The organism is Paenibacillus stellifer, assembly GCF_000758685.1.
In the GTDB taxonomy this organism is placed as follows: Bacteria; Bacillota; Bacilli; order Paenibacillales; family Paenibacillaceae; genus Paenibacillus_AQ; species Paenibacillus_AQ stellifer.
In genome coordinates this window covers 4,995,001-5,050,381 of record NZ_CP009286.1, presented here as the reverse complement: position 1 = coordinate 5,050,381, position 55,381 = coordinate 4,995,001, and the positions used below count along the sequence as shown (strand labels likewise).

At 51.9% G+C, this 55,381-nt stretch carries 69 protein-coding genes, 1 rRNA gene and 1 other annotated feature (2 of these 71 running past the window's edge); of the genes, 68 read left to right on the top strand and 2 right to left on the bottom strand.

Features of this window, described 5'->3' with window-relative positions; all coding sequences use genetic code 11:
• The 64 genes from PSTEL_RS23335 to PSTEL_RS23030 all read left to right on the top strand — a co-directional run.
• A protein-coding gene (locus tag PSTEL_RS23335) for a PIN/TRAM domain-containing protein (RefSeq protein ID WP_038699061.1) crosses the window boundary here: on the top strand, positions 1-853 show its 3' portion. Its footprint begins 236 nt before the window's first position; the window shows 853 of its 1,089 coding nt (coding positions 237-1,089); its start codon lies off the left edge, out of view; its stop codon occupies positions 851-853.
• A 256-nt stretch (positions 854-1,109) separates the two neighbouring features.
• A complete protein-coding gene (gene ispD, locus PSTEL_RS23330; RefSeq protein WP_038699059.1) occupies positions 1,110-1,808 on the top strand; it encodes a 2-C-methyl-D-erythritol 4-phosphate cytidylyltransferase in 699 nt (232 codons plus the stop codon).
• Entirely contained in the window at positions 1,805-2,293 is a 489-nt protein-coding gene (ispF, locus tag PSTEL_RS23325) for a 2-C-methyl-D-erythritol 2,4-cyclodiphosphate synthase (RefSeq protein ID WP_038699057.1), read from the top strand. The genes ispD and ispF overlap by 4 nt, the downstream gene beginning before the upstream one ends.
• Before the next feature lie 50 nt (positions 2,294-2,343).
• Positions 2,344-3,807 (top strand): glutamate--tRNA ligase, encoded by a 1,464-nt coding sequence (gltX, locus tag PSTEL_RS23320; protein WP_038699055.1) that lies wholly within the window; start codon positions 2,344-2,346, stop codon positions 3,805-3,807.
• 482 nt (positions 3,808-4,289) lie between these two features.
• Positions 4,290-4,979: a serine O-acetyltransferase gene (gene cysE, locus PSTEL_RS23315; RefSeq protein ID WP_038699053.1), complete on the top strand. Its 690-nt coding sequence runs from the start codon at positions 4,290-4,292 to the stop codon at positions 4,977-4,979.
• 50 nt (positions 4,980-5,029) lie between these two features.
• Complete coding sequence (cysS, locus tag PSTEL_RS23310; RefSeq protein WP_038699051.1) at positions 5,030-6,436, top strand: cysteine--tRNA ligase; 1,407 nt, start codon at positions 5,030-5,032, stop codon at positions 6,434-6,436.
• Positions 6,433-6,843 carry a Mini-ribonuclease 3 gene (locus tag PSTEL_RS23305; RefSeq protein WP_038699049.1) on the top strand — a complete coding sequence of 137 codons (411 nt, stop codon included), beginning with the start codon at positions 6,433-6,435 and terminating at the stop codon, positions 6,841-6,843. The genes cysS and PSTEL_RS23305 overlap by 4 nt, the downstream gene beginning before the upstream one ends.
• A 17-nt stretch (positions 6,844-6,860) precedes the next feature.
• A complete protein-coding gene (gene rlmB / locus PSTEL_RS23300; protein ID WP_038699047.1) occupies positions 6,861-7,625 on the top strand; it encodes a 23S rRNA (guanosine(2251)-2'-O)-methyltransferase RlmB in 765 nt (254 codons plus the stop codon).
• Positions 7,626-7,627: 2 nt separating this feature from the next.
• Positions 7,628-8,155, top strand: coding sequence for an NYN domain-containing protein (locus PSTEL_RS23295; protein ID WP_038699045.1), 528 nt, complete (start codon positions 7,628-7,630; stop codon positions 8,153-8,155).
• Between the two features lie 163 nt (positions 8,156-8,318).
• Positions 8,319-8,966, top strand: a complete 648-nt coding sequence (gene sigH / locus PSTEL_RS23290; protein WP_038699043.1) for an RNA polymerase sporulation sigma factor SigH — start codon at positions 8,319-8,321, stop codon at positions 8,964-8,966.
• 452 nt (positions 8,967-9,418) lie between these two features.
• Entirely contained in the window at positions 9,419-9,568 is a 150-nt protein-coding gene (rpmG, locus tag PSTEL_RS27270; protein ID WP_084065281.1) for a 50S ribosomal protein L33, read from the top strand.
• 21 nt (positions 9,569-9,589) lie between these two features.
• A complete protein-coding gene (gene secE, locus PSTEL_RS23285) occupies positions 9,590-9,781 on the top strand; it encodes a preprotein translocase subunit SecE (RefSeq protein WP_038699041.1) in 192 nt (63 codons plus the stop codon).
• 21 nt (positions 9,782-9,802) lie between these two features.
• A complete protein-coding gene (nusG, locus tag PSTEL_RS23280) occupies positions 9,803-10,336 on the top strand; it encodes a transcription termination/antitermination protein NusG (protein WP_038699039.1) in 534 nt (177 codons plus the stop codon).
• A gap of 69 nt (positions 10,337-10,405) precedes the next feature.
• Positions 10,406-10,831 (top strand): 50S ribosomal protein L11, encoded by a 426-nt coding sequence (gene rplK, locus PSTEL_RS23275; protein ID WP_025691673.1) that lies wholly within the window; start codon positions 10,406-10,408, stop codon positions 10,829-10,831.
• 83 nt (positions 10,832-10,914) lie between these two features.
• A complete protein-coding gene (gene rplA / locus PSTEL_RS23270; protein ID WP_038699036.1) occupies positions 10,915-11,607 on the top strand; it encodes a 50S ribosomal protein L1 in 693 nt (230 codons plus the stop codon).
• Between the two features lie 69 nt (positions 11,608-11,676).
• Positions 11,677-11,827: a sequence feature (ribosomal protein L10 leader region), on the top strand.
• Between the two features lie 119 nt (positions 11,828-11,946).
• Entirely contained in the window at positions 11,947-12,450 is a 504-nt protein-coding gene (rplJ, locus tag PSTEL_RS23265) for a 50S ribosomal protein L10 (RefSeq protein WP_038699034.1), read from the top strand.
• A gap of 69 nt (positions 12,451-12,519) precedes the next feature.
• On the top strand, positions 12,520-12,882 hold the full coding sequence (gene rplL / locus PSTEL_RS23260) for a 50S ribosomal protein L7/L12 (RefSeq protein WP_038699032.1): 363 nt from the start codon (positions 12,520-12,522) through the stop codon (positions 12,880-12,882).
• Between the two features lie 130 nt (positions 12,883-13,012).
• Entirely contained in the window at positions 13,013-13,615 is a 603-nt protein-coding gene (locus PSTEL_RS23255) for a class I SAM-dependent methyltransferase (RefSeq protein WP_038701553.1), read from the top strand.
• 426 nt (positions 13,616-14,041) lie between these two features.
• On the top strand, positions 14,042-17,587 hold the full coding sequence (rpoB, locus tag PSTEL_RS23250; protein WP_038699030.1) for a DNA-directed RNA polymerase subunit beta: 3,546 nt from the start codon (positions 14,042-14,044) through the stop codon (positions 17,585-17,587).
• 206 nt (positions 17,588-17,793) lie between these two features.
• Complete coding sequence (rpoC, locus tag PSTEL_RS23245) at positions 17,794-21,408, top strand: DNA-directed RNA polymerase subunit beta' (RefSeq protein ID WP_038699028.1); 3,615 nt, start codon at positions 17,794-17,796, stop codon at positions 21,406-21,408.
• Between the two features lie 165 nt (positions 21,409-21,573).
• A complete protein-coding gene (locus PSTEL_RS23240) occupies positions 21,574-21,822 on the top strand; it encodes a ribosomal L7Ae/L30e/S12e/Gadd45 family protein (protein ID WP_038699026.1) in 249 nt (82 codons plus the stop codon).
• 144 nt (positions 21,823-21,966) lie between these two features.
• Positions 21,967-22,386, top strand: a complete 420-nt coding sequence (gene rpsL, locus PSTEL_RS23235; protein WP_038699024.1) for a 30S ribosomal protein S12 — start codon at positions 21,967-21,969, stop codon at positions 22,384-22,386.
• Between the two features lie 40 nt (positions 22,387-22,426).
• Positions 22,427-22,897, top strand: a complete 471-nt coding sequence (rpsG, locus tag PSTEL_RS23230; RefSeq protein ID WP_025336679.1) for a 30S ribosomal protein S7 — start codon at positions 22,427-22,429, stop codon at positions 22,895-22,897.
• A 47-nt stretch (positions 22,898-22,944) separates the two neighbouring features.
• Positions 22,945-25,023: an elongation factor G gene (gene fusA, locus PSTEL_RS23225; RefSeq protein WP_038699022.1), complete on the top strand. Its 2,079-nt coding sequence runs from the start codon at positions 22,945-22,947 to the stop codon at positions 25,021-25,023.
• Positions 25,024-25,128: 105 nt separating this feature from the next.
• A complete protein-coding gene (tuf, locus tag PSTEL_RS23220) occupies positions 25,129-26,319 on the top strand; it encodes an elongation factor Tu (RefSeq protein ID WP_038699020.1) in 1,191 nt (396 codons plus the stop codon).
• Between the two features lie 291 nt (positions 26,320-26,610).
• Positions 26,611-27,960: a globin-coupled sensor protein gene (locus PSTEL_RS23215; protein ID WP_038699018.1), complete on the top strand. Its 1,350-nt coding sequence runs from the start codon at positions 26,611-26,613 to the stop codon at positions 27,958-27,960.
• 226 nt (positions 27,961-28,186) lie between these two features.
• Positions 28,187-28,495 (top strand): 30S ribosomal protein S10, encoded by a 309-nt coding sequence (rpsJ, locus tag PSTEL_RS23210; RefSeq protein WP_006676490.1) that lies wholly within the window; start codon positions 28,187-28,189, stop codon positions 28,493-28,495.
• Between the two features lie 39 nt (positions 28,496-28,534).
• Positions 28,535-29,152, top strand: a complete 618-nt coding sequence (rplC, locus tag PSTEL_RS23205; protein ID WP_038699014.1) for a 50S ribosomal protein L3 — start codon at positions 28,535-28,537, stop codon at positions 29,150-29,152.
• Between the two features lie 26 nt (positions 29,153-29,178).
• Positions 29,179-29,802: a 50S ribosomal protein L4 gene (rplD, locus tag PSTEL_RS23200; RefSeq protein ID WP_038699012.1), complete on the top strand. Its 624-nt coding sequence runs from the start codon at positions 29,179-29,181 to the stop codon at positions 29,800-29,802.
• Positions 29,802-30,095 carry a 50S ribosomal protein L23 gene (gene rplW / locus PSTEL_RS23195; protein WP_038699010.1) on the top strand — a complete coding sequence of 98 codons (294 nt, stop codon included), beginning with the start codon at positions 29,802-29,804 and terminating at the stop codon, positions 30,093-30,095. Before rplD ends, rplW begins: the two co-directional genes overlap by 1 nt.
• A gap of 28 nt (positions 30,096-30,123) precedes the next feature.
• Entirely contained in the window at positions 30,124-30,954 is an 831-nt protein-coding gene (gene rplB / locus PSTEL_RS23190) for a 50S ribosomal protein L2 (protein ID WP_038699008.1), read from the top strand.
• A 75-nt stretch (positions 30,955-31,029) separates the two neighbouring features.
• Positions 31,030-31,308: a 30S ribosomal protein S19 gene (gene rpsS / locus PSTEL_RS23185; RefSeq protein ID WP_038699006.1), complete on the top strand. Its 279-nt coding sequence runs from the start codon at positions 31,030-31,032 to the stop codon at positions 31,306-31,308.
• Between the two features lie 31 nt (positions 31,309-31,339).
• Positions 31,340-31,672 (top strand): 50S ribosomal protein L22, encoded by a 333-nt coding sequence (rplV, locus tag PSTEL_RS23180; RefSeq protein ID WP_038699004.1) that lies wholly within the window; start codon positions 31,340-31,342, stop codon positions 31,670-31,672.
• A 13-nt stretch (positions 31,673-31,685) separates the two neighbouring features.
• A complete protein-coding gene (rpsC, locus tag PSTEL_RS23175) occupies positions 31,686-32,351 on the top strand; it encodes a 30S ribosomal protein S3 (protein WP_038699000.1) in 666 nt (221 codons plus the stop codon).
• Between the two features lie 2 nt (positions 32,352-32,353).
• Positions 32,354-32,788 (top strand): 50S ribosomal protein L16, encoded by a 435-nt coding sequence (rplP, locus tag PSTEL_RS23170; protein ID WP_038698998.1) that lies wholly within the window; start codon positions 32,354-32,356, stop codon positions 32,786-32,788.
• Positions 32,778-32,975, top strand: a complete 198-nt coding sequence (gene rpmC / locus PSTEL_RS23165) for a 50S ribosomal protein L29 (protein WP_025693031.1) — start codon at positions 32,778-32,780, stop codon at positions 32,973-32,975. The genes rplP and rpmC overlap by 11 nt, the downstream gene beginning before the upstream one ends.
• Before the next feature lie 43 nt (positions 32,976-33,018).
• Complete coding sequence (gene rpsQ, locus PSTEL_RS23160) at positions 33,019-33,285, top strand: 30S ribosomal protein S17 (protein WP_025336666.1); 267 nt, start codon at positions 33,019-33,021, stop codon at positions 33,283-33,285.
• A 41-nt stretch (positions 33,286-33,326) separates the two neighbouring features.
• Complete coding sequence (rplN, locus tag PSTEL_RS23155) at positions 33,327-33,695, top strand: 50S ribosomal protein L14 (protein ID WP_038698997.1); 369 nt, start codon at positions 33,327-33,329, stop codon at positions 33,693-33,695.
• 116 nt (positions 33,696-33,811) lie between these two features.
• Positions 33,812-34,165, top strand: coding sequence for a 50S ribosomal protein L24 (gene rplX, locus PSTEL_RS23150; RefSeq protein WP_084065279.1), 354 nt, complete (start codon positions 33,812-33,814; stop codon positions 34,163-34,165).
• Positions 34,166-34,197: 32 nt separating this feature from the next.
• Positions 34,198-34,740 (top strand): 50S ribosomal protein L5, encoded by a 543-nt coding sequence (rplE, locus tag PSTEL_RS23145; protein ID WP_038698996.1) that lies wholly within the window; start codon positions 34,198-34,200, stop codon positions 34,738-34,740.
• A 48-nt stretch (positions 34,741-34,788) separates the two neighbouring features.
• Entirely contained in the window at positions 34,789-34,974 is a 186-nt protein-coding gene (locus PSTEL_RS27265) for a type Z 30S ribosomal protein S14 (protein WP_010348808.1), read from the top strand.
• A gap of 33 nt (positions 34,975-35,007) precedes the next feature.
• Positions 35,008-35,406 carry a 30S ribosomal protein S8 gene (gene rpsH / locus PSTEL_RS23140; protein ID WP_038698995.1) on the top strand — a complete coding sequence of 133 codons (399 nt, stop codon included), beginning with the start codon at positions 35,008-35,010 and terminating at the stop codon, positions 35,404-35,406.
• Positions 35,407-35,437: 31 nt separating this feature from the next.
• Entirely contained in the window at positions 35,438-35,980 is a 543-nt protein-coding gene (gene rplF, locus PSTEL_RS23135) for a 50S ribosomal protein L6 (RefSeq protein ID WP_038698994.1), read from the top strand.
• Positions 35,981-36,063: 83 nt separating this feature from the next.
• Positions 36,064-36,432, top strand: a complete 369-nt coding sequence (rplR, locus tag PSTEL_RS23130) for a 50S ribosomal protein L18 (protein ID WP_038698993.1) — start codon at positions 36,064-36,066, stop codon at positions 36,430-36,432.
• 27 nt (positions 36,433-36,459) lie between these two features.
• Complete coding sequence (gene rpsE, locus PSTEL_RS23125) at positions 36,460-36,957, top strand: 30S ribosomal protein S5 (RefSeq protein ID WP_038698987.1); 498 nt, start codon at positions 36,460-36,462, stop codon at positions 36,955-36,957.
• Between the two features lie 14 nt (positions 36,958-36,971).
• Entirely contained in the window at positions 36,972-37,157 is a 186-nt protein-coding gene (gene rpmD / locus PSTEL_RS23120; protein ID WP_025697563.1) for a 50S ribosomal protein L30, read from the top strand.
• Between the two features lie 41 nt (positions 37,158-37,198).
• Positions 37,199-37,639 (top strand): 50S ribosomal protein L15, encoded by a 441-nt coding sequence (rplO, locus tag PSTEL_RS23115; protein ID WP_038698983.1) that lies wholly within the window; start codon positions 37,199-37,201, stop codon positions 37,637-37,639.
• Positions 37,639-38,940 carry a preprotein translocase subunit SecY gene (gene secY, locus PSTEL_RS23110; protein WP_038698981.1) on the top strand — a complete coding sequence of 434 codons (1,302 nt, stop codon included), beginning with the start codon at positions 37,639-37,641 and terminating at the stop codon, positions 38,938-38,940. The genes rplO and secY overlap by 1 nt, the downstream gene beginning before the upstream one ends.
• Before the next feature lie 101 nt (positions 38,941-39,041).
• The gene (locus PSTEL_RS23105) at positions 39,042-39,686 is read left to right on the top strand and encodes an adenylate kinase (protein WP_038698980.1); all 645 of its coding nucleotides are present in this window, start codon (positions 39,042-39,044) and stop codon (positions 39,684-39,686) included.
• Between the two features lie 4 nt (positions 39,687-39,690).
• Positions 39,691-40,443 (top strand): type I methionyl aminopeptidase, encoded by a 753-nt coding sequence (gene map, locus PSTEL_RS23100; protein ID WP_038698978.1) that lies wholly within the window; start codon positions 39,691-39,693, stop codon positions 40,441-40,443.
• 9 nt (positions 40,444-40,452) lie between these two features.
• Positions 40,453-40,761: a KOW domain-containing RNA-binding protein gene (locus PSTEL_RS23095; protein ID WP_038701549.1), complete on the top strand. Its 309-nt coding sequence runs from the start codon at positions 40,453-40,455 to the stop codon at positions 40,759-40,761.
• 2 nt (positions 40,762-40,763) lie between these two features.
• Positions 40,764-40,979 (top strand): translation initiation factor IF-1, encoded by a 216-nt coding sequence (infA, locus tag PSTEL_RS23090; protein WP_038698976.1) that lies wholly within the window; start codon positions 40,764-40,766, stop codon positions 40,977-40,979.
• A 167-nt stretch (positions 40,980-41,146) separates the two neighbouring features.
• A complete protein-coding gene (gene rpmJ / locus PSTEL_RS27260) occupies positions 41,147-41,260 on the top strand; it encodes a 50S ribosomal protein L36 (RefSeq protein ID WP_003322638.1) in 114 nt (37 codons plus the stop codon).
• A 20-nt stretch (positions 41,261-41,280) separates the two neighbouring features.
• Positions 41,281-41,649 carry a 30S ribosomal protein S13 gene (gene rpsM, locus PSTEL_RS23085; protein ID WP_025693041.1) on the top strand — a complete coding sequence of 123 codons (369 nt, stop codon included), beginning with the start codon at positions 41,281-41,283 and terminating at the stop codon, positions 41,647-41,649.
• 19 nt (positions 41,650-41,668) lie between these two features.
• Entirely contained in the window at positions 41,669-42,064 is a 396-nt protein-coding gene (rpsK, locus tag PSTEL_RS23080; protein ID WP_025693042.1) for a 30S ribosomal protein S11, read from the top strand.
• A gap of 129 nt (positions 42,065-42,193) precedes the next feature.
• On the top strand, positions 42,194-43,138 hold the full coding sequence (locus PSTEL_RS23075) for a DNA-directed RNA polymerase subunit alpha (RefSeq protein WP_025693043.1): 945 nt from the start codon (positions 42,194-42,196) through the stop codon (positions 43,136-43,138).
• A 34-nt stretch (positions 43,139-43,172) separates the two neighbouring features.
• The gene (rplQ, locus tag PSTEL_RS23070; protein WP_038698974.1) at positions 43,173-43,538 is read left to right on the top strand and encodes a 50S ribosomal protein L17; all 366 of its coding nucleotides are present in this window, start codon (positions 43,173-43,175) and stop codon (positions 43,536-43,538) included.
• Positions 43,539-43,980: 442 nt separating this feature from the next.
• The gene (gene truA / locus PSTEL_RS23060) at positions 43,981-44,790 is read left to right on the top strand and encodes a tRNA pseudouridine(38-40) synthase TruA (protein ID WP_038698972.1); all 810 of its coding nucleotides are present in this window, start codon (positions 43,981-43,983) and stop codon (positions 44,788-44,790) included.
• 187 nt (positions 44,791-44,977) lie between these two features.
• A complete protein-coding gene (gene rplM / locus PSTEL_RS23055; protein ID WP_038698971.1) occupies positions 44,978-45,415 on the top strand; it encodes a 50S ribosomal protein L13 in 438 nt (145 codons plus the stop codon).
• An 18-nt stretch (positions 45,416-45,433) separates the two neighbouring features.
• The gene (gene rpsI / locus PSTEL_RS23050; protein ID WP_038698970.1) at positions 45,434-45,826 is read left to right on the top strand and encodes a 30S ribosomal protein S9; all 393 of its coding nucleotides are present in this window, start codon (positions 45,434-45,436) and stop codon (positions 45,824-45,826) included.
• A gap of 219 nt (positions 45,827-46,045) precedes the next feature.
• The gene (locus PSTEL_RS23045; protein WP_038698969.1) at positions 46,046-46,738 is read left to right on the top strand and encodes a phosphoadenylyl-sulfate reductase; all 693 of its coding nucleotides are present in this window, start codon (positions 46,046-46,048) and stop codon (positions 46,736-46,738) included.
• Positions 46,739-46,793: 55 nt separating this feature from the next.
• Complete coding sequence (gene sat / locus PSTEL_RS23040; protein WP_038698967.1) at positions 46,794-47,963, top strand: sulfate adenylyltransferase; 1,170 nt, start codon at positions 46,794-46,796, stop codon at positions 47,961-47,963.
• Positions 47,964-48,044: 81 nt separating this feature from the next.
• Positions 48,045-48,815, top strand: coding sequence for an N-acetylmuramoyl-L-alanine amidase CwlD (gene cwlD / locus PSTEL_RS23035; protein WP_038698962.1), 771 nt, complete (start codon positions 48,045-48,047; stop codon positions 48,813-48,815).
• Positions 48,816-48,876: 61 nt separating this feature from the next.
• Positions 48,877-49,962, top strand: a complete 1,086-nt coding sequence (locus tag PSTEL_RS23030) for an Mrp/NBP35 family ATP-binding protein (protein ID WP_038698961.1) — start codon at positions 48,877-48,879, stop codon at positions 49,960-49,962.
• A gap of 76 nt (positions 49,963-50,038) precedes the next feature.
• Here the strand turns inward: PSTEL_RS23030 and gerD are convergent, their stop codons facing one another.
• On the bottom strand, positions 50,039-50,725 hold the full coding sequence (gene gerD / locus PSTEL_RS23025; RefSeq protein WP_038698959.1) for a spore germination lipoprotein GerD: 687 nt from the start codon (positions 50,723-50,725) through the stop codon (positions 50,039-50,041).
• A 281-nt stretch (positions 50,726-51,006) separates the two neighbouring features.
• Here gerD and PSTEL_RS23020 point away from each other — a divergent pair, with 281 nt between their 5' ends.
• Complete coding sequence (locus PSTEL_RS23020) at positions 51,007-51,828, top strand: PPK2 family polyphosphate kinase (RefSeq protein WP_038698957.1); 822 nt, start codon at positions 51,007-51,009, stop codon at positions 51,826-51,828.
• Between the two features lie 34 nt (positions 51,829-51,862).
• Here PSTEL_RS23020 and pdaB read toward each other — a convergent pair whose 3' ends face one another.
• Positions 51,863-52,666, bottom strand: a complete 804-nt coding sequence (pdaB, locus tag PSTEL_RS23015; RefSeq protein WP_038698955.1) for a polysaccharide deacetylase family sporulation protein PdaB — start codon at positions 52,664-52,666, stop codon at positions 51,863-51,865.
• 73 nt (positions 52,667-52,739) lie between these two features.
• On the opposite strand from pdaB, the gene PSTEL_RS23010 reads away from it, so the two are divergent.
• From PSTEL_RS23010 to PSTEL_RS23000, 3 genes are all read left to right on the top strand, one after another.
• On the top strand, positions 52,740-53,360 hold the full coding sequence (locus PSTEL_RS23010; RefSeq protein WP_425415248.1) for a stage II sporulation protein M: 621 nt from the start codon (positions 52,740-52,742) through the stop codon (positions 53,358-53,360).
• A 131-nt stretch (positions 53,361-53,491) separates the two neighbouring features.
• Complete coding sequence (locus PSTEL_RS23005; protein ID WP_038698953.1) at positions 53,492-53,722, top strand: hypothetical protein; 231 nt, start codon at positions 53,492-53,494, stop codon at positions 53,720-53,722.
• 296 nt (positions 53,723-54,018) lie between these two features.
• Positions 54,019-55,381, top strand: a 16S ribosomal RNA gene (locus tag PSTEL_RS23000) (it continues 192 nt past the right edge of the window).

Sequence of the window (55,381 nt, the reverse complement as noted above, 5' to 3'; positions counted from 1 at the left end):
CGGAATGCCGATGGGAGAGCTGGCGGCCGCGGCGGCCGGACTGCTGGGCGGACTGCTGCTGTCACTGCTGATCTACCCCAGCATGGCCTGGCTCGGCAAGGCGGGCCAACTGCTGCAGGTGCCGCTGACGGCGGGTCTCGGGTATCTTGGCCTTAGAATCGGCCTGGAGAAGAGAGCAGAGCTCGGCGCGTTATGGGCAACCGGACGTTTTGGAGGGACGGCGGAGCCTGAGGGACCGGTGCCTGAAGAGCACAAAATCCTCGACACCAGCGTCATTATTGACGGAAGGATCGCGGATATTTGCAAGACCGGCTTCATCGAGGGAACGATCGTCATTCCCGAATTCGTTCTGGAGGAACTGCAGCATATTGCCGATTCATCCGATCTGCTGAAACGCAACAGAGGCCGGCGTGGGCTGGATATTCTCAATAAAATCCAAAAAGAGCTGGATGTCAAAGTGCTGATCTACGAAGGGGATTTCGAGGAGATTTCCGAGGTGGACAGCAAGCTGGTCAAGCTGGCGAAGGTGCTGCACGGCAAGGTGGTCACGAACGATTTCAACCTGAATAAGGTATGCGAGCTTCAGGGCGTATCGGTACTGAACATCAACGATTTGGCCAATGCGGTAAAGCCGGTGGTGCTTCCGGGCGAGGAGATTATCGTCCAGGTCATCAAGGACGGCAAGGAACATGGACAAGGCGTCGCTTACCTGGATGACGGCACGATGATCGTCGTGGAAGGCGGACGCGAGTTCATCGGCAGCACAATGGAAGTTCTCGTAACAAGCGTACTTCAGACATCCGCGGGCCGGATGATATTCGCCAAGCCGAAGCTTCTGGAGAAGGCGCAGTAACCTTCAGGGCGTTCGAACGGAAGAGCCGTTCGGCGCCCTTTTTTCTTATAATATCTGAAAGTATTAACCTCAAAGCCTCGGCTTCCTGATATTGCAAGACAAACGGCCGCTAGAGAGGGATTCGGCAGCTTCTTCGATCAGATCGTCAGCGGCTGCCAACCGCCTTTTCGGGACTTCGAATTGAGCCGCCACCTTGGAAATGACGAATAAACGCGATATGATGGGGATATACGTCAAAGGACAGGAGCAGTTGAAGATGGCGGAAAGTGTCGGCGTCGTCATTGTGGCGGCAGGCAGAGGAACGCGGATGGGGACTGAGGAGAGCAAGCAGTATTTGCTGCTTCGGGGCAGGCCGATCATCGTGCATACGCTGGAGATCTTCCAGCAGCATCCCTTAATTTCGGAGATCGTGCTCGTAACCGGGGCCGAGGATGTGGAACGCTGCCGTAAATGGGCGGAGGAGTACGGAATCACGAAGCTGAAGGCTGTAGTTACCGGCGGTGCGGAGCGTCAGCATTCGGTCTACAAGGGACTGGGGCGGCTGGACTCGGAGTGGGTAATGGTTCATGACGGAGTCCGTCCATTCGTCAGGTCCCGCGATATCGAGGCTTGTTATGAAGAAGCGAAGCGGACGGGGGCTTCGGTGCTGGCCGTTCCGGTGAAGGATACGATCAAGCAGGTGAGCGGAGAAGGACTGGTAACCGCCACGCCGGACCGGCGCACGCTGTGGGCGATTCAGACACCGCAGACCTTCCGGTTGTCCCGGTTGAAGCAAGCCTATGAAGCGGCGGAGCGGGACGGGTTCCTGGGAACCGACGATTCCAGTCTGGCCGAACGGGCTGGCATGCCGGTTGCGGTGGTGGAAGGCAGCTATACCAACATCAAGATCACGACGCCGGACGACCTGGCCTATGCAGAATTCATTGAAACATTCGGGAGAGAGGGACAACTATGATCGCAGTAGGACAAGGGTTTGATGTACATCAGCTGGTGGAAGGCCGGCCGTGCATTATTGGAGGAGTAACGATTCCTTATGAAAAAGGGCTGCTGGGCCACTCGGATGCGGACGTGCTGCTGCACGCGATCAGCGACGCCATTCTCGGCGCGCTGGGTCTAGGGGATATCGGCCGGCATTTTCCGGACACGGACCCGGCCTTCAAGGATGCCGACAGTCTGAAGCTGCTTGAGCATGTGTGGGGACTGGCCAAAGAGCGCGGTTATCGTCTGGGCAATATCGATTCGACAATCATCGCCCAGAAGCCGAAGATGGCTCCTTATATTCCGGAAATGACCGAAATTATCGCCCGCGCACTGGAAGCCGAGCCTTCCCTGGTGAACGTCAAGGCGACAACGACAGAGCAGCTTGGATTTACCGGACGTGGTGAAGGCATCGCAGCGCAATCTATTGTCTGCCTGCTTCGGGATATGGTATCATCATGAGATGGCTAGAAATCAGCCGAACTAGCAAATGAAAGAGCGGAGGTAACGAAATGGGAGATCAAGTCCGTGTGCGCTATGCGCCAAGCCCTACAGGACATTTACATATCGGGAATGCGAGAACGGCATTGTTTAACTATTTGTTCGCCCGCAGCCGGGGCGGAGAGTTCGTTATCCGGATCGAGGATACGGACGTGAAGCGCAACATTGCCGGCGGTGAAGAAAGTCAGCTGAAGTATTTGAAATGGCTGGGTATGGATTGGGACGAAAGCATTGATATCGGTGGCGAATACGGCCCTTACAGACAGACGGAGCGTCTGGACCTGTATAAAATCTACTGGCAGGATCTGCTCGACCGCGGTCTTGCCTACCGCTGTTACTGCACCGAAGAGGAGCTGGAAGCCGAACGCGAAGAGCAGTTGGCCCGCGGAGAAACGCCGCGTTATTCCGGCAAGCACCGCAATCTGACCGAAGAGCAGCGCGCTGCCTATGAGCAGGAAGGGCGAGTCGCCAGCATCCGTTTCCGGGTCCCGGATGACAAGACGTACACGTTCGACGATATGGTCAAAGGCCAGATTTCGTTCCAGACGACGGAAATGGGCGATTTTGTCATCGTGAAGAAAGACGGTATTCCGACCTACAACTTCGCCGTTGTTGTCGACGACTACCTGATGAAGATTTCCCATGTGCTCCGGGGCGAGGATCATATCTCCAATACGCCGCGCCAGCTCATGATCTATGAAGCTTTGGGCTGGGAGCCGCCGGTCTTCGGGCATATGACCCTGATCGTTGGCGAAGACCACAAGAAGCTCAGCAAGCGCAACGAGTCCATCATCCAGTTCATTGAGCAGTATGATGATCTGGGCTATCTGCCGGAAGCGCTGTTCAACTATATCGCCCTGCTCGGCTGGTCGCCGGAAGGGGAGGACGAAATCTTCAGCAAGGATGATCTGATCTCCATCTTCAACCCTGACCGGCTCTCGAAGAGCCCGGCGGTGTTCGATACGAACAAGCTGGCGCATCTGAATAATCATTACATCAAGAATACCGATCCGGTGCGGATTGCGAACCTGGCGATTCCTCATCTGCAGAAGGCGGGCAGACTTCCTGCCGAGCTGAGTGCAGAGCAGCGTGATTGGGCGCAGAGCCTGGTGGCTCTGTACCAGGAACAAATGGTAGCCGCTTCGGATATTGTGAATCTGTCGGAGATTTTCTTCCGCACTCATCTGGAGCTGGACACGGAGGCGGCGGCCATCCTGGCGGAAAGCCAGGTGCCGGAAGTGCTCGCTGCATTTCTTGCCAAGCTGGAGTCGAGCGCCGAGTTTACACCGGCTGTTATTGGGGCATTAATTAAGGAAGTGCAGAAGGAGACGGGACATAAGGGCAAGGCGCTCTTCATGCCGATTCGTGTCGCCGTTACGGGACAGATGCACGGCCGCGACCTCAACGCGACCATTTTCCTGCTTGGCAAGGACCGCGTTCTGGACCGGCTGAAGTCCCAAATCAAAGGGGCCTAAAACGGGATGGTCAAATCCCCTTGTCAGTCCCCATGCTTTTCGCTAAGATAGAAGAATATTGTAAAAGCTGCGATCAGGAGAAGTACGCGCGTCATATGCCATCTGCAGAGAGAATAACCGCGAACGGAAGCGTCAGTTCAGGCTGGGAGTTATTCATGGCATGTCCGAGGAAATGCACCTGTGAGCTGTAAGGCTGAGCGAACCGCTGTCGAATGCGGTCGTTAGGCCAAACCGGTGCATCGCCGTTAGAGATGTCAAAGGGGGACGATGATTCTGCCGCTTCAACCGGCAGGGGACAAGCATTGTCCAAGCAGAGTGGAACCGCGTGAAGACGTCTCTGCAGCTTCGGCTGCAGGGACGTTTTTTGTCGAAAGCCGAGGAAAGGATCAAAGCCGCATAAAGAGAGAAAATGCGTAATGCGGAGGAACTTCTTCGTTCGGCCGGATGTACCGGAGGCGGAGAAGCATTGAGGGGGAGCCGCGATGTGGAAGCATATTAGTTCGGATATCCAGGCGGTGCTGGATAATGACCCGGCCGCACGCAGCCGGTTTGAGGTGCTCTTCACCTATGCCGGGCTGCATGCCATCTGGGCGCACCGGATTGCGCACGGGTTGTACCGGAGAGGCTGGTATACAACAGCGAGAATCATCTCGCAGTTCAGCCGGTTCATGACGGGTATAGAAATCCATCCCGGCGCCCGTATCGGCAAGAGACTGTTCATTGATCACGGCATGGGCGTGGTTATTGGAGAGACCTGCGAGATTGGAGACGATGTCGTCATCTATCAGGGCGTCACACTCGGAGGAACCGGCAAGGAGAAAGGGAAACGCCACCCGACCGTCGGCAACAATGTCGTTATCGGCTCGGGAGCCAAGGTACTAGGCTCCTTCCGGATTGGCGACAACTGTAATGTAGGGTCGAATGCGGTCGTGCTCCGGGAAGTTCCCGATAACAGCACGGTGGTCGGCAATCCCGGACGTATCGTGAAGCGGAACGGGGAACGGGTGAAGGACCGGCTGGATCATACCAAGCTGCCTGACCCGGTTATCGACTCGCTGCGGTTTCTGCAGAAGGAGATCGAGGAGCTGCGCGAGCAGCTGGGCGGCGACGAGCAGAAGGCGGAGCAGCGCCGGCTGGAAAGCAAGCAGTATTTCGGCGATTATGAAATCTAACCAGACCTCTGGCAACGGCCGGACACGGCCGAGAAGAAAGGATGGAGCAAATGGCGCTCTATATTTACAACACCATGTCCCGCAGCAAGGAGGAATTCGTGCCTCTTGAACCGGGTAAGGTAAAGATGTACGTATGCGGTCCCACGGTGTACGGATATATTCACATTGGCAATGCAAGACCGGTTATCGTATTCGACATCGTTCAAGGCTATTTGGAGCAGCTCGGCTATGATGTCGAATATGTGGTCAACTTCACGGATGTTGACGACAAGCTGATCCGCAAAGCCGATGAAATGGGTCTGACGGTGCCCGAAGTGGCAGAGACCTTCATCAATGCTTTTCTGGAGGATACTAAAGGACTTAATGTCAGACCGGCATCGCGGCATCCGCGGGTTACCCAGAGCATGGATCTGATCATCAGCTTCATCAAGGAACTGGTGGATAAAGACTACGCCTATGAAAGCGGCGGCGACGTCTTCTACCGCACGGCCAAATTCGCAGAGTACGGCAAGCTGTCCCGCCAGAATCTGGATGAGCTGCAGTTCGGCATCCGCATTGAGGTTGATTCCCGCAAGGAGAACCCCGAGGATTTCGTCCTTTGGAAAGCGGCGAAGCCGGGCGAGATTTCCTGGCACAGCCCATGGGGCGACGGACGTCCGGGCTGGCATATCGAGTGCTCGGCGATGGCGCGGGAATTCCTCGGCGACACGATCGACATTCACGGAGGCGGCCAGGACCTGACCTTCCCGCATCATGAATGCGAGTGCGCGCAGAGCGAGGCGCTGACCGGCAAGCCGCTGTCGAATTATTGGATGCATAACGGCTTCCTGAACATCGGGGACGAGAAAATGTCGAAGTCGCTCGGCAACGGTCTTCTCGTCAGAGATTTCCTCAGCCGCTTCAAGGGCGGGGCCATCCGCTATTTCATGCTCTCGACGCATTACCGCAACCCGCTGAATTTCGGTGAGGAAGCCTTGATATCCGCTGAAAAAAGCGTGGACCGCATCGCCAGCGCGGCCGGCAATGTGAAGCACCGCTTGAGCCTCGCGCCGGATACTGCCGGTGGCCAGGTCAGTCCGGAGCTTGCAGCCAAGCTGGACGCCATTGTGAAGCAATACCATGAGAAGATGCAGGACGACTTCAATACGCCTGATGCGATTACCGCCGTATTCGAATGGGTGAATGCAGCCAATCTGGCGCTGTCGGACAACAGCCTTTCGCATGCGGATCTTGCTGCGCTGCAAAGCGCATTCGAGGAATTAAACAGCGTCCTCAGACTTGTGCCGGAAGCCCAGGAGGAGGACGCCGACGATGAGGTCGAGCGTCTGATCGAAGAGCGCACCGAAGCGCGCAAGGCCAAGAACTGGAGCCGGTCCGATGAGATCCGCGACATTCTGAGTGCGATGGGCATCATTCTGGAGGATACGCCGCAGGGAATACGGTGGAGACGAAAATGACCGAAGGCTGGTTTCCCTATGAGCCGTCGAAGCCGGTCAAGCTGATTCCGCCCATCGTGCTGGCTTATATTGGGGACGCCATCTACGAGGTGGCGGTCCGTCAATATTTGATCTCGCTTCCGAACCTGAAGCCGAACCATCTGCACAAGGCGGCGACGGGGCTGGTATCGGCGAAGGCACAGAGCCGGATTCTCGGGCTGCTGGACTCGGAACTGACTGACGACGAGAAAAATATCGTGCGGCAGGGGCGCAACGCCAAATCGGGAAGCGTGCCGAAAAATGCCGACGTGCTGGAATACCGGCATGCCACCGCATTTGAATGCCTGGTCGGGTATTTGTATTATACAGACCAGCACGACAGATTGAGAGAACTGATCCACATCGGCATCAGGCAAATGCAAAGATAATACCGGGAGGGACCATCATGGCCCAAGAGCATGACACTAACGAAGAAATATTGGCCGGCAAGCATTCGGTGCTTGAGGCGCTGCGCGCAGGCCGGACTCTTAATAAAATATGGATCGCGGAAAATGCCCAAAAGGCGCTGACCGCTCCGATCATTGCGGAAGCCCGGCAGGCCGGCATCATTGTTCAGCATGTCGACAAGCGCAAGCTGGATCAGCTTGCTCCCGGCGTGCAGCATCAGGGCGTTGTCGCTCAGGCGGCTCCTTACGCTTACGCGGAAGTCGAAGATTTGCTGGCCGCCGCCGAAGCCAAAGGCGAACCGCCGTTTCTGCTGCTGCTGGATGAAATCGAAGATCCGCATAACCTGGGTTCCATTCTGCGTACAGCTGACTGCACGGGCGTTCACGGCGTGATCGTGCCGAAGCGGCGTTCGGCCCAGATTACGGCTACCGTCTCCAAAACGTCAGCCGGTGCGGTCGAATACGTGCCGGTAGCCCGCGTCACCAATCTGGGCCAGACGATCGACCGTCTGAAGGAGCTCGGAATCTGGGTTGTGGGCACGGATGTGGACACCGATCAGGATCTGTTCGGCTCCGACATTTTCTCCGGTCCGGTTGCAGTGGTTATCGGCAACGAGAACAAGGGGATGGGCCGGCTGATCCGCGAGAAATGCGATCTCCTGCTCAAGCTTCCGATGCTTGGCCGGATCAACTCACTCAACGCTTCCGTTGCCGCAGGCGTTATTATGTACGAGGTGCTGCGGCGCCGTCGTACGGCGGAATAGCGATGAAGGACTGGCGCGATGTACTGCTGGTGGACGGGTACAACATGATCGGCGGCTGGCCGGAACTTGCCGAGCTGTCCCGCTCCGGCATGCAGGAAGCGCGCGACCGGCTCCTCGATCTGCTGGCTGACTATCAGGCGTACTCAGGGCGCCGCGTCATCGCCGTCTTCGATGCTTACCGGGTTCCGGGGCTCGGCCGATCTTTTGTCCAGGGCAAAGTCCAGGTGTATTTCACGAAGGAGAAGGAGACGGCCGACGAGTGCATCGAGCGTCTTGTGGGGGAATACAGCCACCGCCGCCGCCAGATTTATGTGGCGACCAGCGACTCTACCGAGCAGCATGTTATTTTCGCCCAGGGAGCGCTTCGCCTCTCGGCCAGGGAGCTGCGGCTTGAGGTAGAGGAAATGCAGCGTGAGGTCAAGAAGACGATCAGGCCGCCAGCGCCGGGTGCCGGGTCTTCGCGCCATAGTCTTGAAGAGAAGCTACCTCCTGATGTCCGCAGGCGACTCGAGAACTGGCGTAGGCAGTAATGTCTGGTCTGTGTAAGAAAAGTTTTAGTGAATTGTAATTTTATTCAAGTGATGATTGGAATTGGTCAAACCGCTGTTGACGGTGTAAGGTTATGTCATTTATACTGTTCGTATATTTCACGAAGTAACGATGTGTCCTGCGTTGCAGCCGGGGGGATTCTTGGTGAGTGTCGACCTCAAGGAATTAATGCTGTCCGAGTATGATTTCATAAGCGATGAAGAAATCGTCGAAGCTTTTCGGAGCGGCGACGGTGGCGCGTTGGAGCATTTGATTAACAAATACCGTAACTTTGTCAGAGCCAAGGCGCGCTCTTATTTCTTGATCGGTGCCGACCGCGAAGATATCGTGCAGGAAGGCATGATTGGCCTTTATAAGGCAATTCGAGATTTCAAAGGCGATAAGCTCTCGTCGTTCAAGGCATTTGCCGAACTGTGCATTACACGCCAGATTATTACGGCGATCAAGACGGCTACCCGCCAGAAGCATATTCCGCTTAATTCTTATGTTTCCCTGGACAAGCCCATTTATGACGAGGATTCCGACCGTACGCTGATGGATGTGATCTGCGGATCGCAGGTGCTGGATCCCGAAGAGCTTATAATTAACCAGGAAGAATTTATCGGTCTGGAAGATAAGATGACCGAGATTCTCAGCGACCTGGAGCGCAAGGTTCTGATGTTGTATCTGGACGGACGCTCCTATCAGGAAATCGCCGAGGACCTGCATCGGCATGTGAAGTCGATCGATAATGCCCTGCAGCGCGTGAAACGCAAGCTTGAAAGATATCTGGAAGTTCGCGACAACTCATGATATAATGACAGAAGAGAAGACTCGGTTGCGAGTCTTTTTTATTTGTGCGAGTTTGCGGAATGCGGTTTTGCTTCATAATGGATAGTAGACTGGCTCACAATTAAGGCAAACACAAAGACAAACGGCGATCACCGAGAAGTCCGGGAGTAACTCGGGAATTTTTATTGACATTGAGTTTGACAGATGCTAAAGTGTTTTAGGTAGGCCCAAATTCGCGGCTTTTTTTGAATTTGAGCAAAGCGACGGTTTTTAAACTGAATCTTTGCGATATTCTTAAAAAGAGATTTTCTTGAAATATAAGCATGCATTTCCAGTCTCCGGACTTGTTATGGGTCTTATATTTCTCGTTAAACGCTAGGTGTCCGCTGGATACGTTATAGCGTTAACTCTTGGGATCAATTTTGCGTCTTTCGGTTTTGCGAATCGGAAGAACGTTTCGGGAGGTGCACAGCATGCGGGTAATTATTACTTTGGCTTGTACAAGCTGCAAGCAGAGAAACTACGCGACGACCAAGAACAAGCGTAATCATCCCGACCGCATGGAGTTGAAGAAGTTTTGCAAGTATTGCAACGCGCAAACTCCTCATCGTGAAACCAGATAGTTTGTTGGAGGTGTAGTCGGCGTGAAACGCAGTTTTAAGTCTTTGTTTTCCTTTTTCTCTGAGAGCTGGACTGAACTTAAAAAGGTTCGATGGCCCAATCGTAAAGAACTGACCAACTATAGCTTAATCGTACTTGGTACTATTGTAGTTGTCGCACTTTATTTCTGGGTTCTGGACATCGGTATTTCCGCTGTGATCGAAGCGATTATTTAGAGAGGTCCCAGGTGGCTTGATATGGAAAAAAGATGGTATGTCGTTCATACCTACTCTGGGTATGAGAACAAGGTCAAAGCCAATTTGGAAAAGCGCGTAGAGTCCATGGGCATGGAAGACAAAATATTCCGCGTTCTTGTTCCGATGGAAGAAGAAGTGGTGAACAAAGACGGCAAGAAAAAGGCTGTCATGCGTAAAGTTTACCCCGGCTATGTTTTGGTCGAAATGATCCAGACGGATGATTCCTGGTATGTTGTTCGCAACACGCCGGGCGTTACCGGATTCGTAGGTTCGACGGGCTCGGGTTCCAAACCGACTCCTTTGCTTCCGGAAGAAGTAGATCAAATTCTGAAGCATATGGGTATGGTGGAACCGAAACCGAAGATCGATTTCGAAATCAAGGAATCGGTACGCATCATGGTTGGTCCTTTTGCGAATTTTGTGGGCTCCGTGGAAGAGATTTTGGCTGACAAGAGCAAGATCAAGGTTCACGTCAACATGTTTGGAAGAGAAACCCCGCTGGAGTTGGATTTCACTCAAGTGGAGAAAATATAACACAAGGGTTTCTTGTGATTGGACGGCTTGCCGTCTTCATCCCGTACTAGCGTCAAGGAGGTGTCACACATGGCTAAAAAAGTTATTAAAATGGTGAAACTGCAGATTCCTGCAGGGAAAGCGAACCCTGCGCCACCGGTTGGTCCGGCGCTTGGTCAAGCAGGTGTCAACATCATGGCATTCTGTAAGGAATTCAACGCGCGTACCGCCGATCAAGCCGGCCTGATTATTCCGGTTGAAATCACGGTATTCGAAGACCGTTCCTTCACTTTCATCACTAAAACTCCTCCGGCTGCCGTTCTGCTCCGCATCGCTGCGAAGGTAGAAAAGGGCTCCGGCGAACCGAACAAGAAGAAGGTTGCGAAGCTGAACCGCGCTGCAGTGCGTGAAATCGCCGAGCAAAAAATGCCTGACCTTAACGCTGCTTCCGTAGAAGCTGCAATGCGTATGGTTGAAGGTACTGCCCGCAGCATGGGCATCACGATCGAAGACTAATTTTTAGACTTCGTCAACCGGTCCGAAGCGGACCGTAATATGTGGGAGGATATTCCGCTAGCACCACAAAGGAGGAACATTTCATGGCTAAACATGGTAAGAAATACCTGGAAGCTGCCAAGCTGATCAACAGCGAAGCAACTTACGAGCCTTCAGAAGCTGTTGAGCTTGTGAAGAAGGCGTCCACTGCCAAATTCGACGAAACCGTTGAAGCGGCTGTGCGTCTGGGCGTTGACCCTCGTAAACAAGATCAAGCCGTTCGCGGCGTTGTTGTCCTGCCTCATGGCACAGGCAAAACCCAGCGCGTGCTTGTATTTGCAAAAGGCGATAAAGCGAAAGAAGCGGAAGCGGCCGGTGCCGATTATGTTGGCGATCAGGACATGATCAACAAGATCCAACAGGGCTGGTTCGAATTCGATGTCTGCGTAGCTACGCCTGACATGATGAGTGAAGTCGGTAAACTGGGCCGTCTGCTCGGTGGTAAAGGCCTTATGCCTAACCCTAAAGCAGGCACAGTTACATTCGACGTTACCAAGGCTGTTCAAGAAATCAAAGCCGGTAAGATCGAATACCGTCTCGACAAAGCAGGTCAAATTCACGCGCCGATCGGCAAAGTGTCCTTTGACGCTGCTCAACTGAACGACAACCTGAAAGCCCTCATCGACGCTCTGAACCGTGCGAAGCCGGCTGCTGCCAAGGGTGTATACCTGAAAGGCATCTCCATCTCTTCGACTATGGGACCAAGCGCTCGTGTGAGCACAGCTGTTTACCGTTAATAGGGTATTGACTCCAGGGTCTATCTCTGTTATTCTATAACAGTTGTGAACACTTGAAGGTTCTCGACCTAACATCGAATATGCTTACCGTAGACAGTAGGTGCCGAAAGGCTTAATTTCCTACCGAGGTGTTCTGATAGAAACATAAGGAACGGTTATGCCGTCAGCCTATCGTTTTATCAAGCCTTCGCAAATCTGCGGAGGCTTTTCTATTGCGCGTAACGCAAGAAACCTCGGAGATCCTGCACAAGGATCGGGAGAACGCTTCAAAGGCGTCTCTTCCCTTGGCAGGGATCTCATGCCTGCGTAGGAATAATCAATAATCAGGAGGTGTAATCATTGGCAAACGCTAAAGTACTTGAATCTAAACAGGAAGCGGTAAACGTCATTACTGGCAAACTGCAAAACAGCGTATCGACTGTTGTTGCGGACTACCGTGGATTGAACGTTGCCCAGGTAACCGAACTGCGCAAGCAGCTTCGTGAAGCCGGAGTTGAATTCCAAGTTCTGAAGAACTCGCTGCTTCGCCGCGCTACTGCAGCGGCTGAGCTGACTGAGCTGGATGAAGTTCTCTCCGGACCGACAGCCGTAGCATTCAGTGAGAATGATGCTGTGGCAGCGGCCAAAATTTTGAATGACTTTGCCAAGAAGAACGATGCTCTGAAACTGAAGGGCGGCGTTGTAGAAGGTAAAGTCGTGGACGAGGCCCAGATCAAAGCGCTGGCCGAGCTTCCTTCCCGCGAAGGTCTGCTGTCCATGCTGCTTAGCGTTCTTCAAGCGCCTATGCGCAACTTCGCTCTGGCTGTCAAAGCCGTTGCGGAGAAGGAAGAACAAAGCGCGTAATCGGACTTGCTTAAGGCAGTATCAATCTGGATTTGAAATTAAAATACCAATATAAATGGAGGTTTAATCATGAGCAAGGAAACAATCTTGGAAGAAATCAAGGGCATGAGCGTCCTGGAACTGAACGAACTGGTTAAAGCAATCGAAGAAGAATTTGGCGTAACTGCAGCAGCTCCAGTAGCTGTAGGCGGCGGCGCAGCAGCAGCTGTTGTTGAAGAACAAACCGAATTCGACGTTATCCTGACTAACGCCGGCGCTTCCAAGATCAACGTAATCAAGGTTGTTCGCGAAATCACTGGTCTGGGTCTGAAAGAAGCTAAGGACCTGGTAGACAACGCTCCGAAGCCGATCAAGGAAAAAGTAAGCAAGGAAGATGCAGACGCTACGAAAGCGAAGCTGGAAGAAGCCGGCGCCGCTGTAGAAGTGAAGTAATCCAGCTTTATCTTTTTCGGAAGAACCTGTTTCTTCCTATTATGCAGCCCCTTGAACTTGTTCAAGGGGTTTGCTGTATGCAGAAGGAGACTACAGAATGGCCAAAGAACCGGGAAAGGGAGACAAAGGCTTGTCTCAGCATTATTACTCGCAGCAGCCGGAAGCCAAGCATGACAGACGGACACTTCGTGCCGTTCTCCGGGGAAAGACCTTTCAGTTTACGAGCGATGCAGGCGTATTCTCTAAAGGGGATGTGGATTACGGCAGCCGGGCGCTGATCGAAGCTATGGAGATTCCGGATGGTTCAGCGGTGCTGGATGTAGGCTGCGGTTACGGGCCGATCGGCCTGACAGCAGCATATCTCGCTCCAAATGCCAAAGTCACGATGCTGGACATTAACGGCCGGGCCGTGGAACTGGCACGCGAGAATGCGAAGGCGAACGGAATCGCCAATGTGGAGATTGTCGAAAGTGATCTGTTGGCCGCTGTAGCCGGGAAGAACTTTGACGTTATTCTCACGAATCCGCCGATCCGGGCAGGCAAAGCGGTGGTTCACCAGATTTTTGAAGAGGCCTATGAGCATTTGAACGAGAATGGAGCTCTATGGGTTGTCATTCAGAAGAAGCAGGGTGCGCCTTCGGCGGCAGCCAAGCTGGAGACTTTGTTCGGGGAAGTCGAGGAATTAGGTAAGGACAAAGGGTACCGGATTCTGAGAGCCATAAAGCATAATTAAATAACGCGACACTATTGACATGGGCAGTTGGTAGTGTTATTATTATAAAATGTCAGTATTAAGATAGGCTCCCTGTCTTTAGTTTGCTGAAGTGTCAAACGTCATATTGTCAACGGCAGGCGCATGCCGGATGGCAAGCAGTCGCGAAACCGTCTTGAACAGCCATGGTCCTTTATGAAGGTGAGGTGATTCGGTCGGAGACGCATAAGAGCACGTTTGCTGACGTATAATATGTACGTTTTGGGCAAATCTACTGAATATGGAGGTCTACCGTCCATGAAGAAATGCGCTCTTTTTTCGAAAGATTTCGATAAGGGCTTTTCTTTATTTGAGGGGTGAATCCCGTAGTCTTTGGTTCCATTATACGGTTCCAAACAGGGGTTCGCAATCAATTTTTAAGTAAGTAGACATGAGGGGTGAGTAAAGTTGGCAGGACATCTTGTTCAGTATGGTCGACGCACTCGGCGAAGCTATGCGAGAATTAACGAGGTACTCGAGGTCCCGAACCTGATTGAGATCCAACAAAAATCATACGATTGGTTTTTGGAGGAAGGATTGCGTGAAATGTTTCAGGACATCTCGCCGATCCAGGATTTCACGGGCAATCTGGTGCTGGAGTTCATTGACTACAGCTTAGGCGAACCGAAATATACGGTGGACGATGCCAAAGAACGCGACGTTACGTATGCGGCGCCGCTTCGGGTTAAAGTTCGTCTCATTAACAAGGAAACCGGCGAGGTCAAGGAACAGGAAGTGTTCATGGGGGATTTCCCGCTGATGACGGAGACCGGTACGTTTATCATTAACGGTGCGGAACGGGTAATTGTCAGCCAGTTGGTTCGCTCTCCAAGCGTCTACTTTAGCACTAAAGTGGATAAGAACGGTAAGAAAACCTACACGGCCACAGTAATCCCTAACCGCGGCGCATGGCTGGAATTGGAGACCGATGCGAAGGACATCATGTATGTCCGTATCGACCGTACCCGCAAAATTCCGGTTACCGTGCTGCTTCGCGCTCTTGGTTTCGGCACGGATGCCGAAATTCTGGATCTGCTTGGCAATGATGAATATATCCGCAATACCCTGGATAAAGACAACACCGACTCGACGGAAAAGGCGCTTATCGAGATTTACGAACGTCTCCGCCCGGGCGAGCCGCCGACACTCGACAACGCGAAGAGCTTGCTGGTAGCACGTTTCTTCGACCCCAAGCGTTATGATCTGGCGAATGTGGGTCGCTATAAGATTAACAAGAAGCTGCACATCAAGAATCGCCTGTTCAACCAGCGTCTGGCTCAGCCGCTCGTAGACGAGTCGACCGGTGAAATTCTGGCCGAAACCGGCCAGATGGTAGACCGCCGTCTCCTTGACGAGCTGATCCCGTACTTCGAGAAGAGCATGGCAGCCAAGACCTACCGCGTAAGCGGCGGTGTTCTGGATAACGAAGACATTCCGCTGCAAATGGTTGAAGTCTTCTCGCCAATCGAAGAAGGCCGTGTCGTCAAGCTGATTGCGAACGGCAATATCGACAAATCGGTCAAGCATATTACCCAGGCTGATATTATTTCCTCGATCAGCTACTTTATCAACTTGCTTCACGGCATCGGCAACACTGACGATATCGACCATCTGGGCAACCGTCGTCTGCGTTCGGTGGGCGAACTGCTCCAGAACCAGTTCCGTATCGGTCTGTCCCGTATGGAGCGCGTTGTCCGTGAAAGAATGTCGATTCAGGATGCCAATGCCATTACGCCGCAGGCCCTGATCAACATTCGTCCGGTCATTGCGTCGATCAAGGAGTTCTTCGGATCTTCCCAGCTGTCCCAGTTCATGGACCAGACGAACCCGCTGGCCGAGCTTACACATAAGCGCCGTCTCTCCGCGCTGGGTCCAGGCGGTCTGACGCGCGAACGCGCGGGCTTTGAAGTTCGAGACGTCCATCACAGTCACTATGGCCGGATGTGTCCAATTGAAACGCCTGAAGGTCCGAACATCGGTCTTATCAACTCCCTGTCGACATTTGCCCGCATCAACGAATACGGCTTTATCGAAGCACCGTACCGTTGGGTGGATCCGAAGACCGGTAAGGTTACGGAACAGATCGATTATCTGACGGCCGATGAAGAAGATAATTATGTTGTCGCCCAGGCGAACGCTGAGCTGACGGAGGAAGGCTCGTTTAAGGACGAAATGGTTATCGTCCGTTACAACAAGCTCTCCGACAATATCACGACGATGCCGAGCAGTCGGGTAGACTACATGGACGTATCGCCTAAGCAGGTTGTATCCGTCGCGACGGCGCTCATTCCGTTCCTTGAGAACGATGACTCCAACCGCGCGCTGATGGGTTCCAATATGCAGCGTCAGGCAGTTCCACTGCTCATCCCGAAAGCCCCTCTGGTCGGTACGGGAATGGAGCACAAGTCGGCCAAGGATTCGGGCGTATGTATTGTATCCAAGTACGACGGGATTATCGAACGCTCGTCGGCCAACGAGATTTGGCTGCGCCGCGTCGAAACCGTCGACGGCAAAGAAGTTAAAGGCGACATTGTTAAATATAAATTACACAAATTTATGCGTTCGAACCAAGGGACCTGCATTAACCAGCGTCCACTGGCCAAACGGGGCGACATCGTCAAGAAGGGCGACATCCTGGCGGACGGTCCTTCGACCGAAATGGGTGAATTGGCACTGGGGCGCAACGTAGTCGTTGCCTTCATGACCTGGGAAGGCTACAACTACGAGGATGCGATCCTGCTGAGCGAGAAGCTTGTGAAAGAGGATGTATACACTTCGATTCACATCGAGGAGTACGAATCCGAAGCGCGCGATACGAAACTCGGACCGGAAGAAATTACACGCGACATTCCGAACGTGGGCGAAGAAGCGCTCCGCAACCTGGATGAGCGCGGTATTATCCGGATCGGCGCCGAAATCAGCGCTGGAGACATCCTGGTCGGCAAGGTTACGCCGAAGGGTGTAACGGAGCTGACGGCTGAAGAACGCCTGCTGCACGCCATCTTCGGCGAGAAGGCCCGCGAAGTCCGCGACACCTCGCTGCGCGTGCCACACGGCAGTGACGGTATCATCGTTGACGTTAAAGTGTTCACGCGGGAGAACGGCGACGAGCTGCCTCCAGGCGTTAACCAACTCGTCCGCGTCTACATCGCCCAGAAGCGCAAAATCTCCGAAGGCGACAAGATGGCTGGACGTCATGGTAACAAGGGTGTCGTAGCACGTATCCTGCCGGAAGAAGATATGCCGTTCCTGCCGGACGGTACGCCTGTACAGGTTGTACTGAATCCGCTGGGCGTACCTTCGCGTATGAACATCGGACAGGTGCTTGAGGTTCACCTCGGCTTCGCGGCCATGCGCCTGGGCATTCACGTGGCAACGCCGGTATTCGACGGAGCACGCGAGAATGACGTATTCGACACGATGGAAGAAGCCGGCATGCAGCGCAACGGCAAGACCATCCTGTATGACGGACGCACGGGCGAGCGCTTCGAGCGCGAAGTTACCGTCGGCGTCATGCACATGATCAAGCTGGCGCACATGGTTGACGATAAAATCCATGCCCGTTCCACAGGGCCATACTCGCTCGTTACGCAGCAGCCACTCGGCGGTAAAGCCCAGTTCGGCGGCCAGCGCTTCGGGGAAATGGAAGTATGGGCGCTTGAAGCTTACGGCGCCGCTTATACCCTGCAGGAGATTCTGACAGTCAAATCCGACGACGTGGTCGGCCGTGTGAAGACCTACGAATCGATCGTTAAGGGCGAGAACGTGCCGGAACCGGGCGTTCCGGAATCCTTCAAGGTATTGATCAAGGAGCTTCAATCCCTCGGCATGGACGTTAAGATTCTGAGCGGAGACGAGCAGGAGATCGAGATGAAGGAACTGGACGATGAGGATGAGACTACAAGCGACAAGCTGAGCCTCAATCTGGAAGGTGCGGAAGTCGGAGTGGAATAATGAGGCATTCCACCCGTTCCACAAGGCTGGTTCAGGCGGCTTCGGTCGCTTGACCAGCCTTCGGAACGGTCGGGATGACAAAAAGCGGCGGCGCCATCCTCTTAGGGGATGGCCTTCCGTTCTATGAACCGCAGCTGCCTCCCGCCGCAAGGAGCGGGAGGAGAACGGCGGCACCAAATCAGGATCAGGTTAAGGAGGGTTGCTCCTTGTTGGACGTTAACAATTTTGAATTTATGAAGATCGGTCTCGCTTCCCCGGAGAAGATCCGTTCTTGGTCCCGCGGAGAGGTTAAGAAGCCGGAAACCATTAACTATCGGACACTGAAGCCGGAGAAGGAAGGTCTGTTCTGTGAACGGATCTTCGGGCCTCAGAAGGACTGGGAGTGCCATTGCGGCAAGTACAAGCGCGTTCGCTATAAAGGCGTTGTCTGCGACCGTTGCGGCGTTGAAGTAACCCGCGCCAAGGTTCGCCGCGAGCGCATGGGACATATCGAACTGGCTGCTCCGGTTTCTCATATCTGGTATTTCAAAGGCATTCCGAGCCGCATGGGTCTTGCTCTTGACATGTCTCCAAGATCGCTGGAAGAGATTATCTACTTCGCTTCCTATGTTGTAACTGATCCAGGAGATACGCCTCTGGAGAAGAAGCAGCTGCTGTCCGAGAAGGAATACCGCAGCTACCGCGAGAAATACGGCTATGGCTTCCAAGCGAGCATGGGCGCAGAAGCGGTCAAGAAGCTGCTTCAGGATCTCGACGTCGAAAAAGAGCTTGAATTCCTGAAAGAAGAGCTGCGCACTGCACAGGGCCAGCGCCGCAACCGTGCGATCAAGCGTCTTGAGGTTATCGAGGCGTTCCGCAACTCCGGCAACAAGCCGGATTGGATGATCATGGACGTACTGCCGGTTATACCGCCGGAACTTCGTCCAATGGTACAGCTGGACGGCGGACGTTTTGCGACATCCGACCTGAACGACCTGTATCGCCGCGTAATCAACCGCAATAACCGTCTGAAGAGACTGCTTGATCTCGGAGCTCCGGATATTATCGTTCAGAACGAGAAGCGTATGCTTCAAGAAGCAGTCGACGCTCTAATCGACAACGGCCGTCGCGGCCGTCCGGTAACGGGCCCAGGCAACCGTCCGCTGAAATCGCTCAGCCATATGCTGAAAGGTAAGCAAGGACGTTTCCGTCAGAACCTGCTCGGTAAACGCGTCGACTATTCCGGCCGTTCCGTTATCGTCGTAGGTCCTTACCTGAAGATGTACCAATGCGGTCTGCCGAAGAAAATGGCGCTCGAGCTGTTCAAGCCGTTCGTCATGAAAGAACTCGTGAACAAGGGCCTTGCCCATAACATTAAGAGTGCGAAGCGCAAAGTGGAACGCGTAAGTCCGGAAGTCTGGGATGTTCTTGAAGAAGTCATCAAGGAGCATCCGGTTCTTCTGAACCGTGCCCCCACGCTTCACCGTCTCGGTATCCAGGCATTTGAACCGATTCTGGTGGAAGGCCACGCCATCCGTCTTCACCCGCTCGTATGTACGGCTTACAACGCCGACTTTGACGGTGACCAGATGGCCGTGCACGTACCGCTGTCCGCTGAAGCGCAGGCAGAAGCCCGCATCCTGATGCTGGCCTCCGGCAACATACTGAACCCGAAAGACGGCAAGCCTGTCGTAACTCCTTCCCAGGATATGGTCCTCGGTTCTTTCTACCTGACCATGGACAACAAGGAAGAAAAGGGTAGCTACATGATTCTGCGCACCGTGAACGAAGCGGTCTCCGCTTACCAACGTGGTACGGCAGGTCTGCATGCGCGTGTTGCTATTCCGGTTAAGGCTCTGGGCAAAACCTCCTTCACTGAGAAACAGCAGAATGCCATGCTGATCACGACGGTCGGCAAGATTATCTTCAACGAAATTTTCCCGGAAAGCTTCCCGTACATCAACGAAGCAACCCGCGACAATCTGTTGCAGGGCACCCCGGAGAAATATTTCATCTACGAAAAAGGCGCCGACATTCGCGCCCGTATCGAAGAAGTAGCGATTGCCGCCGCAGTCGGCAAGGAATATCTGGGCTCCATCATCGCCCGCTGCTTCGAGATTTACCATACGACGGAAACCTCCGTCATTCTGGACAAAATCAAGCAGCTCGGGTTCACGTACTCGACCCGTGCCGGCGTAACGATCGCCGTGTCCGACGTCGTTGTGCCTGATGAGAAGAAGGATATTCTGCGCGAATCCGAGGAGAAGGTCGATGTCGTTGCCAAGCAATACCGCCGCGGCCTTATTACCAACGAAGAACGCTACGACCGCGTAATCGAGATCTGGTCCAAGACGAAGGATGATCTGACGAACGTCCTCATGAAGTCCATGGACCGCTTCAACTCCATCATGCTCATGGTTGATTCCAAGGCGCGTGGTAACAAATCGCAGATCACCCAGCTGGGCGGCATGCGCGGCCTGATGGCTACGCCGTCGGGACGCATTTTCGAACTGCCGATCAAGGCGAACTTCCGCGAAGGCCTTACCGTCTTGGAGTACTTTATCTCCACTCACGGCGCGCGGAAAGGTCTGGCCGATACGGCGCTTCGTACCGCTGACTCGGGTTACCTGACACGCCGTCTCGTCGATGTGGCGCAGGACGTTATCGTCCGCGAAGAAGATTGCGGTACGGACAAAGGCTTCACCGTCAGCCGTATTCAGGATGGCAAGGAAGTTATCGAGGATCTGTATGACCGTATCGAAGGCCGTTACTGCTTCGAGACCGTCCGCCATCCGGAGACCGGAGCCATCATCGTTCGCCGCAACGATCTGATCGATTCCGACAAAGCGGAAGAAATCGTCAATGCCGGCGTAACGAAGCTGCAGATCCGCTCCGTGCTGAGCTGCCGCGCCCGTCACGGCGTCTGCAAGAAGTGCTACGGCCGCAACCTGGCTACTGGCAAGCATGTTGAAATCGGAGAAGCAGTCGGCATTATCGCCGCTCAATCCATCGGTGAACCGGGAACCCAGCTCACCATGCGTACGTTCCATACAGGGGGCGTTGCGGGTGATGACATTACCCAGGGTCTTCCGCGTATTCAGGAGCTCTTCGAAGCACGTAACCCGAAAGGCCAGGCGACCATCACTGAAATCGACGGTGTCGTCAAGGAAATCCGGGAAGCCAAGGACCGCCGTGAAATCGAAGTCCAAGGCGAAGCGGAATCGAAAGTTTACTCCATCACTTACGGCTCGCGTCTGCGCGTAAGCGAAGGCGACGAAGTGGAGGCCGGCGACGAACTGACCGACGGTTCCATTGACCCGAAAGAAATGCTGCGCATCAAGGGTATCCGCGGCGTGCAGAACTATATCCTTCAGGAAGTTCAGCGTGTATACCGGAACCAGGGCGTAGAAATCAACGACAAGCACGTTGAAGTTATGATCCGGCAGATGCTGCGCAAGATCCGGATTATCGACGCAGGGGACACGAACCTGCTTCCGGGCGCCTTTGCCGACATCCATGAATATGAAACGGCGAACAAGGAAGCGATCCTGTCCGGCAAAGAGCCGGCAGTCGCCAAGCCTGTTCTCCTCGGTATCACGAAGGCATCTCTGGAGACTGATTCGTTCCTCTCCGCGGCTTCCTTCCAGGAGACGACACGCGTCCTGACCGACGCTGCTATCAAGGGCAAGGTCGACCAGTTGCTCGGTCTCAAGGAGAACGTCATTATCGGTAAGCTGATTCCTGCCGGTACAGGCATGAACCGCTACCGCAATGTGAAGCTGATCAATCCGGAAGAAGAGCAAAGCGAGCTTGAAGCGCTGGAGACTGTTCCAGCTGAATAAACAAGCCTAATCCTGCCGGATTCCCGTTCCCGCCGGTTCTCTCGGGTGGAGCGGGATCCGGTGGGGATTTTTTTGATGAGGTTCTTGACATCCGGGTTCGCCAATGCTAATATAGCAAAGGTGCGTGAGTATCCTTGTTATCTTTGTTCATTGGAGGTTGCTTGAATGACTGATGATAGAGGACTACGAGACGCTCAGATCAAGATCGGCACCAAGCAGACCGTTAAGGCGGTCGAGCTGGGCCAGGCTGCAGAAGTCTATGTGGCTGAAGACGGTGATCCCAGGCTTACTTCCCGAATCGTAAGTCTTTGCAAGAAACACGGCGTCAAGTTGACTTATGTCGATACGATGCAACATTTGGGCAAGGCGTGCGGAATCGAAGTAGGCGCTGCCATGGCAGCCGTCTTAAAATGATAGCGTAAGGAACTGTTTTTGTGCCGGGGCACAGCTTCGGTAGCAAAAACTTTTCATTTGTTCTTTTATGAACCGCCTGGGTCTGTGGACTTAAAAAGCGAAGTTTATAAGGGATCATTATTTGAGGAAGGGGGTGGCAAGACAATGCCAACTATTAATCAATTGGTTCGTAAAGGCCGTCAAGCCAAGATCGAGAAATCGAAATCGCCAGCACTGCAAAAAGGATTCAATGCCCTGAAGCGTGAGGCTACAGATTTGAGCGCTCCGCAAAAACGCGGCGTGTGCACTCGTGTAGGCACCATGACTCCTAAGAAACCGAACTCCGCACTTCGTAAATATGCCCGTGTTCGTCTGACGAACCGCGTAGAGGTGACGGCTTACATTCCGGGTATCGGACACAACCTGCAGGAGCACAGCGTGGTGCTGATCCGCGGAGGTCGTGTTAAGGACCTTCCAGGTGTTCGTTACCACATCGTTCGCGGCGCGCTGGATACAGCTGGCGTGAACAACCGTATGCAGGCTCGTTCCAAGTACGGCGCGAAACGTCCTAAAGCCAAGAAGTAAGATTTGAATCATAATAATATCTAATGAAAGGGGGATATCCATGCCACGCAAAGGTCCAGTTTCCAAGAGAGACGTGCTGCCGGATCCGGTGTATAACAGCAAGCTGGTTACCCGTTTGATCAACCGTGTAATGCTGGATGGTAAAAGAGGTGTCGCTCAAAGCATTCTGTACAACGCGTTCAAGCTTATTGAAGAACGTACGGGCAAAGACCCTATGGAAGTATTTGAAGCGGCCATCAAGAACATCATGCCGGTTCTGGAAGTTAAGGCTCGCCGTGTAGGCGGTGCTAACTACCAGGTGCCGATCGAAGTTAAGCCGGAAAGACGTACATCCCTGGGATTACGTTGGCTCGTGAACTACTCCCGCAACCGCGGCGAGAAGACCATGGAGGAGCGTTTGGCGGCCGAGATCATCGACGCTTCCAACAACACAGGCGCTTCCGTGAAGAAACGCGAAGATACGCATAAAATGGCTGAAGCGAACAAAGCGTTTGCTCACTACCGCTGGTAGGATTTTAGCCGATCAAATAACCTCTATTTTGAAGGGAGACCCATTTCATGGCAAGAGAGTTCTCCTTGAAAAATACACGTAATATCGGGATCATGGCGCATATTGACGCCGGTAAGACCACTACCACGGAACGCATTCTGTTCTATACGGGCCGTACGCACAAAATCGGTGAAGTTCACGAAGGTGCGGCTACGATGGACTGGATGGAGCAGGAACAGGAGCGCGGAATTACGATTACTTCCGCCGCTACAACTGCTGCATGGAAGGGTCACCGCGTAAATATCATCGATACCCCGGGACACGTTGACTTCACTGTTGAAGTTGAACGTTCCCTGCGTGTATTGGACGGGGCAGTAGGCGTTTTCAGTGCGAAAGAGGGCGTTGAGCCTCAGTCTGAAACCGTATGGAGACAAGCTGACCGCTATGGCGTTCCCCGGATCGCCTACGTTAACAAAATGGATATCATCGGCGCAGATTACCTTAACGTTGTTAAGGATATGCGTGAGCGTCTGCAGGCAAATGCGGTTGCTATTCAGCTGCCGATCGGTGCTGAGAATGACTTCATCGGCATCATCGACCTGATTGAGCAGAAAGCCCATATGTACAAAGACGACCTCGGCCGTGATATCGAAGTCGTTGACGTTCCGGCCGAATTCCAGGATCAAGTCGAAGAGCTTCGCAACGAACTCATCGAGAAAGTTGCAGAACTCGACGAAGACCTGACCATGAAGTATCTGGAAGGCGAAGAGATTACCATCGACGAAATCAAGGCTGCTCTGCGCAAAGGCGTAGTTGAAGTTAAGATCTTTCCGGTAATCTGCGGATCTTCTTACCGTAACAAAGGGGTTCAGCTGATGCTGGACGCTGTTATTGATTTCTTGCCGGCTCCGATCGACATTCCTTCGATCAAGGGTCATCTCGAAGATGGTACGGAAACTGAACGTCACTCCTCTGACGAAGAGCCGTTCTCCGCGCTGGCATTCAAAATCATGACCGACCCTTATGTTGGTAAGCTGACGTTCTTCCGTGTATACTCCGGTATTCTGGAATCCGGTTCTTACGTGCTGAACGCTACTAAAGGCAAGCGCGAACGTATCGGACGTATCCTGCAGATGCATGCGAACAGCCGTCAGGAAATTTCCATCGTGTATTCCGGCGACATCGCGGCAGCCGTAGGTTTGAAAGACACCGGTACAGGTGATACACTGTGTGATGAGAAGAATCCGGTTATCCTGGAATCCATGAACTTCCCGGATCCGGTTATCGAAATCGCAGTTGAACCGAAGACGAAAGCCGACCAAGACAAGATGGGCGTTGCTCTGGGCAAGCTGACTGAAGAAGACCCAACGCTGCGCGCACACACCGACGAAGAAACGGGACAGACGATTCTGGCCGGTATGGGCGAACTTCACCTGGACATCATCATCGACCGTATGCGTCGTGAGTTCAAGGTTGAGACTAACGTTGGTAAACCGCAGGTTGCTTACCGCGAAACGTTCCGGGCTCCGGCTCGTGTAGAAGGCAAGTTCGTTCGCCAGTCCGGCGGCCGTGGTCAATACGGTCACGTATGGGTAGAGTTCGAGCCTCTCGAAGCAGGTACAGGCAGCCAGTTCGAAAGCAAGGTTGTCGGTGGTTCCGTACCGAGAGAATATATCGCTCCTGCACTTGCAGGTATTGAAGAGCAGATGAAGAATGGCGTACTTGCCGGCTTCCCTCTGGTTGACGTTAAGGCGACTATCGTCGATGGTTCCTATCATGATGTCGACTCCAACGAAATGGCGTTCAAGATCGCCGGCTCGATGGCGCTCAAAGCAGCTAAAGACAAGTGTAAGCCTGTCCTGCTTGAGCCGATCATGAAAGTGGAAGTAACAGTGCCTGAGGAATATATGGGCGACGTAATGGGTATGCTGAACTCCCGCCGCGGACGGATCGAAGGTATGGATTCCCGCGCAGGCGCTCAGATCATCCGTGCGAAGGTGCCGCTTTCCGAAATGTTCGGTTATTCCACAACACTGCGTTCCGGTACGCAAGGCCGCGGCGTATTCTCGATGGAGCTTTCTCACTATGAAGAAGTTCCGAAGTCCATTGCGGACGAGATCGTAGCCAAGCACAAAGGTGCAGAGTAATCACCGTTTCACTTGCCGTCCGGTAATCCAGTCAGTCATCTAGAGTGCAGCCAAAGATCGGACGGCTCCAATTATAAGAACCCATATTAAGGAGGAACTGTTCAAATGGCAAAGGCTAAGTTTGAACGTACTAAACCGCACGTTAACATCGGTACTATCGGTCACGTCGACCATGGTAAAACGACTCTGACTGCTGCAATCACAACTGTACTGTCCAAGAAATACGGCGGTGCTGCTGTAGCATTCGACCAAATCGATAAAGCACCAGAAGAACGCGAACGCGGTATCACCATCTCCACGGCTCACGTGGAATACGAAACTCCTAACCGTCACTACGCACACGTTGACTGCCCTGGACACGCCGACTATGTTAAAAACATGATCACCGGCGCTGCTCAGATGGACGGCGCGATCCTGGTTGTATCCGCAGCTGACGGCCCAATGCCGCAGACTCGTGAACACATCCTGCTCTCCCGTCAGGTAGGCGTTCCTTACATCGTCGTATTCCTGAACAAATGCGACATGGTTGAAGACGAAGAGCTGCTGGAACTGGTTGAAATGGAAGTACGCGACCTGCTGAACGAATACGAATTCCCGGGCGACGACACTCCGATCACTCGCGGTTCCGCTCGTGAAGCTCTGCAGAACCCAGACGGCGAATGGGCACAGAAGATCGTTGAAATGTTCGAAACGATCGACACTTACATCCCGCTGCCTGAGCGCGACACTGACAAGCCTTTCCTTATGCCTGTCGAAGACGTGTTCTCCATCACTGGCCGCGGTACCGTGGCAACTGGCCGCGTAGAACGCGGAACAGTTAAGGTTGGCGACGAAGTTGAAATCGTTGGTATCAACGAAGAAACTAAGAAATCCGTCGTTACTGGCGTTGAAATGTTCCGTAAGCTGCTTGACTCCGCTCAAGCTGGCGACAACATCGGCGCTCTGCTGCGCGGTGTAGACCGTAACCAGATCGAACGCGGACAAGTACTGGCTAAGCCGGCATCGGTTAAGCCGCACACTGAGTTCACTGCTCAGATCTACGTTCTGACCAAAGAAGAAGGTGGCCGTCACAAGCCTTTCTTCACTGGCTACCGTCCGCAGTTCTACTTCCGTACAACGGACGTAACGGGCATCATCAACCTGCCGGAAGGCACTGAAATGGTTATGCCTGGCGACAACATCACAGTTACTGTACAACTGATCTCCCCGATCGCTATCGAAGAAGGAACAAAGTTCTCCATTCGTGAAGGCGGCCGTACAGTTGGTGCCGGTACTGTAGCAACAATTCAAAAATAAGATCTTTTTTGCCGCTCATATCGAGCATGCAAACAAGATTGACTTAAGAACCCTTCCTCGGAAGGGTTCTTTTTATTTTCCCTTCAAACTATCATTGCGAATTCTTCGGAAAATTCATTAAATAAAATTTTAACTATTAAATAAAACACTAAATCCACCGACATATATCCCAAGAAAGTCTCCCTTTTTTTCAGCATAAATCGACAAGGTTCATCAATCTTCATAGTAGGATGCTGGCTAAATATTGAGCTCAATATCAACAAGCCAAAAATAATTGCTGGGAGTTGAATTATGGGGAAGTGTCCGTTTTCTTTTTGGCATGGCCGTGCCATGGGCAGCAGCAAGATAGTTAGTCGGGAAACGGAGAGCGCAGGGCTTAAACCTGAATTTTCGCACACAGGCCCCGTTTATCTTAATGTGGAAAATCATGATGAGTTAAATGAACAAATTCGGATGATCGATTTGAATGAGGAAGATGTCAGACTGCTTCGAACGCTGAAGCCAATAGTGGAAGAGCATATTGATGAAATTGTCAGCGGTTTTTATAGCTCTGTATTGGGTGTGGAGAAGCTGGAACAGATTATTATAAAGCACAGCAGCGTCGAGAGGCTTAAGATGACCCTTCGCCAGCACATTGTTGAAATTTTTGACGGAAACATTGATCAGAACTACATTACCAAACGACTTACCATCGCCAAAATTCACAAGAAAGTCGGGCTGGAGCCGAAATGGTACTTGTCCGCTTTTCAAAACCTGCAGAACGAATTTATTGAGATTATTTATAAAGAAGCCGCTACCGATCAGGAACGCATACATCGAGTTCAGACGATCACCAAACTGTTGAATTTGGAGCAGCAGCTGGTGCTGGAAGCTTATGAGAAAGAGAATATCCGGGAGAAGGAAGAACAGTATCAAGCGGTTAAAAATGAATTGAAATCCAAAATTGCCGGAGTCAGCAGTGAGTTGGTGGATCTCAGTATGGATACGAATGCGGCGGTTGAACAGCTCGTTGCCAGCAGCAATGAAGTCAGCAGCACCTTTCGGCGTACGGCAGCAATTGCCGTTGAATCGAAGGAACAAGCCAGAAATGGAAGAGAACAGGTCGAGCATCTGAATGAGCAGATGAATCAAATTTTTGAACGAATGAGCGATATGGAGACATCTATTCGGGAATTAAACCAGTTCTCCGGACAAATCCGGAGCATCGTAAGTTCAGTTCAGGAGATTGCCGATCAGACTAAAATTCTTTCACTTAACGCAACAATCGAAGCGGCCAGAGCCGGGGAACATGGCAGGGGGTTCAGCGTGGTGGCGCAAGAAGTGAATCGACTGGCCGAAGATACCAAGAATACAGTGATCCGAATCGGAGAATTGACCGATCATTCGAACAGGCTTACGGGACAAGTGACACAGGATATTCGCAGCGTCCAGAAGCTAACGGAGAACGGAAAAATTCACTCGGAAGAGACAAGTCTTCTTTTTTCAAAAATTATGGACTCGCTTCATAGCAGTACGCAGGAAATTATCACAGTTGAAGAAGAGATCCGGACGCTCATCTTTACGATAGAAGGAATTGGTTCAACAACGGCTCAAACAGCAGCTTCCGCAGAGGAATTTAGATCGGCAACGGACAATCTTTAATAGAAGCAAAGCCCGAAACGGCGCATGAATAAAAATCATGCGTTGTTTTATTTTTTTGCTTGCAAAGCTGAAGGACTTTCTATATAATAATGAATGTTGTTCTGCGACGTTGCGATGATGTGAGAGGTTACTGACACACCCGGCTCCTTTGCCATGAAGTCGGTGGTCAGAAAATTTTCACGGAGTATGTCCGATAATAAATTGGGCGATAGAAGGAGGGACTAAAATGGCAAAGCAAAAAATTCGTATCCGCTTGAAAGCATACGACCACAGAATTCTTGATCAATCCGCTGAGAAGATCGTTGAAACAGCAAAACGTTCCGGTGCAGGTGTGTCCGGGCCAATTCCGCTGCCAACCGAAAAGCAAGTGATTACTATTCTCCGTGCGGTGCACAAGTACAAGGATTCCCGTGAGCAGTTCGAAATGCGTACTCACAAACGTCTGATCGACATTGTGAATCCTACGCCTCAGACTGTGGATGCCTTGATGCGCTTGGACCTGCCGTCCGGTGTAGATATCGAAATTAAATTGTAATTCTTCTATTAGAAACAGGATAAGAAAAGAGGTGTCAACATGAAAGGTATCTTAGGAAAAAAACTCGGTATGACTCAAGTGTTCACTCCTGAAGGTAACGTCGTCGCTGTGACGGTTATCGAAGCTGGACCTTGCGTAGTACTGCAAAAGAAAGACCTCGCTACCGACGGGTACGAAGCGGTTCAGTTGGGCTTCTCCGACAAGAAGAATACCAACAAGCCGGAACAAGGTCACGCACAGAAAGCAAATGCAACACCTAAGCGCTACGTTCGCGAAATTCGCGGTGTTGACCTCGGGGCACTCGAGGTTGGACAAGAGCTGAAGGCTGATGTCTTCGCTGAAGGCGAATTTGTTGACGTAACCGGCATTTCCAAGGGCAAAGGTTTCCAAGGCGTTATCAAGCGTTGGGGACAAAGCCGCGGCCCGATGGCTCACGGCTCCCGTTACCACAGAAGACCGGGTTCGATGGGTTCCATCCAGGCTAACCGTGTTCCTAAGGGCAAACACCTGCCAGGACATATGGGCCATGAGACGGTTACCGTTCAGAAGCTCGAAGTCATCAAGGTGGACACTGAACGCAACGTGCTGCTGATCAAAGGTTCCATTCCTGGTCCTAAGAACAGCTTCGTGAAGGTCAAAGAAACCGTTAAGAAATAACTTTTGAAGAAAGGAGGAACATCAAAATGCCAAAAGTAACGCTTTATAATATCAGCGGCAAAGAAGTTGGAGAAGTTGAACTGAGCGACGCGATTTTCGGTGTTGAGCCGAACACTCACGTGCTGAACGAAGCAGTTCTTCTCCAGAGAGCTTCCCTGCGCCGCGGTACGCACAAAGTTAAAGGACGCTCCGAAGTACGTGGCGGCGGACGCAAGCCTTGGAAACAAAAAGGCACAGGCCGCGCTCGTCAAGGTTCGATTCGTTCGCCTCAGTGGAAAGGCGGCGGCGTAGTATTCGGACCGACACCTCGCAGCTACGGCTGGAAACTGCCTAAGAAAGTTCGTCGTCTTGCAATCAAGTCGGCTCTGTCCTCGAAGGTTATCGAGAGCAACATCATCGTGCTGGACAGCCTGACGCTGAACGCTCCGAAGACGAAAGATTTCGTAGCAATCCTGAACAACCTGAAGGTTGCTGAGAAGGCTCTGGTTGTAGCTCCAAGCTATGACGACAATGTAGCACTTTCCGCCCGCAACATTCCGGGTGTTAAATTCATCGCTGCCGACGGCATCAATGTTCTTGACGTGCTGACGCACGACAAACTGATCATCACTAAGGATGCAGTTTCTAAGGTAGAGGAGGTGTTCGCGTAATGAAAGATCCTCGCGATATCATCAAACGTCCGGTGATTACGGAACGCACATCCGACTACATGAGCGAATTGAAATATGCTTTTGAAGTGGACATTCGTGCCAACAAGACCGAAATCAAGCGGGCTGTTGAGGCCATCTTTAAAGTGAAAGTCGTTAATGTGAACACTATGCGCGTGCCTGGGAAGCTGAAACGGTATGGACGCTACTCCGGTTATACTCCGGAATGGAAGAAAGCCGTTGTTAAGCTCAGCCCGGACAGCAAGCCGCTCGAATTCTTCGAAGCGGTAGAATAATATTCTCTAGAGCAAGGAGGGAAACACAGTGCCAATCAAAAAGTACAAACCGACTTCTCCGGCAAGACGCGGTATGTCCGTGTCTACTTTTGAAGAAATCACCACTAACCAGCCTGAGAAATCGCTGTTGGCACCGCTGAGCAAGAAAGCGGGCCGCAACAACCAAGGTAAAATTACGGTTCGTCACCATGGCGGCGGACATAAGCGTAAATACCGTATCATCGACTTCAAACGGACGAAAGACGGCATACCAGGCAGCGTTGCTACGATTGAGTATGACCCGAACCGTACGTCCAACATCGCCCTGATCCACTATGCAGACGGAGAGAAACGTTACATCATCGCTCCTAAAGGTCTGAAGGTTGGGGATAAGATTGAATCCGGTCCTGCAGCGGACATCAAGATCGGCAACACTCTTCCGCTTGCCAACATCCCGGTAGGTACCGTTATCCACAACATCGAGCTGAAGCCTGGCAAGGGCGGCCAATTGGTTCGCGCAGCCGGTACGGAAGCGCAGTTGCTCGGTAAAGAAGAAAAGTACGTTTCCGTACGTCTCTCTTCCGGTGAAGTTCGCAGAATCCTGAGCGTTTGCCGCGCTACGATCGGTTCCGTAGGTAACGAAGACCACGAACTGATCAAGATCGGTAAAGCAGGCCGCAGCCGCTGGCTGGGTCAGCGTCCTGAAGTTCGCGGTGTCGTTATGAACCCGAATGATCACCCGCATGGTGGTGGTGAAGGTCGCGCTCCGATCGGACGCAAATCGCCGTTGTCGCCTTGGGGCAAACCGACTCTGGGCTACAAGACTCGTAAGAAGAACAAGGCTTCTGATAAATATATCGTTCGCCGCCGCACGAAATAAGACGCTTCAAGGCATGCAGGTTTCCGCGAAGCGTCGACTCGCGGTTTGAGCATTTGATGAAGGGAGGATTTATACATGAGTCGCAGTTTGAAGAAGGGGCCTTTTATCGATGGCTACCTGCTGAAAAAAGTTGAAGACTTGAACACTTCGGGCAAAAAGGTTGTCATCAAGACCTGGTCCCGCCGCTCAACCATTTTCCCTCAATTTATCGGACATACGTTTGGCGTGTATGACGGCCGCAAGCACGTGCCTGTATACGTAACGGAAGATATGGTAGGTCACAAGTTGGGCGAATTCGCGCCGACGCGTACTTACAAAGGCCATGCGGGTGACGATAAGAAAACGAGAAGATAATCAATTTCTCTGATCGAGAGGAGGGAAAACAATGGAAGCAAAAGCACACGCAAGATCGGTGCGGATTTCCGCTCGCAAGGCGAAACTGGTCGTTGACCTGATCCGCGGCAAGCAAGTGGGAGAGGCTATCGCCATTCTTCGCCACACTCCTAAGTCCGCTTCCCCGGTAGTTGAGAAGCTGCTGAACTCGGCGATCGCTAATGCCGAGCACAACTACTCGCTGGACGTTAACAAGCTGTTCATCAGCGAAGTGTTCGTTAACCAGGGGCCAACCATGAAACGGTTCCGTCCGCGCGCTATGGGCCGCGCAAGCCGGATCAACAAACGCACCAGCCACATTACTTTGGTGGTATCTGAGAAATAAGGAGGGATAACGTGTGGGTCAAAAGGTAAATCCAGTCGGACTCCGGATCGGTATTATTCGTGACTGGGAATCCAAATGGTATGCAGGCAAAGATTTCGGAACGCTTCTTCTGGAAGACGTCAAAATTCGGGAATACCTCAAAGGCAAGCTGAAAGATTCCGCTGTTTCCCGCATCGAGATTGAAAGAGCGGCAAGCCGCGTAAACGTAACGATTCATACAGCCAAGCCAGGTATGGTAATCGGTAAGGGCGGCGCAGAAGTCGAAGTACTTCGCAGCGCAGTTACCCAGATCGCCGGCGGCAAGAAAGTACACATCAATATCAATGAAATCAAGCACCCTGAGCTGGACGCCATTCTCGTAGCCGAGAGCATCGCGCAGCAGCTGGAACGTCGCGTATCGTTCCGCCGCGCTCTGAAGCAGGCTATCCAAAGAACAATGCGTTCCGGAGCAAAAGGGATTAAAACTTCTGTCAGCGGTCGTCTTGGCGGCGCCGAGATTGCCCGTACGGAAGGCTATAGCGAAGGAACAGTTCCACTTCATACGCTTCGCGCCGACATCGACTACGGAACGGCTGAAGCACATACCACTTACGGCCGCATCGGCGTAAAAGTATGGATCTATCGTGGAGAGGTTCTTCCTACGGCTAAGAAACAAGCTGCTCAGGAAGGAGGCAACTAATCATGTTGGTACCAAAACGTGTTAAACACCGCAAACAACAACGCGGTAACATGAGAGGTCTGGCAAAAGGCGGCACCGAGCTGAACTTCGGCGAATTCGGTCTGCAGGCTCTTGAGCCGTCCTGGATCACTAACCGTCAGATCGAAGCTGCCCGTATCGCGATGACCCGTTACATCAAGCGTGGCGGTAAAGTATGGATCAAGATTTTCCCTGACAAGCCGATCACTCAGAAGCCTCTCGAGGTTCGTATGGGTAGCGGTAAAGGTAACGTCGAGAAGTGGGTAGCTGTTGTTAAACCGGGCAAGATTATGTTCGAACTCGGAGGCGTGTCGGAAGAAATCGCTCGTGAAGCGATGCGTCTTGCCGCTCACAAGCTGCCTATCAAGACTAAGTTTGTGAAACGTGAAGAATTGGGTGGTGAAGCAAATGAAAGCTAATGAACTTCGCAACTTGACCACTGCCGAGATTGAACAAAAGATTGCCGGCTTTAAAGAAGAGCTCTTTAATCTGCGTTTTCAACTGGCAACGGGCCAACTGGACAACCCGACTCGGATTCGTGATGTGCGTAGAGAAATAGCTCGTGCTAAAACCGTTATCCATGAAAGAGTTCTTGGAATCAGCTAATTTGAAACGGACGGAATGATCCGAATCGGGAAGGAGGGTAATTATGAGCGAAGAACGCAACGCACGTAAAGTGCAAATCGGTAAAGTTGTCAGCGACAAGATGGACAAAACGATCGTAGTAGCCGTTGAAACCTACAAGAAGCATGACCTGTACCACAAACGCATCAAGTACACCAAGAAGTTCAAGGCACATGATGAGAACAATACCGCCCAGATCGGCGATACGGTTAAAATCATGGAAACTCGTCCGCTCTCCAAGGACAAACGCTGGAGACTGGTCGAAGTGGTCGAAAAAGCGGTTATTATCTAAATAGCATGACATGATAGTATGGCCGAAAGGAGGACATTTCAATGATTCAACCATTTACACGTTTGGCTGTAGCTGACAACTCCGGTGCGAAGGAACTGATGTGTATCCGCGTTTTGGGCGGTACCGGTCGTCGTACGGCAGCTATCGGTGACCTGATCGTATGCTCTGTAAAACAAGCAACACCAGGCGGCGTTGTCAAAAAAGGTGATGTAGTTAAAGCGGTAGTCGTTCGCACGAAGCGTTCGGTTCGCCGTAAGGACGGATCTTACATCGCATTCGACGAGAACGCAGCAGTTGTTGTTAAGGAAGACAGAAGCCCGCGCGGAACGCGTATCTTCGGGCCAGTAGCCCGTGAACTTCGCGACAAGGACTACATGAAGATCGTTTCCTTGGCACCGGAAGTAATCTAATTTAACTCCCCAAGAAGTGACGAGAAGCTACAAGCTAGAGTCCGGGCGCTTTTCGGGGGCCCCGATAAATGATTTACAGTCAGGCTTGCAAAGGCTAGTCATAGGAGGTGTAACGAATGCCTAGAGTGAAAAAAGTTCTGGAATCCCATAACAACAAACTGCACGTGAAGAAAGATGACGTCGTTATGGTGATCAGCGGAAAAGACAAAGGTAAGAAGGGTCGCGTTATCGCTGCTTATCCTCGTCAAAACCGCGTGCTGGTAGAAGGCGTGAACATGGTGAAGAAGCACCAGAAGCCGAACCAGCAGAACCCGCAAGGCGGCATCATTGAGCAGGAAGCCGCAATCCATGTATCTAACGTTATGCACATCGATCCGAAGAGCGGCAAAGTAACCCGTATCGGTTACAAAGTGCTGGACAACGGCAAGAAGGTTCGCGTAGCGAAAAGATCCGGAGAGATTATCGACTAATACAGGTCCTAAAGAAAGGAGGTTAACTCTTCATGGCAGCAAGAATGAAAGAACGTTTTCTGAACGAGATTACGCCGGCTCTGATTCAGAAGTTTAACTATAAGACAGTTATGCAAGTACCTAAGATCGAGAAGGTTGTTATCAACATGGGCGTAGGCGACGCCGTACAAAACTCGAAGGTGCTTGATTCCGCTGTGAACGACATGCAGCTGATCGCCGGCCAGAAACCGGTTATCACGAAAGCCAAGAAGTCCATCGCAGGTTTCAAACTGCGTGAGAACATGCCGATCGGCGTTAAGGTAACCCTGCGCGGTGACCGCATGTACTACTTCCTGGACAAATTGTTCAACGTAACGCTTCCTCGCGTTCGTGACTTCCACGGTGTATCCACCAAGGCTTTTGACGGCCGCGGCAACTACACACTGGGTCTGAAAGAACAATTGATTTTCCCTGAAATCGAGTACGATAAGGTGGACAAAGTCCGCGGTATGGATATCGTAATCGTAACAACGGCTAAGACGGATGAGGAATCCCGTGAGCTGCTGGCTCAGCTGGGAATGCCTTTCGCGAAGTAAGTAACGTCGTCCTTTTCTCCGAAACTGTTTAGGAGGTGTCAGGCTAAAGTGGCAAAAACTTCGATGAAAGTTAAACAACAACGTGCGCCTAAATTCAAAGTGCGTGCTTACACACGCTGCGAACGTTGCGGTCGTCCACATTCGGTACTGCAAAAGTTCAAGATCTGCAGAATTTGCTTCCGTGAATTAGCTTATAAAGGCCAGATCCCTGGCGTGAAAAAAGCAAGCTGGTAAGAAGTTTATATACGGGAAGGAGGTTTACACCAAATGACTATGTCTGATCCTATCGCAGATATGCTGACACGCATTCGTAACGCCAACATCGTGCGTCACGAGACGGTTGAGCTGCCTGCTTCGACATTGAAAAAACAAATCGCCGACATCCTGAAGCGTGAAGGCTTCATCCGCGATGCGGAATTTGTTGAAGATAACAAACAAGGGATTATCCGTATTTTCCTGAAATACGGCCCGAACCAAGAGCGTGTAATTTCCGGTCTGAAGAGAATCAGCAAGCCGGGCCTGCGCGTCTACACGAAGAGCAATGAAGTTCCTCGCGTACTCGGCGGACTGGGCATCGCGATCATCTCCACTTCCAAGGGAGTTATGACCGACAAAGAAGCTCGTCAAGCAAAATCCGGCGGCGAAGTGCTCGCCTACGTTTGGTAATCACGTCACAAGATAAGGAGGTGCAACACACATGTCTCGTATTGGTCGCAAACCAATCACAGTGCCTAGCGGTGTAGACGTAACGGTCAACAACACGGTCATCACCGTTAAAGGTCCTAAAGGTACTTTGACTCGTGAACTTCATAAGGATATGAAGGTTACGGTTGAAAATAACGAAATCACTGTTGTTCGTCCTTCGGACAACAAATTGCATCGTTCTCTTCACGGCACAACCCGCTCCGTTGTCAACAACATGGTTAGCGGTGTGACGGAAGGCTTCTCGAAATCTCTGGAGCTGGTCGGGGTCGGATACCGTGCCAACAAATCCGGAGACAAGATCGTTCTGAACGTCGGATACTCCCACCCGGTTGAAATCACACCGGAGCCGGGCATCGAGTTCGAAGTTCCTGCCAACACGAAAATCATCGTTAAAGGCATCGATAAAGAACGCGTTGGCGCATATGCCGCCAAAATTCGTTCCGTACGCGAACCTGAGCCGTACAAGGGCAAAGGTATCAAGTATGAAGGCGAACGTATCATTCGTAAGGAAGGTAAAGCCGGTAAGAAGAAATAAGCCGGCTGACCTTGATCTTGGGATGCTTCAAGCATCCTGAGCCAACTGCCTAAAGGCAAGCTGAAGGGAGTGAAAAGGAAGTCATGATTACCAAAGAGGATAAAAACAAAGCACGTATCAAAAGACATCTGCGTGTACGTAAGAAAATCCAGGGTACGGCTGAACGTCCGCGTCTGAATGTGTTCCGTTCTTCCAAGCACATCTACGCTCAACTGATCGACGACGTGAGCGGTGTGACGATCGTCTCCGCATCCACACAGGATAAGGAACTGAAAGGATCCATCGGCAACGGCGGCAGCGTTGAAGCTGCAGCGAAAGTAGGCCAACTGGTCGCTGAACGTGCCAAAGCCAAGGGAGCTACCGCTGTGGTGTTCGACCGCGGAGGTTATCTGTATCATGGACGGATTCAGGCACTTGCTGATGCAGCTCGTGAAGCTGGTCTTGAATTCTAGAAACATTCTTAAAAGGAGGTTAACGACTTGCGTGTAGATCCAAACACTTTAGAGCTGACAGAAAGAGTTGTCCACATTAACCGCGTAGCTAAAGTTGTAAAAGGCGGACGCCGTTTCAGCTTCAGCGCACTGGTTGTTGTCGGCGATGGCAAAGGCTGGGTCGGTGCAGGTATCGGTAAAGCCGGAGAAGTTCCGGATGCGATCCGCAAAGGCATCGAAGACGCCAAGAAAAACCTGATCCAAGTTCCGCTCGTAGGAACAACGATCCCTCACCTGGTTACCGGACATTTCGGCGCTGGACGCGTGCTGCTGAAGCCGGCTTCCCAAGGTACTGGCGTTATCGCCGGCGGCCCTGTACGTGCGGTACTGGAACTGGCTGGCGTAGGCGACATTCTGACTAAATCCTTAGGTTCTTCGAACTCCATGAATATGGTCAATGCTACTTTGGAGGGTCTGTCCCGTCTGAAGCGCATTGAAGAAGTCGCGAAACTTCGCGGCAAATCTGTCGAAGAGCTTCGCGGTTAAGGAGGGGAACGTCAATGGCTAAACTGCAAATTACCCTCGTGCGCAGCTTGATCGGACGTCCGGAAACACAACGTGTTACCGTTAAGACGCTCGGCCTGCGCAAACTTAATTCGTCTGTGGTTCACAACGATAATCCTGCGATTCGCGGTATGATCAACAAAGTGAGCCACCTCGTATCCGTAACCGAAATTGAAGGCTAATACAGCCTTTCACCACTAATAGACATAAGGAGGTGCAAACGATGAAGTTACATGAACTCGCTCCGGCTCCTGGATCCCGCAAAGAACGCAATCGCGTAGGTCGCGGTACATCCAGCGGTAACGGCAAAACATCCGGCCGCGGTCATAAAGGTCAAAACTCTCGTTCCGGCGGTGGTGTTCGTCCGGGCTTCGAAGGTGGCCAAAACCCACTCTATCGTCGTCTGCCTAAGCGTGGTTTCGTCAATCCTACTCGTAAAGAGTACGCGATTGTGAACCTGGAGGAACTCAACAGCTTTGCAGAAGGAACGGCAGTTACGCCTGCTCTGCTGGTTGAATCCGGCGTAGTGAAGAACACGAAAAGCGGCATTAAGATCCTTGGCAACGGTGAAATCACTGTCAAACTTACGGTTCAAGCAAACAAATTCTCTCAATCTGCGGTAGAGAAAATCGAAGCTGCCGGCGGTAAAACCGAGGTGATCTAATGTTCAAGACGCTTAAGAATATATGGCATGTTGAAGATTTGCGCAAAAAGATTCTCTTCACCCTGTTTGTTTTTATTATCTACCGCATCGGATCGTTCGTGCCGGTTCCCGGCGTGGACAAAACTGTGCTTCAAGCGACAGGCAACGAGGCGGGCAATGCCCTGATGAGCTTGTTCAACACGTTCTCGGGCGGAGCGCTTAAAAACTTCTCCATTTTTGCGATCAGCATTTACCCGTACATCACGGCTTCCATTATCGTGCAGCTTCTGTCGATGGATGTCGTGCCGAAGTTTGCCGAATGGGCAAAGCAAGGGGAACACGGTAAGAAGCAGCTGGCGCAAATTACCCGTTACGGTACGGTTGTGCTGGCTCTGGTCCAGGGCTTCGCAACCTCGATCGGTTTCAATCGCATCTATAACACTCAAATGATGCCGAATGCAACGATCGCTGATTACCTGCTAGTGGCTATCATTTTGACAGCAGGTACATCGTTCCTGATGTGGCTTGGTGAGCAGATCACCGAGAGGGGAATTGGAAACGGGATTTCGATCCTGATTTTTGCGGGAATCGTCGCAGGCATTCCGGGATATTTCACGGCAACTGCTCAATCGAGCTTCATTCAGCCGGGTCAGACTTTCCTGAATATTCTTAAAGTGGCGGTTGTTGTGATCGTGGTTATAGCGGTCATTGTCGGTGTAATCTTCGTTCAGCAGGGTATTCGGAAGATTCCCGTACAATACGCTAAGCGTGTGGTTGGCAATAAAATGTACGGTGGACAGAATACACATATTCCGCTTAAAATCAATGCTGCGGGCGTTATTCCGGTCATCTTCGCCGTATCGCTCCTTCAGTTCCCGATTGTGATCGCCAACTTCTGGTCGACTCATGCCTGGGCGAAGTGGGTCAGCACCCACCTCTGGTATGACAAACCGCTCGGCATGGTGCTTTATGTCATCATGATCATCGGATTTACGTTCTTCTACACGTTTGTCCAGATGAATCCGCAGCAGATGGCCGACAACATGAAGAAGAACGGCGGTTACATTCCCGGCATTCGTCCGGGTAAGGCAACTGAGAAGTATTTGACCCGGGTTATGTCTCGTCTGACGATGTCGGGCGCGATTTTCCTGGCTCTGATCTCCATACTTCCCGTCTTCTTTGGCAACGTAACCGGCCTCCCTCGTTCGGTGAAGATCGGCGGCACCTCGCTGCTTATCGTAATCGGCGTCGCGCTGGATACTATGAAGCAGATTGAGAGCCAGCTGATTAAACGCCATTACAAAGGCTTTATTAACAAATAGGCGATAGGTTCCGGTGAAGCTGCTTTTGACCTAGTCTTCCCGGCGCCTATTGTGCTGTTTCTTGCCTGGTGGCGATCCTGCTAAAGGGGAGAGACTTAATCGTGAATATCCTTTTCATGGGCCCGCCTGGAGCAGGCAAGGGGACGCAGGCCGCAGCGATTGTAAAAGAACTCGGCATTCCGCATATTTCGACGGGGGACGCTTTCCGCCTTGCGATTAAGCAGGGTACGCCTGTCGGGCTCAAAGCCAAGTCTTTTATTGATCAAGGCTTGCTGGTACCGGATGATGTAACGATTGGCATTGTGGAAGAGCGACTGCAGCAGTCCGATTGCGAAAAAGGTTTTCTGCTGGACGGCTTTCCAAGAACTCTTTCGCAAGCGGAAGCGCTGGATGAGCTTCTTGCCCGCTTGAACACTTCGCTGGATCATGTGATCAACCTGAACGTGGACCGCGGACTGCTGATGGCCCGTCTGACCGGACGGCGTATCTGCACCGTGTGCGGAGCTTCGTATCACTTGATCTTCAATCCGCCGAAACAGGAAGGCATTTGCGATCTTGACGGCGGCGCGCTGTATCAGCGCCCTGATGACAACGAAGAAAGCGTCGGCAAGCGCTTGGACGAGTATGACAACAAGACGGCGCCGCTGCTTCACTTTTATGAGAATAAAGGTCTGCTGCGGCAGGTTAACGGGGAAAACGAAATCGACGTCGTTTCCGCCGAAATTGTATCTTTACTGCGAGGTTAGTGTAATGATCATCTGTAAGTCCGAACAGGAACTTGGATTTATGAGAGAAGCGGGACGAATTGTTGCCGAGACACACCGTCTTATGGCACAGGCCATAGAGCCTGGAATTACGACCGGAGAGCTCGATAGAATCGCCGATCAATACATTCGCAGTCAAGGTGCTGTGCCGTCATTCAAAGGCTACAACGGTTTTCCTGCCAGCATTTGCGCGTCAGTCAACGAACAGTTGGTGCATGGGTTCCCGAGCAAACGCAAGCTGTTGGAAGGCGACATCGTGTCGCTGGACATCGGAGCGCAATACAAGGGATACCACGGCGATTCCGCCTGGACCTACGGGGTTGGAACCATTTCCGAAGAAGCCCAGCGTCTGCTGGACGTAACGGAAGGCTCCCTGTTTGCCGGTCTTGAGCTGGTTAAGCCGGATGTGCGCCTGTTTACAATCTCCCACGCCATTCAAAAATACATCGAAGACGCCGGCTTATCGGTGGTACGCGAGTATGTGGGACACGGCGTTGGGGCAGAACTGCATGAAGAACCGCAAATTCCGAACTACGGCATTGCGGACCGCGGACCGCGGCTGAAGCCAGGCATGGTGCTTGCGATTGAGCCGATGGTCAATGCCGGCAAACGTTATGTCCGGACGCTGGAAGATAACTGGACGGTCGTTACGGTAGACGGCTCCTTGTGCGCTCACTTTGAGCACACGGTTGCGGTTACGCCGGATGGCATGGAAATTTTCACTCAACTGAATGCGTAGGTGATCGTGTTGAATACCGAGAGCAGCGCGCAGGTCGGTCAAGTGGTGAAGATCCTCAAAGGCAAAGAAGCCGGAGAGATAGCCGTGGTCATCGCTGTTGTGGACAGTAAGTTTGTGTATATTGCGGACGGAAGCAAACGGAAGTTTGACAGCCCCAAGAAGAAGAATGTTCTTCATCTGGAGCTGACTCCGGTCATCAGCAGTGAAGTTGTGAACAGTCTGAAGGAAATCGGCCGGGTCACGAATGGCAAGCTGCGCTTCGCAGTCTTGGATTTCGAGCGGTCCGCCGGAACAAGCGCTATGAAGAAAGGAGAATAACTGTGGCTAAAGAGGACGTCATTGAAGTGGAAGGCACAGTCGTAGAACCGCTGCCTAACGCGACGTTTAAGGTAGAGCTGGAGAACGGTCATCAGATTCTTGCCCATGTATCGGGTAAGCTGCGGATGCACTTTATCCGGATTCTGACCGGAGACAAAGTGGTTGTACAGTTATCGCCTTATGATTTGACCAAAGGGCGCATAACGTATCGGAAATAGATGGATTCGGGCGCTTGCCGCGAGGCGAATGCTGCGTTAATGCCTATGAAGCCAGTTTTACAGCATGTAGAGCTGCGCTTGAACGAAGTCAGTTTTACTGCCTGTAGAACCATGCTTAGACTTTCGAAGTCGGTTTTGCTGAGCAAAACTTTTAGGAGGTAATCATCATGAAGGTAAGACCTTCTGTAAAACCCATTTGCGAAAAATGCAAAGTCATTCGCCGCAAAGGGACAGTTATGGTAATTTGCGAAAATCCGAAGCACAAACAAAAACAAGGTTAAAGAAGGGGGTGTAGCGTAAAATGGCTCGTATAGCTGGAGTGGATTTGCCACGTGACAAACGCGTTGAGATCGCCTTGACTTATATTTTCGGAATCGGTAGAACAACTTCCCAGAAGATTCTGAAAGAAACAGGGATTGACGTTAACACACGTGTCCGTGATCTGACGGAAGATGAAGTTAGCAAATTGCGTGAAACGATCGACAAATCGGTCAAAGTGGAAGGCGACCTGCGTCGTGAAATTTCCTTGAATATTAAGCGTCTCACCGAGATTGGCTGCTACCGCGGTGTTCGTCATCGTCGTGGCCTGCCTGTTCGCGGTCAACGTACCAAGACCAATGCCCGTACCCGGAAAGGCCCGCGTCGTACGGTAGCAAACAAGAAGAAATAATAAGGGGTGATAAGAGACAATGGCTAAACCTAAAAAAGTCGTACGTACAAAGCGTCGCGACCGTAAAAATATCGAATCCGGCGTGGCACACATCCGTTCCACGTTCAACAACACCATCGTTACCATCACGGATCCTCACGGCAACGCAATTTCCTGGGCAAGCTCCGGCGGCCAAGGATTCAAGGGTTCCCGTAAGTCGACTCCGTTCGCAGCCCAGATGGCAGCAGAAGTTGCAGCTAAGGCAGCGATGGAGCACGGCATGAAGAACGTCGAAGTTATGGTTAAAGGACCGGGCGCGGGCCGCGAGGCAGCCATCCGTTCCCTTCAAGCCGCTGGCCTTGAAGTTAACCTCATTAAAGACGTCACTCCGGTTCCGCACAATGGATGCCGTCCGCCGAAACGTCGCCGCGTATAGTGAATCAGCAATGTGAATGTGGTATAAAACCGGCAACATTTGCTAATAATGGTTGTTTAGGCATACTACATGATACACCTGATGGGGTGACAGTTTCATATAGGAGCGACGTTGAAGGAGGGTACACTCGTGATAGAAATCGAAAAGCCGAAGATTGAGACCGTAGAAGCCAATGATGAAGGAACCTATGGGAAATTCGTAGTAGAACCGCTAGAACGTGGATATGGCACGACTCTGGGGAACTCGCTTCGCCGGATCCTGTTGTCCTCCCTTCCGGGAGCCGCAGTGACCTCGGTCCAAATTGACGGCGTTCTGCATGAGTTCTCCACCGTTCCCGGCGTAATGGAAGACGTGACCGAAATCATTTTGAACCTCAAAGCTCTTTCCCTGAAGATTCATTCAGACGAAGAGAAAGTGTTCGAGATTGATGCTGAGGGGGAAGGCGTCGTAACCGCAGGTGACATCCGTGCGGACAGCGATGTTGAGATCCTTAACCCGGACCTTCATATTGCAACGCTGGGGCCAGGCGCGAGACTTCACATGCGTATTTTTGCAGGCCGAGGTCGCGGCTATGTCCAAGCGGACCGCAACAAGCGCGAAGATCAGCCGATCGGCGTTATTCCGGTTGATTCCATCTACACTCCGATTTCCCGTGTGAATTACACGATCGACAACACGCGTGTCGGTCAAGTAACCAACTACGATAAGTTGACGATGGAGATCTGGACGGATGGCAGTATCAGACCGGAAGAGGCCGTCAGCCTCGGGGCCAAAATTTTGAATGAGCATCTTGTTCTCTTCGTAGGTCTTACCGACGAAGCGAAGGATGCCGAAATTATGGTCGAGAAGGAAGAAGACAAGAAAGAAAAAGTGCTTGAGATGACAATCGAAGAGCTGGATCTTTCGGTCCGTTCCTATAACTGTCTCAAACGCGCCGGCATCAACACGGTGCAAGAGCTTACGACGAAGACGGAAGAAGATATGATGAAGGTCCGCAACCTGGGCCGCAAATCTTTGGAAGAAGTTCAAGAGAAGCTCGAAGAGCTCGGTTTGGGTCTCCGCACCGAAGAATAAGCAATTCGATTGAGTAAGCAGAGGAGGGAAAAACATGGCATACCAAAAGTTGGGCCGTGATTCCAGTGCGCGTAAAGCGTTGTTCCGCGACCTGGTAACGGACCTGTTCTTATACGAGCGCATCCAAACCACGGAAGCGAAAGCGAAGGAAGTACGTTCCATCGCTGAAAAACTGATCACCAAAGCGAAGAAGGGCGATCTGCATGCACGTCGTCAAGTCGCTGCATTCGTTCGTCGTGAAACGGTTGATGGTGAGCAGGACGCAATCCAGAAGCTGTTTGCGGAAATCGCGCCTCGCTACACGGAGCGTGCTGGCGGATACACACGTATCCTGAAGCTCGGACCGCGTCGCGGCGACTCGGCTCCTATGGTTTATCTGGAACTGGTAGACCGCGCGTAAGTTCGAACAGCAAGCTTCGATTTCCCGATTGGTCCCCATCCTTTCTCATCCGAGAAGGAGAGGGATGATCACTGTTGATGCACCAGTGGAATATGGCCCGGCTCTTCTTACGGCTTATGACAGCCTTTGTCTTTGAGGGATTCCTGAATAGACAGGGGGCTGCAGGCTGGGAGAGACGGCGTCATGTCCCGGCTCCTACAAGACGGCGTGATCTACCGGATATCTGCATAGGTGTCCGCCAGTCGTGCAGTAACCGCGGAAATCCGCTTGTTCAATGGAAGGAGCTCCCGAAGGGGCTTCTTTTTTTGTGGGAAATCCACAACAGGTTTTTGTATTTTGGATATGGGGGCTCCCCCAAAAGTAATCGGAGTAGACTTCCTGGCTATGCGTCACTTTTGGGGGAATAGATATTAGGGGATGTTGGTTGGGGAAGGAGAGCAGGATGCGCAACTTGTTCATGAAAGTGACTTATGACGGTACTCATTACTTCGGTTTTCAAACGCAGCCTGAAGGAAATACAGTTCAGGATATGCTGGAGCAGGCGATTGCCCATCTGACAGGGGAGACTGTGAAGATTACCGCTTCGGGGCGGACGGACGCGGGCGTACATGCCTACGGGCAGCCTTTTAACTTCGAAACAGCTTCGCAGATCCCCCTGGAACGCTGGTGCCTCGCTTTGAATGCCCGTCTGCCGGAGGATATTGTCGTCACGGAAGCCTATGAAGTACCACTCTCCTTCCATTCCCGCAGGGCGGCCAAGCGAAAGACCTATCGCTATACGATCAACGGCAACCGGTTCCCGGATCCGTTTCAGCTTCGCTACCAGTTCCATCATCCAGTTGCACTTGATGTACCGGCGATGGAAGAAGGATTGAAGAAGCTGATCGGGACCTATGACTATACTTCCTTTGCATCCAGAAAATCAACCAAAACCTCGCATGTCCGAACGATCTTCTCCGCGCATATGGAGATCGACCGCAGCATGTGCCGGCCGGATTCTTCGGACCAGGGAGTAATCCATACTTATATAACGGGCAGCGGCTTCCTGCAGCACATGGTCCGGATAATTATGGGGACGCTGATCCAGGTGGGAGAGGGAAAGCGAAAGCCGGAGGATATTACCGGTATTCTGGCAGCGTGCAACCGTGCGGCGGCCGGCCCTACAGCCATGGCCAAGGGACTTGCGCTGTGGAATGTGAGCTATGAAGATCCTGGGGAACAAGCGGGTGTAACTGGCTCAAAAAAACTGTAATAACTTCGAAAAATCCCTTGCACTACTCCGCGTTATCCTGTAAAATAAAAGTTGTGTTTTCTTGATGGCTATCCCACAGCCCCGATCAAGAGGACGCCCAAAATGCTTTACCCAACATTTAAAAATGCAATTTCCATGAGAAATCAGATATACGAGATTTTCGTACGAGAACAAGGAGGAAATATTCATGCGTACCACCTACATGGCGAAGCCGAACGAAGTAGAACGCAACTGGCATATCATCGATGCCGAAGGCAAAACACTCGGCCGTCTGGCAAGTGAAGCCGCTGCTCTGATCCGCGGCAAGCACAAACCGCAATTCACACCTCATGTTGACACTGGCGATTTCGTTATCGTCATCAACGCTGAGAAGATCCACCTGACTGGCAAGAAGCTGCAGAACAAGAAATACTACCGTCACTCGCTGCATCCGGGCGGCCTGAAAGTAACGAACGCTCAGGACCTGCTGAACACCAAGCCGGAGCGCGTAATCGAATCTGCCGTACATGGCATGATTCCTAAGACTCGTCAAGGCAATGCTATGAAGCTGAGACTGAAAGTCTATGCCGGCACCGAGCATCCACACGCAGCACAAAAACCTGAAGTTTACGAACTTCGCGGATAAAATAAGGAGGACAGTTTCATGGCACAAGTACAATACTATGGGACAGGTCGTCGTAAACATTCGGTAGCACGTGTACGCCTCGTACCGGGTGAAGGACGCATTGTCATTAACAAACGCGACATCAACGAATATTTTGGTCTGGAAACACTCAAGCTGATCGTTAAGCAACCGCTGAACCTGACAGAAACGCTGGGCAGCTACGACGTTCTGGTAATCGCTCATGGCGGCGGTATCTCCGGTCAAGCCGGCGCTATCCGTCATGGTATCTCCCGCGCTCTGCTGAAAGCAGATCCGGAATACCGTTCTTCCCTGAAGAAAGCCGGATTCCTGACTCGTGACCCACGTATGAAGGAACGTAAGAAATACGGCCTCAAAGCCGCTCGTCGCGCTCCTCAGTTCTCGAAACGTTAATTCACACTCTATTCACACCAGACATCCAAGCCTTCGGCCATTCGGCCGAGGGCTTTTGTTTTCTCTCATTGGGTTAATTCCATGAGTTATCCTTGATTTTACCGATGTTTTAATGCTGAAATATCATTGACATCCCATGGGAAAGTTATATACTTATTTCATATTAATTTAGTTGGAATTTAATCGGCTTAATGATTTTTAGGATGGGGGAATATAAGAATGAACTTGCTGGAAAAAGAAGATCTGATCAAGATTAAAGCGGAAGAACTGGAGACGGCTTCTGCCGAGGACATCATCCGTTTTGCAGTTGAAACCTTTCCGAATATTACGTTTGCCTGCAGCTTCGGGGCTGAAGATGTAGTGCTTGTCGATATGCTTCAGAAGATCAGCCCGAAGACGGATGTCTTCTACCTCGACACAGATTTCCACTTCCAAGAAACGTACGAAACGCGTGATCGTATGGTTGATAAATATGGCATGGAATTCGTACGGGTATCGCCGAAGCTGACACCTGAAGAGCAGGCTGCAGAGCATGGAGAAGCACTCTGGACTGTAGATCCTAATGCTTGTTGTAACATCCGCAAGGTTGAACCGCTGACCCGCATTTTGTCCCAGTACGAGGCTTGGATTACCGGTATCCGCCGTGATCAGGCGCCGACCCGCGCCAACTCGAAGAAGATCGAGTATGACAACAAATTTGGCCTTGTGAAATTCAACCCGATCGCCGGATGGACAAGCGAAGATGTCTGGAACTACATCCACGCGAACAATGTCATTTACAACCCGCTCCATGATCAGAACTTCCCGAGCATCGGCTGCGTGCACTGCACACGTGCGGTTATGCCGGGTGAAGATCCGCGTGCCGGACGCTGGTCCGGGTCCGAGAAGACGGAATGTGGTCTGCATAAGTAATCATTCCAATCGATCATCCACGAACTGCAACAATATATGAAGGGAAGATAAAGAGATGACTTCAATCCTTCCGCATGGCGGAACGCTGGTTAACCGGATAGCCGAGGGCCAGGAGAGAGAACAACTGCTTAAGGATGCTGCAGGACTTAAGAGCATTGCCATTAACACTTGGACGATTTCCGATTTGGATTTGATCGGGGTCGGCGCATTTTCGCCGCTCACCGGATTTTTGAACGAAGAAGATTATCATTCCGTCGTTAAAAATATGCGTCTGGCCAACGGAACGGTCTGGAGCATTCCGATTACTCTGTCCTTGGGCGAAGAAGAAGCCGCTGCCCTTCGGATCGGCGAGAGAGTAGCGCTGGTTGGTGAAGAGGATGGCGTCGTGTACGGCCTTCTTGACGTCGAGAGCATTTATAAGGTGGATCAGCAGGTTGAAGCGCAGAATGTCTTCAAGACGACTGACCCGGAGCATCCCGGTGTCGCCAAGCTGCTTGCGCGCAGCACTACCTATGTGGGTGGATCTATCACGGTTCTGAGCCGTCCTGTGCCTGAGAAGTTCGGCGAATTTTATTTTGATCCGGTCAAGACCCGTGAAATCTTCGCGGAGAAAGGCTGGCGCACAGTTGTCGGCTTCCAGACCCGTAACCCGGTACACCGCGCTCATGAGTACATCCAGAAGTCCGCAATGGAAATTGTCGACGGCCTGTTCCTGAACCCGCTTGTCGGAGAGACGAAGTCGGATGACGTGCCGGCGAATGTCCGGATGAAAAGTTATCTGGCGCTTCTGAAGAACTACTATCCGGAGAACCGTACCTTCCTGGGTGTGTTCCCGGCCGCTATGCGCTATGCGGGTCCGCGTGAAGCGATCTTCCACGCCATGGTCCGCAAAAACTACGGCTGCACACACTTTATCGTCGGGCGCGACCATGCGGGCGTAGGCGACTACTACGGAACTTACGAAGCACAGGAAATCTTCTCGAACTTTACAGACGAGGAACTGGATATTACGCCATTGTTCTTTGAACACAGCTTCTTCTGCAAAAAATGCGGAAACATGGCTTCCAGCAAAACATGTCCGCACGGCAAGGATGATCATGTCGCTCTGTCTGGCACGAAGGTTCGCGCCATGCTGCGCGATGGCATCTGTCCGCCGCCGGAGTTCTCCCGGCCTGAGGTCGCTCAAATTTTGATTGAAGGCATGAAGGAAGTTTCCCCTTCCTAAGCCTTCCGAAACGGAATATTAGACCCTCTTGTCCCATATAGATGGAGTTAGAATCTATGTGGGATAAGGGGGTCTTTTTATATGTCCGGCCGCAAGCAGCCTAAGATCTCGGTCTGGATCTCTTGGAGCAGCATCAAAAAAGGGGTATGGAGCGCCGCGCTTCTGGCACTGCTGCTGGGCGTGATTTCCTACGATATGCCTACCGCCAAGCCGTCTGACTACTGGAGTCTTCCGCTTGCAGGCAAGGTGATCGCCATTGATGCGGGCCACGGAGGACCGGATGGGGGAGCCGTCAGCCGGGGCGGACTGATTGAGAAAGACATTAATCTGACCGTATCGCTGTATCTTCGCGATTATCTGCAGCAGTCGGGGGCAGTGGTCGTAATGACGAGGGAAGGCGACTACGATCTGGCGGACGAGAGTACGAAGGGATACTCCAAGCGGAAGACCGAGGATTTGAAGACGCGGGTGCGAAAAATCGAAGACAGCAAGGCTGATCTGTTCATCAGCATCCATATGAACAGTATTCCGTCGAGCCGATGGAGCGGAGCTCAGGTGTTCTATTACAAGAAGAACGGGAAGAATGAAAAACTGGCCGGTTTCGTGCAGGATGAAATCCGGACCGTTCTTGCCAATACGGACCGGATACCGAAGACGGTAGGTACCGTCTATCTGCTGCAGGCGCTTCGTATCCCTTCCATCCTGGTCGAGGTTGGCTTCTTGTCCAATCCGAAGGAGTCGGTACTCCTGGGAGACGATCTCTATCAGCGCAAGGTGGCAACCAGCATTTATCGCGGCATTCTGCGTTACGAATCGGGTGAACAGGCAGACTACTCATCCCCTGAAGGGTAATGATATAATAGACACGATTATCCGGTTATGAGTTGCCGGTAACAGAACAGGGGTGTTTTCCATGCTGACCAGGGAACAAATACAGGAACTGCTGCTGCCGGTTAAAGAACCGGAGACTGGAAAAAGCCTGATTGAACTGCAGTTAATCCGCGATATTATGGTAAAAGGCGATCACATCTCCCTCTCCGTCGTTAGCCTGGAGACGGACGAAGCGGCTCGTATGAAGCTTGAGCAGGAGGTAAGAGACCGTCTGCGCGATGCGGGTGCCGAGAACGTGCATATCCGCCTCAGAGACGCCTCCGAGCAAGAACGCTCCTTGGTGAAGGCGCCAACTGCCGCGGAAGACAAAATGAAGGGACATGCTGCCGGATTGGAAGGCAATGAACTGCTCAGCGGACAAGCCGGCGTTCACTTTATCGCCATCGCCAGTGGCAAGGGGGGTGTCGGCAAATCGACCGTGACGGTCAATTTGGCTGCCGCGCTCGCCCGTAAAGGGAAGAAAGTGGGTCTGATTGACGCCGATATTTACGGCTTCAGTGTACCGGATATGATGGGCATTGAGGAAGGTCCTGTTGTAGAGGACGGAACTATCATTCCGGTGGAACGGTTCGGCGTCAAGGTGATGTCGATGGGCTTCTTTATCCGGGATAACAATCCCGTCATCTGGCGGGGACCGATGCTCGGGAAGATGCTGCGTCAATTTTTCAGCGATGTCGGTTGGGGAGAACTGGACTATATGCTTCTCGATCTGCCTCCTGGGACAGGCGATGTGGCCCTTGACGTCCATCAGATGCTTCCGCAGAGCAAAGAGCTCATTGTGACTACCCCTCATGCTACAGCGGCCTTTGTGGCGGCGAGAGCGGGTTCAATGGCGCTGCAGACGGATCACGAAATACTGGGCGTTATTGAGAATATGGCGTACTATCAATGCTCGAAATGCGGCCAGAAGGATTATATCTACGGACGGGGAGGCGGAGCACGGCTGGCGGAGACCTTGCATACCGATCTGCTGGGCCAGATTCCGCTCGGTGCACCGGACAACCATGTCTCCGAACCGGATTTCTCGCCGTCCGTCTATAAGGCGGGCACCGAAACGGCGCAGCTGTTCGACGATATTGCCGAACGCTTGATGATGCGGTGCGAATAATAAGGCAATAACAATCACAGCCGGGCTCTGTTTCAAGAGCCCGGCTGTTGTGATGGGAATAAAAGAAAAGTTAAGATCAGCTTTCCTTGCCGCTATCGCTGCTGCCGCTTTCTTCACCGCCGCCGCTGCTATCTCCTCCTTGGCCTCCGCCCCCCTCCTTCGAAGTTTTAGGCTGAAGTTCCTCCTGAACCACAGTCTTCAGCAAAGAGAGCACCTCCATCCGGAACAGCGGGTTCTGCATCGTCTCCTGCATAACGGTCGCAGTCTGCTTCCGGTAATCCGACGTTTTGGTGAGGTCCAGGAACATTTTCATCATCTCGGGGGACTTCATAATTTCCGAGACCGATTTCTGGTAAGTCGGATCTTTGATCAACTGAAGATGCAGCTGCTTGCTCTGCGAACTGATCGCTTTGGCGAAATCTCCCGCGAACTGGGGATCAGTCATCACCTTTTCGATTTCTTTTTTGTACTCCGGCGCGGTGATTGTATCTTTCACAGCCATCCGGATCTGCTCGTTGGCCTGGGGCATCATTTTCATACTGATCACGCCGGTCCCGCTTGTGCCCGAACTTGAGCTTGAAGAGGAAAGAGCTTCTTCAACCGCTTTTTTCCCTTCTTCGCTTTTTAATATATCGACAACCATCGTTTTCATTTCCTTATAGCTGAACTGCTGGGATGATCCGCTTTGCTCGCTTCCGCAGGCCGTGAGAACCAGGATCAAGCTCAGCGCGAGTCCGCAATGTTGAATGGCCGCCCGTTTCATTGGCGCTGTCCTCCTTTTAGTGGGGATACTGCTAGTAGTATGCGGAGGCTGAGTCACATTTATGATGCAGGCGGCATGGTTTTTTGACGGCAGTCTTGGTAAAATAAATCTGCATTCAGCATGTTCAGCGGTTTACATTCCAGCAGTTGCATGAATAAAGCAGCGGTTCAATCCCGTCGGGGGGTTATCCGCTGCTGTTTTTCTTCATACGATTAATTTCACAGCCGTGAGGTTAAACAATTAAGAAAGTCTGATATGAAATGTGCCGGGAGGGAAAAGGAATGAAGATTGATCGATATTTGATCCAGGACACGGACGGAAAAATTTTATCCAAACTAGATCCCGATGACACCGGTGGCTTCAAGAGCAAGGGAGAGGCCGAAGCCAAAATGAATAAGCTCAAGGACCGCTTGGCCGAGCTTCAGGATATTTTTTTCGCCCAGAAAGGGCATGCTCTCCTCATTGTTCTCCAGGGAATGGACTCAAGCGGCAAGGACGGGACAGTGAAGCATGTCTTCTCGGGCATTAATCCCCAAGGCTTTACCGTCACAAGCTTCAAAAAGCCGACTCTAGACGAATCGGCCCATGACTTCCTCTGGAGAGTCCATAAGCAGACGCCTGCCAAAGGCTATATTTCGGCTTTTAACCGTTCCCATTATGAGGATGTTCTGGTTCCCCGCGTTCACGGCGATCAGGAGAAGGCCGAGACCAAGCGCCGCTTTAAGCAGATTCGCTACTTTGAGGAGATGCTGACGGAAGAGAACACGCTGATTATCAAGCTGTTTCTCCATATTTCCAAAGAGAAGCAGCTGGAGAAGATTCAGGAGCGGCTACAGGACCCGACGAAGCACTGGAAGTTCGATGTCAGCGATCTGGAGGAACGGAAATTCTGGGATGATTACCAGGAAGCATATGAAGACATTTTTAAAGAGACGTCGACAACTAATGCGCCCTGGTACTGGATTCCCGCCAACCATCGCTGGTACCGCAATTACCTGGCTCTTGCGATCGTAGTCAAAACCTTGGAGAAGCTCGACCTCGCCTACCCGAAGCTGAATTCGCCAACCCCGGACATTTCGGAACTGATTTCTCCAAGACATTGATATTGATTATTCGATAAAATGTTTATGCTGAGTTTCAAAGGCCTGCGGCGTCTTCGAGCCGATCGTCAAGCCAAGCGGAGTCCCGCACTTCCTTGCCATCTGCGCTGCCCTGGCTGATCAGCTCGGATACGGTCACAAATTCATAGCCCTGTCTTCGGAGCTCATCGATGATCTGGGGCAGGGCCTCGTGGGTCTGCTTGCAGGAGTCGCTCGCATGGAGCAGCACGATATCGCCGGGATGGGCTTTGGTCGTGACGCGTTTGACAATATTCTCGACCCCAATGTTCTTCCAGTCGAGGGAATCCGTATCCCACTGAATGACTTTGTAGCCGAGGTCCGTTGCGACTTGGAGAACTCTTTTGTCAAAATCGCCGTTAGGCATACGGATGAGCTTGGGCTCCTGGCCCATAAGCTCCGACAGAATGGAGCCCGCCGTTGTAATCTGGGTGCGGATCTCCTCATTGCTCAGCGTGCTGTAATTTACGTGCTTGTGTCCATGGCTTCCGATCTCGTAGCCGGCAGTTTTGATTTGGGTGACAATATCCTGATGCGTTTTGCTCCAGGGGGAAGACAGGAAGAAGGTAGCTTTGGTCACCTTTTTGTCTTCAAGCACCTTCAGGATCGGCCCGGGCCGTTTCTCCCCCCAGCTGATGTCAAAGGTTAAGGCAATCAGTTTCTTTTCGGTCGGCACACTGTAAATTGCGGAAGGGGATGATTCGGAGAAGACCGTAATATTCCCCCTTTCCACATACACGATACCCGCAGTCAGCAGCGCGGCGGCGAAGATGTAGAAGAACCGTTTGATTTTCCTGCCGCTGAATACATAAAAGGAATTCATAAATCCCAACACTCCTCTCCCATACGATAGCTTGTTTGTTCTTAAATGTATGCTCGTACAGGGAGGTTATGACTTGATTACAGGAGGCAGCAAGATGTTCTCGATCTATTCATTTGGAAGGTCTCTGGCAGGAATACGCCGGGCGCTTCTTATTTCTGTCAGTTTATTTATTCTTGGCATAGTGGCCGGCTGGATCGGCACAGGGAGTCTGGAGAGACTGCTCATGCAGCAGATTGAAGGACTTGGCGGCATCAGCAGAGAGCTTCGAAATTCCTCGAACCCGCAGCTAAGTTTTTTCATTTTTATTTTTCTGAACAACAGTATCAAGGGAGTGCTCATCATATTCCTCGGAGCGCTGTTTGGCATACTGCCTGCGCTGTTTCTGCTCATCAACGGAGCGGTGATCGGCTATTTAATCCATGCATCTCTGCTTCAGGGTGTGAATATCGTCACGCTCATTGTAAAAGGGCTTCTCCCGCATGGAATTATAGAGATTCCCGCTATCATTATCGCTTGCGCGTTCGGCCTTAACTTTGGCGCCAGAGTCGCGAGAAGCCTGTTTCGCAGAAGGAGCCGTGAGGACGAGTGGGCCGATTTTTTGCGTCAGACGCTGACGGTGTCGGTTTGGATCGTATTGCTGCTGCTTGCAGCCGCCGTGATCGAGAGCACCATTACGTTTAATCTGATGTCCTAAAAAAGGGAATCCCGGAGGAAAATTCATCTCATTACGGTTATAAACATAAAGGTTAGGTTAATCTAAAGTAAGCGGTGCTGCAAGAATTTCTGGAGATGCCTGCAACCTAATGGATGAAGGAGGCCAAGCATATGTTGGGTATGTTGTTCAACGAAAAAGAGTGCAAAGAATTAGACTATGTGCTGCGCAAGGAACTGGATGAAATGTTGCTCGACCTCAGCGATCAGCGCTTGGATCAAAATATCAGACATGCGATCGCTAATCGATATAAGACCGTATTCCGCATGTATGCCCGCTTCGCCCCGCAGAAGGAGCTTTCCAAGTATGCTTGGGGCAATTATTCTTCCCAATTCAAGCACTGACTTTGAAAGAATCCGTTATTTATAAAAAGGGTTGACTTCATAAGGAGCGCTGTGATACATTATATCTCGCGCTCCTTTTGGTTGTACGGGGCGGCGCAAGGCAAGCAATCATCACGAGAAACACTTTCAAAAAAAGACTTGCCAAACAGTTAAACAGTATGATATATTATAAAGGTCGCTGCAAGACATAAGGCGACGAAGTGAATGAGACTTTGATCTTTGAAAACTGAACAACGAGTGAGTATTAAATGAGAAGAAATTCTCGTCAGATTCAAAATGAGCAAATCAGCTTTTCATTAATGGAGAGTTTGATCCTGGCTCAGGACGAACGCTGGCGGCGTGCCTAATACATGCAAGTCGAGCGGAGTGGTGAGGGAGCTTGCTCCCGATCCACTTAGCGGCGGACGGGTGAGTAACACGTAGGCAACCTGCCCTTCAGACTGGGATAACTACCGGAAACGGTAGCTAATACCGGATAATTCCTTTCTTCGCCTGAAGAAAGGATGAAAGACGGAGCAATCTGTTGCTGAGGGATGGGCCTGCGGCGCATTAGCTAGTTGGTGGGGTAACGGCTCACCAAGGCGACGATGCGTAGCCGACCTGAGAGGGTGAACGGCCACACTGGGACTGAGACACGGCCCAGACTCCTACGGGAGGCAGCAGTAGGGAATCTTCCGCAATGGGCGAAAGCCTGACGGAGCAACGCCGCGTGAGTGATGAAGGTTTTCGGATCGTAAAGCTCTGTTGCCAGGGAAGAACGTTCTCTAGAGTAACTGCTAGAGAAGTGACGGTACCTGAGAAGAAAGCCCCGGCTAACTACGTGCCAGCAGCCGCGGTAATACGTAGGGGGCAAGCGTTGTCCGGAATTATTGGGCGTAAAGCGCGCGCAGGCGGCGATTTAAGTCTGGTGTTTAAACCATGGGCTCAACCTGTGGTCGCATCGGAAACTGGATGGCTTGAGTGCAGAAGAGGAAAGTGGAATTCCACGTGTAGCGGTGAAATGCGTAGAGATGTGGAGGAACACCAGTGGCGAAGGCGACTTTCTGGGCTGTAACTGACGCTGAGGCGCGAAAGCGTGGGGAGCAAACAGGATTAGATACCCTGGTAGTCCACGCCGTAAACGATGAGTGCTAGGTGTTAGGGGTTTCGATACCCTTGGTGCCGAAGTTAACACAGTAAGCACTCCGCCTGGGGAGTACGGTCGCAAGACTGAAACTCAAAGGAATTGACGGGGACCCGCACAAGCAGTGGAGTATGTGGTTTAATTCGAAGCAACGCGAAGAACCTTACCAGGTCTTGACATCCCCCTGAATACGTTAGAGATAGCGTAGGCCTTCGGGACAGGGGAGACAGGTGGTGCATGGTTGTCGTCAGCTCGTGTCGTGAGATGTTGGGTTAAGTCCCGCAACGAGCGCAACCCTTGACTTTAGTTGCCAGCAGGTCAGGCTGGGCACTCTAGAGTGACTGCCGGTGACAAACCGGAGGAAGGTGGGGATGACGTCAAATCATCATGCCCCTTATGACCTGGGCTACACACGTACTACAATGGCCGGTACAACGGGAAGCGAAACCGCGAGGTGGAGCCAATCTTATAAAGCCGGTCTCAGTTCGGATTGCAGGCTGCAACTCGCCTGCATGAAGTCGGAATTGCTAGTAATC

What these genes read in the sequence shown, in the direction of transcription:
- map (WP_038698978.1), top strand. Translation starts at nt 39,691, where the DNA reads ATGATCATCTGTAAGTCCGAACAGGAACTTGGATTTATGAGAGAAGCG.
- cysS (WP_038699051.1), top strand. Translation starts at nt 5,030, where the DNA reads ATGGCGCTCTATATTTACAACACCATGTCCCGCAGCAAGGAGGAATTC.
- gltX (WP_038699055.1), top strand. Translation starts at nt 2,344, where the DNA reads ATGGGAGATCAAGTCCGTGTGCGCTATGCGCCAAGCCCTACAGGACAT.
- truA (WP_038698972.1), top strand. Translation starts at nt 43,981, where the DNA reads ATGCGCAACTTGTTCATGAAAGTGACTTATGACGGTACTCATTACTTC.
- rpsG (WP_025336679.1), top strand. Translation starts at nt 22,427, where the DNA reads ATGCCACGCAAAGGTCCAGTTTCCAAGAGAGACGTGCTGCCGGATCCG.
- rplN (WP_038698997.1), top strand. Translation starts at nt 33,327, where the DNA reads ATGATTCAACCATTTACACGTTTGGCTGTAGCTGACAACTCCGGTGCG.
- gerD (WP_038698959.1), bottom strand. Translation starts at nt 50,725, where the DNA reads ATGAAACGGGCGGCCATTCAACATTGCGGACTCGCGCTGAGCTTGATC.
- rpsL (WP_038699024.1), top strand. Translation starts at nt 21,967, where the DNA reads ATGCCAACTATTAATCAATTGGTTCGTAAAGGCCGTCAAGCCAAGATC.
- secY (WP_038698981.1), top strand. Translation starts at nt 37,639, where the DNA reads ATGTTCAAGACGCTTAAGAATATATGGCATGTTGAAGATTTGCGCAAA.
- ispD (WP_038699059.1), top strand. Translation starts at nt 1,110, where the DNA reads ATGGCGGAAAGTGTCGGCGTCGTCATTGTGGCGGCAGGCAGAGGAACG.
- PSTEL_RS23045 (WP_038698969.1), top strand. Translation starts at nt 46,046, where the DNA reads ATGAACTTGCTGGAAAAAGAAGATCTGATCAAGATTAAAGCGGAAGAA.
- PSTEL_RS23305 (WP_038699049.1), top strand. Translation starts at nt 6,433, where the DNA reads ATGACCGAAGGCTGGTTTCCCTATGAGCCGTCGAAGCCGGTCAAGCTG.
- sat (WP_038698967.1), top strand. Translation starts at nt 46,794, where the DNA reads ATGACTTCAATCCTTCCGCATGGCGGAACGCTGGTTAACCGGATAGCC.
- rpsJ (WP_006676490.1), top strand. Translation starts at nt 28,187, where the DNA reads ATGGCAAAGCAAAAAATTCGTATCCGCTTGAAAGCATACGACCACAGA.
- rplP (WP_038698998.1), top strand. Translation starts at nt 32,354, where the DNA reads ATGTTGGTACCAAAACGTGTTAAACACCGCAAACAACAACGCGGTAAC.
- rpsI (WP_038698970.1), top strand. Translation starts at nt 45,434, where the DNA reads ATGGCACAAGTACAATACTATGGGACAGGTCGTCGTAAACATTCGGTA.
- rplV (WP_038699004.1), top strand. Translation starts at nt 31,340, where the DNA reads ATGGAAGCAAAAGCACACGCAAGATCGGTGCGGATTTCCGCTCGCAAG.
- rplO (WP_038698983.1), top strand. Translation starts at nt 37,199, where the DNA reads ATGAAGTTACATGAACTCGCTCCGGCTCCTGGATCCCGCAAAGAACGC.
- rpmC (WP_025693031.1), top strand. Translation starts at nt 32,778, where the DNA reads ATGAAAGCTAATGAACTTCGCAACTTGACCACTGCCGAGATTGAACAA.
- fusA (WP_038699022.1), top strand. Translation starts at nt 22,945, where the DNA reads ATGGCAAGAGAGTTCTCCTTGAAAAATACACGTAATATCGGGATCATG.
- rplF (WP_038698994.1), top strand. Translation starts at nt 35,438, where the DNA reads ATGTCTCGTATTGGTCGCAAACCAATCACAGTGCCTAGCGGTGTAGAC.
- rplE (WP_038698996.1), top strand. Translation starts at nt 34,198, where the DNA reads ATGGCAGCAAGAATGAAAGAACGTTTTCTGAACGAGATTACGCCGGCT.
- nusG (WP_038699039.1), top strand. Translation starts at nt 9,803, where the DNA reads ATGGAAAAAAGATGGTATGTCGTTCATACCTACTCTGGGTATGAGAAC.
- PSTEL_RS23295 (WP_038699045.1), top strand. Translation starts at nt 7,628, where the DNA reads ATGAAGGACTGGCGCGATGTACTGCTGGTGGACGGGTACAACATGATC.
- PSTEL_RS23020 (WP_038698957.1), top strand. Translation starts at nt 51,007, where the DNA reads ATGAAGATTGATCGATATTTGATCCAGGACACGGACGGAAAAATTTTA.
- pdaB (WP_038698955.1), bottom strand. Translation starts at nt 52,666, where the DNA reads ATGAATTCCTTTTATGTATTCAGCGGCAGGAAAATCAAACGGTTCTTC.
- rpsM (WP_025693041.1), top strand. Translation starts at nt 41,281, where the DNA reads ATGGCTCGTATAGCTGGAGTGGATTTGCCACGTGACAAACGCGTTGAG.
- rlmB (WP_038699047.1), top strand. Translation starts at nt 6,861, where the DNA reads ATGGCCCAAGAGCATGACACTAACGAAGAAATATTGGCCGGCAAGCAT.
- rplD (WP_038699012.1), top strand. Translation starts at nt 29,179, where the DNA reads ATGCCAAAAGTAACGCTTTATAATATCAGCGGCAAAGAAGTTGGAGAA.
- rpmJ (WP_003322638.1), top strand. Translation starts at nt 41,147, where the DNA reads ATGAAGGTAAGACCTTCTGTAAAACCCATTTGCGAAAAATGCAAAGTC.
- rplR (WP_038698993.1), top strand. Translation starts at nt 36,064, where the DNA reads ATGATTACCAAAGAGGATAAAAACAAAGCACGTATCAAAAGACATCTG.
- PSTEL_RS23215 (WP_038699018.1), top strand. Translation starts at nt 26,611, where the DNA reads ATGGGGAAGTGTCCGTTTTCTTTTTGGCATGGCCGTGCCATGGGCAGC.
- tuf (WP_038699020.1), top strand. Translation starts at nt 25,129, where the DNA reads ATGGCAAAGGCTAAGTTTGAACGTACTAAACCGCACGTTAACATCGGT.
- rplW (WP_038699010.1), top strand. Translation starts at nt 29,802, where the DNA reads ATGAAAGATCCTCGCGATATCATCAAACGTCCGGTGATTACGGAACGC.
- PSTEL_RS23030 (WP_038698961.1), top strand. Translation starts at nt 48,877, where the DNA reads ATGCTGACCAGGGAACAAATACAGGAACTGCTGCTGCCGGTTAAAGAA.
- rpmD (WP_025697563.1), top strand. Translation starts at nt 36,972, where the DNA reads ATGGCTAAACTGCAAATTACCCTCGTGCGCAGCTTGATCGGACGTCCG.
- ispF (WP_038699057.1), top strand. Translation starts at nt 1,805, where the DNA reads ATGATCGCAGTAGGACAAGGGTTTGATGTACATCAGCTGGTGGAAGGC.
- rpsS (WP_038699006.1), top strand. Translation starts at nt 31,030, where the DNA reads ATGAGTCGCAGTTTGAAGAAGGGGCCTTTTATCGATGGCTACCTGCTG.
- rplM (WP_038698971.1), top strand. Translation starts at nt 44,978, where the DNA reads ATGCGTACCACCTACATGGCGAAGCCGAACGAAGTAGAACGCAACTGG.
- cysE (WP_038699053.1), top strand. Translation starts at nt 4,290, where the DNA reads ATGTGGAAGCATATTAGTTCGGATATCCAGGCGGTGCTGGATAATGAC.
- rplK (WP_025691673.1), top strand. Translation starts at nt 10,406, where the DNA reads ATGGCTAAAAAAGTTATTAAAATGGTGAAACTGCAGATTCCTGCAGGG.
- rpsK (WP_025693042.1), top strand. Translation starts at nt 41,669, where the DNA reads ATGGCTAAACCTAAAAAAGTCGTACGTACAAAGCGTCGCGACCGTAAA.
- PSTEL_RS23240 (WP_038699026.1), top strand. Translation starts at nt 21,574, where the DNA reads ATGACTGATGATAGAGGACTACGAGACGCTCAGATCAAGATCGGCACC.
- rplX (WP_084065279.1), top strand. Translation starts at nt 33,812, where the DNA reads ATGCCTAGAGTGAAAAAAGTTCTGGAATCCCATAACAACAAACTGCAC.
- rpsH (WP_038698995.1), top strand. Translation starts at nt 35,008, where the DNA reads ATGACTATGTCTGATCCTATCGCAGATATGCTGACACGCATTCGTAAC.
- rpsQ (WP_025336666.1), top strand. Translation starts at nt 33,019, where the DNA reads ATGAGCGAAGAACGCAACGCACGTAAAGTGCAAATCGGTAAAGTTGTC.
- rplA (WP_038699036.1), top strand. Translation starts at nt 10,915, where the DNA reads ATGGCTAAACATGGTAAGAAATACCTGGAAGCTGCCAAGCTGATCAAC.
- cwlD (WP_038698962.1), top strand. Translation starts at nt 48,045, where the DNA reads ATGTCCGGCCGCAAGCAGCCTAAGATCTCGGTCTGGATCTCTTGGAGC.
- rplQ (WP_038698974.1), top strand. Translation starts at nt 43,173, where the DNA reads ATGGCATACCAAAAGTTGGGCCGTGATTCCAGTGCGCGTAAAGCGTTG.
- rplC (WP_038699014.1), top strand. Translation starts at nt 28,535, where the DNA reads ATGAAAGGTATCTTAGGAAAAAAACTCGGTATGACTCAAGTGTTCACT.
- rpmG (WP_084065281.1), top strand. Translation starts at nt 9,419, where the DNA reads ATGCGGGTAATTATTACTTTGGCTTGTACAAGCTGCAAGCAGAGAAAC.
- rplL (WP_038699032.1), top strand. Translation starts at nt 12,520, where the DNA reads ATGAGCAAGGAAACAATCTTGGAAGAAATCAAGGGCATGAGCGTCCTG.
- PSTEL_RS23005 (WP_038698953.1), top strand. Translation starts at nt 53,492, where the DNA reads ATGTTGGGTATGTTGTTCAACGAAAAAGAGTGCAAAGAATTAGACTAT.